Origin of the sequence: Corynebacterium sp. HMSC072D12 (genome assembly GCF_001813925.1) — a bacterium.
GTDB lineage: Bacteria > Actinomycetota > Actinomycetes > Mycobacteriales > Mycobacteriaceae > Corynebacterium > Corynebacterium aurimucosum.
In genome coordinates, this window is the sequence record NZ_KV814384.1 from 115344 (window position 1) to 172022 (window position 56679).

At 59.9% G+C, this 56679-nt stretch carries 56 protein-coding genes and 1 tRNA gene (2 of these 57 running past the window's edge); 38 read left to right on the plus strand and 19 right to left on the minus strand.

Annotation, left to right across the window (positions count from 1 at the left end):
* From sufB to HMPREF2943_RS01500, 8 genes are all read left to right on the plus strand, one after another.
* Positions 1-406, plus strand: the 3' portion of a protein-coding gene (gene sufB, locus HMPREF2943_RS01465; protein ID WP_201829579.1) for a Fe-S cluster assembly protein SufB. Its footprint begins 1001 nt before the window's first position; the window shows 406 of its 1407 coding nt (coding positions 1002-1407); the start codon falls outside the window, past its left edge; the stop codon is at positions 404-406.
* Positions 407-1597: a Fe-S cluster assembly protein SufD gene (gene sufD, locus HMPREF2943_RS01470; RefSeq protein WP_070444846.1), complete on the plus strand. Its 1191-nt coding sequence runs from the start codon at positions 407-409 to the stop codon at positions 1595-1597. It begins immediately after the preceding gene.
* 27 nt (positions 1598-1624) lie between these two features.
* Complete coding sequence (gene sufC, locus HMPREF2943_RS01475; protein WP_070444843.1) at positions 1625-2383, plus strand: Fe-S cluster assembly ATPase SufC; 759 nt, start codon at positions 1625-1627, stop codon at positions 2381-2383.
* A gap of 64 nt (positions 2384-2447) precedes the next feature.
* Positions 2448-3695 carry a cysteine desulfurase gene (locus HMPREF2943_RS01480; protein WP_070643502.1) on the plus strand — a complete coding sequence of 416 codons (1248 nt, stop codon included), beginning with the start codon at positions 2448-2450 and terminating at the stop codon, positions 3693-3695.
* Complete coding sequence (gene sufU / locus HMPREF2943_RS01485) at positions 3692-4141, plus strand: Fe-S cluster assembly sulfur transfer protein SufU (protein ID WP_070444838.1); 450 nt, start codon at positions 3692-3694, stop codon at positions 4139-4141. The genes HMPREF2943_RS01480 and sufU overlap by 4 nt, the downstream gene beginning before the upstream one ends.
* Positions 4142-4570: a metal-sulfur cluster assembly factor gene (locus HMPREF2943_RS01490; protein ID WP_070444828.1), complete on the plus strand. Its 429-nt coding sequence runs from the start codon at positions 4142-4144 to the stop codon at positions 4568-4570.
* Positions 4571-4898: 328 nt separating this feature from the next.
* Positions 4899-6530 (plus strand): ABC-F family ATP-binding cassette domain-containing protein, encoded by a 1632-nt coding sequence (locus HMPREF2943_RS01495; RefSeq protein WP_070444825.1) that lies wholly within the window; start codon positions 4899-4901, stop codon positions 6528-6530.
* A 164-nt stretch (positions 6531-6694) separates the two neighbouring features.
* Entirely contained in the window at positions 6695-7432 is a 738-nt protein-coding gene (locus tag HMPREF2943_RS01500; RefSeq protein WP_070643508.1) for a hypothetical protein, read from the plus strand.
* Here HMPREF2943_RS01500 and HMPREF2943_RS01505 read toward each other — a convergent pair.
* The 4 genes from HMPREF2943_RS01505 to HMPREF2943_RS01520 all read right to left on the minus strand — a co-directional run bounded on the left by HMPREF2943_RS01505 (position 7429) and on the right by HMPREF2943_RS01520 (position 10417).
* On the minus strand, positions 7429-8013 hold the full coding sequence (locus HMPREF2943_RS01505; RefSeq protein WP_070710639.1) for a hypothetical protein: 585 nt from the start codon (positions 8011-8013) through the stop codon (positions 7429-7431). The two genes, HMPREF2943_RS01500 and HMPREF2943_RS01505, sit on opposite strands and share 4 nt — an antisense overlap.
* A complete protein-coding gene (locus HMPREF2943_RS01510; protein WP_070710611.1) occupies positions 8006-8695 on the minus strand; it encodes a MerR family transcriptional regulator in 690 nt (229 codons plus the stop codon). The genes HMPREF2943_RS01505 and HMPREF2943_RS01510 overlap by 8 nt, the downstream gene beginning before the upstream one ends.
* 72 nt (positions 8696-8767) lie before the next feature.
* Complete coding sequence (locus HMPREF2943_RS01515) at positions 8768-10132, minus strand: PFL family protein (protein ID WP_070444816.1); 1365 nt, start codon at positions 10130-10132, stop codon at positions 8768-8770.
* A gap of 15 nt (positions 10133-10147) precedes the next feature.
* On the minus strand, positions 10148-10417 hold the full coding sequence (locus HMPREF2943_RS01520) for an ACT domain-containing protein (protein ID WP_010186707.1): 270 nt from the start codon (positions 10415-10417) through the stop codon (positions 10148-10150).
* Positions 10418-10496: 79 nt separating this feature from the next.
* Between HMPREF2943_RS01520 and HMPREF2943_RS01525 the strand changes: the two genes are divergently transcribed.
* Complete coding sequence (locus tag HMPREF2943_RS01525) at positions 10497-11186, plus strand: SDR family oxidoreductase (RefSeq protein WP_070643516.1); 690 nt, start codon at positions 10497-10499, stop codon at positions 11184-11186.
* Here the strand turns inward: HMPREF2943_RS01525 and HMPREF2943_RS01530 are convergent.
* From HMPREF2943_RS01530 to can, 5 genes are all read right to left on the minus strand, one after another.
* Positions 11183-11929 (minus strand): hypothetical protein, encoded by a 747-nt coding sequence (locus tag HMPREF2943_RS01530; protein ID WP_070643519.1) that lies wholly within the window; start codon positions 11927-11929, stop codon positions 11183-11185. The two genes, HMPREF2943_RS01525 and HMPREF2943_RS01530, sit on opposite strands and share 4 nt — an antisense overlap.
* 62 nt (positions 11930-11991) lie before the next feature.
* The gene (locus tag HMPREF2943_RS01535) at positions 11992-12762 is read right to left on the minus strand and encodes a hypothetical protein (protein WP_070710612.1); all 771 of its coding nucleotides are present in this window, start codon (positions 12760-12762) and stop codon (positions 11992-11994) included.
* A gap of 106 nt (positions 12763-12868) precedes the next feature.
* Positions 12869-13474 carry a hypothetical protein gene (locus HMPREF2943_RS01540; RefSeq protein WP_246817245.1) on the minus strand — a complete coding sequence of 202 codons (606 nt, stop codon included), beginning with the start codon at positions 13472-13474 and terminating at the stop codon, positions 12869-12871.
* 234 nt (positions 13475-13708) lie between these two features.
* The gene (locus tag HMPREF2943_RS01545) at positions 13709-14281 is read right to left on the minus strand and encodes a TetR/AcrR family transcriptional regulator (protein WP_070444799.1); all 573 of its coding nucleotides are present in this window, start codon (positions 14279-14281) and stop codon (positions 13709-13711) included.
* Positions 14282-14451: 170 nt separating this feature from the next.
* Complete coding sequence (gene can, locus HMPREF2943_RS01550) at positions 14452-17268, minus strand: aconitate hydratase (protein WP_210388748.1); 2817 nt, start codon at positions 17266-17268, stop codon at positions 14452-14454.
* A 370-nt stretch (positions 17269-17638) separates the two neighbouring features.
* Here can and HMPREF2943_RS01555 point away from each other — a divergent pair, with 370 nt between their 5' ends.
* The 3 genes from HMPREF2943_RS01555 (at position 17639) to HMPREF2943_RS01565 (ending at position 22559) form a co-directional block, all read left to right on the plus strand.
* Positions 17639-18115 (plus strand): Rv1476 family membrane protein, encoded by a 477-nt coding sequence (locus HMPREF2943_RS01555; RefSeq protein ID WP_070444793.1) that lies wholly within the window; start codon positions 17639-17641, stop codon positions 18113-18115.
* 1463 nt (positions 18116-19578) lie between these two features.
* On the plus strand, positions 19579-21414 hold the full coding sequence (locus HMPREF2943_RS01560; RefSeq protein WP_070444791.1) for a DIP1281 family NlpC/P60 protein: 1836 nt from the start codon (positions 19579-19581) through the stop codon (positions 21412-21414).
* A gap of 26 nt (positions 21415-21440) precedes the next feature.
* On the plus strand, positions 21441-22559 hold the full coding sequence (locus tag HMPREF2943_RS01565) for a ferrochelatase (RefSeq protein WP_070710615.1): 1119 nt from the start codon (positions 21441-21443) through the stop codon (positions 22557-22559).
* Here the strand turns inward: HMPREF2943_RS01565 and HMPREF2943_RS01570 are convergent.
* Positions 22556-23323 (minus strand): hypothetical protein, encoded by a 768-nt coding sequence (locus tag HMPREF2943_RS01570; RefSeq protein ID WP_070444787.1) that lies wholly within the window; start codon positions 23321-23323, stop codon positions 22556-22558. The genes HMPREF2943_RS01565 and HMPREF2943_RS01570 overlap by 4 nt on opposite strands.
* A 33-nt stretch (positions 23324-23356) precedes the next feature.
* Between HMPREF2943_RS01570 and HMPREF2943_RS01575 the strand changes: the two genes are divergently transcribed.
* Positions 23357-24205 carry a DUF3097 domain-containing protein gene (locus tag HMPREF2943_RS01575; RefSeq protein ID WP_070444785.1) on the plus strand — a complete coding sequence of 283 codons (849 nt, stop codon included), beginning with the start codon at positions 23357-23359 and terminating at the stop codon, positions 24203-24205.
* Here the strand turns inward: HMPREF2943_RS01575 and HMPREF2943_RS01580 are convergent.
* Both HMPREF2943_RS01580 and HMPREF2943_RS01585 read right to left on the minus strand, forming a co-directional pair.
* Complete coding sequence (locus tag HMPREF2943_RS01580; protein ID WP_070444784.1) at positions 24202-24774, minus strand: MarR family transcriptional regulator; 573 nt, start codon at positions 24772-24774, stop codon at positions 24202-24204. The two genes, HMPREF2943_RS01575 and HMPREF2943_RS01580, sit on opposite strands and share 4 nt — an antisense overlap.
* Before the next feature lie 37 nt (positions 24775-24811).
* The gene (locus HMPREF2943_RS01585) at positions 24812-25552 is read right to left on the minus strand and encodes a TVP38/TMEM64 family protein (RefSeq protein WP_070643528.1); all 741 of its coding nucleotides are present in this window, start codon (positions 25550-25552) and stop codon (positions 24812-24814) included.
* Between the two features lie 175 nt (positions 25553-25727).
* On the opposite strand from HMPREF2943_RS01585, the gene HMPREF2943_RS01590 reads away from it, so the two are divergent.
* A complete protein-coding gene (locus tag HMPREF2943_RS01590; RefSeq protein WP_070643530.1) occupies positions 25728-26144 on the plus strand; it encodes a DedA family protein in 417 nt (138 codons plus the stop codon).
* Here HMPREF2943_RS01590 and HMPREF2943_RS01595 read toward each other — a convergent pair.
* Positions 26141-26410, minus strand: coding sequence for a hypothetical protein (locus HMPREF2943_RS01595; protein ID WP_070643533.1), 270 nt, complete (start codon positions 26408-26410; stop codon positions 26141-26143). The two genes, HMPREF2943_RS01590 and HMPREF2943_RS01595, sit on opposite strands and share 4 nt — an antisense overlap.
* 79 nt (positions 26411-26489) lie before the next feature.
* Positions 26490-26575, minus strand: a tRNA-Leu gene (locus HMPREF2943_RS01600).
* A 219-nt stretch (positions 26576-26794) separates the two neighbouring features.
* On the opposite strand from HMPREF2943_RS01600, the gene HMPREF2943_RS01605 reads away from it, so the two are divergent.
* Positions 26795-27358: a YbhB/YbcL family Raf kinase inhibitor-like protein gene (locus HMPREF2943_RS01605; RefSeq protein ID WP_070446603.1), complete on the plus strand. Its 564-nt coding sequence runs from the start codon at positions 26795-26797 to the stop codon at positions 27356-27358.
* A 23-nt stretch (positions 27359-27381) separates the two neighbouring features.
* Complete coding sequence (locus tag HMPREF2943_RS01610; RefSeq protein ID WP_070446604.1) at positions 27382-27777, plus strand: hypothetical protein; 396 nt, start codon at positions 27382-27384, stop codon at positions 27775-27777.
* 84 nt (positions 27778-27861) lie between these two features.
* On the opposite strand, the gene HMPREF2943_RS01615 is transcribed toward HMPREF2943_RS01610, so the two are convergent.
* A complete protein-coding gene (locus tag HMPREF2943_RS01615; protein WP_070643536.1) occupies positions 27862-28974 on the minus strand; it encodes a quinone-dependent dihydroorotate dehydrogenase in 1113 nt (370 codons plus the stop codon).
* Between the two features lie 47 nt (positions 28975-29021).
* Positions 29022-30053 carry an NHL repeat-containing protein gene (locus tag HMPREF2943_RS01620; protein ID WP_070643539.1) on the minus strand — a complete coding sequence of 344 codons (1032 nt, stop codon included), beginning with the start codon at positions 30051-30053 and terminating at the stop codon, positions 29022-29024.
* Positions 30054-30128: 75 nt separating this feature from the next.
* Here HMPREF2943_RS01620 and HMPREF2943_RS01625 point away from each other — a divergent pair, with 75 nt between their 5' ends.
* The 9 genes from HMPREF2943_RS01625 (at position 30129) to HMPREF2943_RS01665 (ending at position 39603) form a co-directional block, all read left to right on the plus strand.
* On the plus strand, positions 30129-30980 hold the full coding sequence (locus tag HMPREF2943_RS01625; protein ID WP_201828226.1) for an undecaprenyl-diphosphate phosphatase: 852 nt from the start codon (positions 30129-30131) through the stop codon (positions 30978-30980).
* A 50-nt stretch (positions 30981-31030) separates the two neighbouring features.
* Complete coding sequence (gene mshC / locus HMPREF2943_RS01630; RefSeq protein ID WP_070710616.1) at positions 31031-32275, plus strand: cysteine--1-D-myo-inosityl 2-amino-2-deoxy-alpha-D-glucopyranoside ligase; 1245 nt, start codon at positions 31031-31033, stop codon at positions 32273-32275.
* A 24-nt stretch (positions 32276-32299) separates the two neighbouring features.
* Positions 32300-32683, plus strand: coding sequence for a hypothetical protein (locus HMPREF2943_RS01635; RefSeq protein WP_070446609.1), 384 nt, complete (start codon positions 32300-32302; stop codon positions 32681-32683).
* On the plus strand, positions 32684-33409 hold the full coding sequence (locus HMPREF2943_RS01640; RefSeq protein ID WP_070446610.1) for an HAD family hydrolase: 726 nt from the start codon (positions 32684-32686) through the stop codon (positions 33407-33409).
* Positions 33410-33468: 59 nt separating this feature from the next.
* Positions 33469-33732, plus strand: coding sequence for a phosphoribosyl-ATP diphosphatase (locus HMPREF2943_RS01645; RefSeq protein ID WP_010186658.1), 264 nt, complete (start codon positions 33469-33471; stop codon positions 33730-33732).
* A 64-nt stretch (positions 33733-33796) separates the two neighbouring features.
* Complete coding sequence (hisG, locus tag HMPREF2943_RS01650; protein WP_070446611.1) at positions 33797-34642, plus strand: ATP phosphoribosyltransferase; 846 nt, start codon at positions 33797-33799, stop codon at positions 34640-34642.
* Between the two features lie 91 nt (positions 34643-34733).
* Positions 34734-36266 carry an aspartate ammonia-lyase gene (gene aspA, locus HMPREF2943_RS01655; protein WP_070710617.1) on the plus strand — a complete coding sequence of 511 codons (1533 nt, stop codon included), beginning with the start codon at positions 34734-34736 and terminating at the stop codon, positions 36264-36266.
* A 299-nt stretch (positions 36267-36565) separates the two neighbouring features.
* Positions 36566-37873 (plus strand): anaerobic C4-dicarboxylate transporter, encoded by a 1308-nt coding sequence (locus HMPREF2943_RS01660; protein WP_070446613.1) that lies wholly within the window; start codon positions 36566-36568, stop codon positions 37871-37873.
* Between the two features lie 62 nt (positions 37874-37935).
* A complete protein-coding gene (locus HMPREF2943_RS01665; protein ID WP_070446614.1) occupies positions 37936-39603 on the plus strand; it encodes a formate--tetrahydrofolate ligase in 1668 nt (555 codons plus the stop codon).
* Positions 39604-39634: 31 nt separating this feature from the next.
* On the opposite strand, the gene HMPREF2943_RS01670 is transcribed toward HMPREF2943_RS01665, so the two are convergent.
* The gene (locus HMPREF2943_RS01670; RefSeq protein WP_070446615.1) at positions 39635-40438 is read right to left on the minus strand and encodes a RecB family exonuclease; all 804 of its coding nucleotides are present in this window, start codon (positions 40436-40438) and stop codon (positions 39635-39637) included.
* 76 nt (positions 40439-40514) lie between these two features.
* On the opposite strand from HMPREF2943_RS01670, the gene HMPREF2943_RS01675 reads away from it, so the two are divergent.
* The 11 genes from HMPREF2943_RS01675 (at position 40515) to HMPREF2943_RS01725 (ending at position 53940) form a co-directional block, all read left to right on the plus strand.
* Positions 40515-41777 carry a M18 family aminopeptidase gene (locus HMPREF2943_RS01675; protein WP_070710618.1) on the plus strand — a complete coding sequence of 421 codons (1263 nt, stop codon included), beginning with the start codon at positions 40515-40517 and terminating at the stop codon, positions 41775-41777.
* Between the two features lie 38 nt (positions 41778-41815).
* A complete protein-coding gene (locus tag HMPREF2943_RS01680) occupies positions 41816-42652 on the plus strand; it encodes a tRNA (adenine-N1)-methyltransferase (RefSeq protein WP_070446617.1) in 837 nt (278 codons plus the stop codon).
* Positions 42653-42696: 44 nt separating this feature from the next.
* Positions 42697-44271, plus strand: coding sequence for a proteasome ATPase (gene arc / locus HMPREF2943_RS01685; protein WP_070710619.1), 1575 nt, complete (start codon positions 42697-42699; stop codon positions 44269-44271).
* Positions 44268-45812 carry a depupylase/deamidase Dop gene (dop, locus tag HMPREF2943_RS01690; protein ID WP_070446619.1) on the plus strand — a complete coding sequence of 515 codons (1545 nt, stop codon included), beginning with the start codon at positions 44268-44270 and terminating at the stop codon, positions 45810-45812. Before arc ends, dop begins: the two co-directional genes overlap by 4 nt.
* Before the next feature lie 35 nt (positions 45813-45847).
* Entirely contained in the window at positions 45848-46039 is a 192-nt protein-coding gene (locus HMPREF2943_RS01695; RefSeq protein ID WP_070446620.1) for a ubiquitin-like protein Pup, read from the plus strand.
* Positions 46040-46086: 47 nt separating this feature from the next.
* Positions 46087-47469, plus strand: coding sequence for a Pup--protein ligase (pafA, locus tag HMPREF2943_RS01700; RefSeq protein WP_070446621.1), 1383 nt, complete (start codon positions 46087-46089; stop codon positions 47467-47469).
* A gap of 31 nt (positions 47470-47500) precedes the next feature.
* Positions 47501-48544, plus strand: coding sequence for a helix-turn-helix transcriptional regulator (locus HMPREF2943_RS01705; protein ID WP_070446622.1), 1044 nt, complete (start codon positions 47501-47503; stop codon positions 48542-48544).
* Positions 48537-49502 (plus strand): helix-turn-helix transcriptional regulator, encoded by a 966-nt coding sequence (locus HMPREF2943_RS01710; protein WP_070710620.1) that lies wholly within the window; start codon positions 48537-48539, stop codon positions 49500-49502. The genes HMPREF2943_RS01705 and HMPREF2943_RS01710 overlap by 8 nt, the downstream gene beginning before the upstream one ends.
* Before the next feature lie 83 nt (positions 49503-49585).
* Positions 49586-49849: a Sec-independent protein translocase subunit TatA gene (gene tatA, locus HMPREF2943_RS01715; protein WP_070446624.1), complete on the plus strand. Its 264-nt coding sequence runs from the start codon at positions 49586-49588 to the stop codon at positions 49847-49849.
* A gap of 191 nt (positions 49850-50040) precedes the next feature.
* Entirely contained in the window at positions 50041-51030 is a 990-nt protein-coding gene (gene tatC, locus HMPREF2943_RS01720) for a twin-arginine translocase subunit TatC (RefSeq protein ID WP_070710621.1), read from the plus strand.
* A gap of 96 nt (positions 51031-51126) precedes the next feature.
* Positions 51127-53940, plus strand: coding sequence for a DEAD/DEAH box helicase (locus HMPREF2943_RS01725; RefSeq protein ID WP_070710622.1), 2814 nt, complete (start codon positions 51127-51129; stop codon positions 53938-53940).
* A gap of 9 nt (positions 53941-53949) precedes the next feature.
* Here the strand turns inward: HMPREF2943_RS01725 and HMPREF2943_RS01730 are convergent, their stop codons facing one another.
* On the minus strand, positions 53950-54579 hold the full coding sequence (locus HMPREF2943_RS01730) for a trypsin-like peptidase domain-containing protein (protein WP_236659272.1): 630 nt from the start codon (positions 54577-54579) through the stop codon (positions 53950-53952).
* A gap of 45 nt (positions 54580-54624) precedes the next feature.
* Here HMPREF2943_RS01730 and HMPREF2943_RS01735 point away from each other — a divergent pair, with 45 nt between their 5' ends.
* Both HMPREF2943_RS01735 and HMPREF2943_RS01740 read left to right on the plus strand, forming a co-directional pair.
* Positions 54625-55740, plus strand: a complete 1116-nt coding sequence (locus HMPREF2943_RS01735; protein ID WP_070710624.1) for a M24 family metallopeptidase — start codon at positions 54625-54627, stop codon at positions 55738-55740.
* Positions 55740-56513 (plus strand): SDR family oxidoreductase, encoded by a 774-nt coding sequence (locus tag HMPREF2943_RS01740; protein ID WP_070710625.1) that lies wholly within the window; start codon positions 55740-55742, stop codon positions 56511-56513. Before HMPREF2943_RS01735 ends, HMPREF2943_RS01740 begins: the two co-directional genes overlap by 1 nt.
* Here HMPREF2943_RS01740 and HMPREF2943_RS01745 read toward each other — a convergent pair.
* Positions 56510-56679, minus strand: the 3' end of a protein-coding gene (locus tag HMPREF2943_RS01745; protein WP_070710626.1) for a cobalamin biosynthesis protein. Its footprint extends 685 nt past the window's final position; only the last 170 of its 855 coding nucleotides appear in the window; its start codon lies beyond the right edge, outside the window; the stop codon is at positions 56510-56512. The two genes, HMPREF2943_RS01740 and HMPREF2943_RS01745, sit on opposite strands and share 4 nt — an antisense overlap.

The following is a 56679-nucleotide window of genomic DNA, read 5'->3' on the forward strand; positions in this document are numbered from 1 at the left end:
GATCCACATGGCGCCGAACACGTCCTCCAACATCGTCTCGAAGTCCGTGGCCCGCAACGGCGGCCGCGCGGCCTACCGCGGCTTGGTGCAGGTCAACGCTAACGCTACGAACTCCGCTGCCAACGTTGAGTGTGATGCCTTGCTTGTGGACAATGACTCGAGGTCGGATACGTATCCGTACAATGACATCCGTAATGATCACGTCACCCTTGGCCACGAGGCAACGGTCTCCCAGGTTTCTGAGGAGCAGCTGTTCTACCTCATGTCCCGCGGTATCGCTGAGGAAGAGGCCATGGCGATGATTGTGCGCGGCTTCGTCGAGCCGATTGCTAAGGAGCTCCCGATGGAATACGCGCTGGAGCTCAACCGTCTTATCGAGCTGCAGATGGAAGGATCGGTGGGCTAAGTGGTAGCTTCCAATGAATTTAATCCTGCTGACGTCACTAAGGGAGACCAATTCACGTCCTTCAACGTAGAGGACTTCCCAGTGCCGCACGGCCGCGATGAGGTCTGGCGTTTCATTTCCTTGCGTAACCTGCGTGGCCTGCATAATGGTGAGTTCGCACCGGCTACGGCGCAGCAGATCGACGTGGTGGCTCCGGAAGGCGTGACCTCTGAGACGGTTGCGCCTGACGACGACCGCCTGGGAACCGCTGGCGCACCTGCTGACCGCGTTGCAGCTCAGGCGTGGTGCTCCATGCCGGAGGCCCAGATTGTCAGTGTTGCCGCTGATGCACGTCCCGACAAGCCGGTGGAGATCACCATCACCGGCGCAGGTGAGGGCGTGACGTCCTTTGGCGCGACCTCCATTCACGTGGGCAATCACGCGGAGGTCACCATCGTTCTTAAGTACGTCGGTTCCGGCACTCACGCAGACAACGTGGAGTTCGTGCTGGGCGACGGCTCCCAGGTCACCGTCGTCGTCGACGCTGACTGGGAGGACGACGCAGTGCACCTGTCCCACCAGATTGCGAAGGTGGGCCGCGACGCCGTACTGCGCCACAACACCGCTATCTTTGGCGGCGAGATCGTGCGCCTCGTTCCACGCGTAATTTTCGATGGCCCCGGTGGCGATGCCGAGCTGCTCGGTGTCTACTTTGCTGATGCCGGCCAGTACTTTGAGAACCGCCTGCTGGTGGACCACGACGTGCCAAACTGCCGCTCCCGCGTCTTCTACAAGGGCGCTCTACAGGGAGCTACGGCTGCGCAGAAGGCCGAAGCCGGCTCTGCTTCCCGTACCCCGGAGGCCCGCACCTGCTGGGTCGGTGACGTGCTCATCCGCAAGAATGCGAACAACACGGACACCTATGAGACGAACAACAACCTGATCCTCACCGAGGGTGCGCGCGCTGATGCCATCCCGAACCTGGAGATCCAGACCGGTGAGATCGTCGGTGCTGGCCACGCCGCAACGGTGGGCCGCTTCGACGACCTCGAGCTGTTCTACCTCATGTCCCGCGGTATCCCTGCCGCCGAGGCACGTCGCCTCATCATCCGCGGCTTCTTCTCTGAAGTCATTTCCCGCATCCCGGTCGAGTCCCTGCGCGAGGATCTGGAATCCCGCGTCGTCGACGAGCTCGCCAAGATCAACGCTTAAATCTTTCCGAAAGCAGGTACCAACTCAATGTCTACCCTGGAAATCAAGAATCTCCACGCGCAGGTGCTCCCACATGAGGAGGACGGTGAGCCCACGCCGATCCTCAAGGGCGTAAACCTCACCATCAATTCCGGTGAGACCCACGCTGTCATGGGTCCGAACGGCTCCGGCAAGTCCACTCTGTCCTACGTTATCGCTGGTCACCCCAAGTACGAGGTGACCGAGGGTGAGGTGCTCCTCGACGGCGAGAATATCCTCGAGATGGAAGTCGATGAGCGCGCCCGCGCTGGTCTCTTCCTGGCTATGCAGTACCCGACTGAGGTGCCGGGCGTGAAGATGTCGCAGTTCATGCGTTCCGCCGTGACCGCTATCCGCGGTGAGGCTCCGAAGCTGCGTGAGTGGAACAAGGAGCTCACTGAGGCTCGTGAGAAGCTGGCCATCGATAAGTCCTTTGCACACCGCTCCGTGAACGAGGGCTTCTCCGGTGGTGAGAAGAAGCGCCACGAGGTTATGCAGCTGGATATCCTCAAGCCGAAGTTCGCCGTCATGGATGAGACCGACTCCGGCCTGGACGTCGACGCCCTGCGCGTCGTTTCCGATGGCATCAACAGCTACCAGGAGGAGACCAAGGGTGGCATCCTCCTCATCACGCACTACAAGCGCATCCTCAACTACGTTGTCCCGGACTTTGTCCACGTCTTCGCCGACGGACAGATCATCAAGACCGGCGGCGCTGAACTGGCTGACCAGCTTGAGGCAGACGGCTACGAGCAGTTCCTCAAGTAGGCAGTAGCGCCGATCACGACCACACCACGACACGCTAGAGAAGAAGAACCGAGCACAAGGACCTATGCCTGAACTAGACGTTACTGCGATTCGGGAACAATTCCCTATCCTCTCGCGCACCGTGCGCGACGGTAAACCACTGGTGTACCTGGATTCGGGAGCGACCTCGCAACGTCCCCTGCCGGTATGGAAGGCCGAGGAGGAGTTCGTGCTCGGCACCAACGCGCCGGTACACCGTGGCTCTTACCAGCTGGCGGAGGAGGCTGATGACGCCTATGAGTCCGCTCGCCAGGCCATTGCCGCCTTCGTTGGAGCTGATCGCGATGAGATTTCCTTCACCAAGAACGCCACGGAGGCGTTGAATGAAGTTGCCTATGTGCTCAGTGACGAGCGCGCGGGCGAGCTTTATGTTGGTGAGGGCGATACCGTCGTGGTCACCGAACTGGAGCACCACGCGAACTTGGTGCCGTGGCAAGAGCTGTGCCAGCGCACCGGCGCGACGCTGAAGTGGTACTCCATGACTGAGGACGGCCGCATTGATCTCGATTCGCTCGAGCTCGATGACTCTGTCAAGGTCGTGGCTTTTACCCACCAATCCAACGTGACCGGGGCCGTGGCGCCCGTCGCAGAGTTGGTGCGTCGTGCTCGTGCCGTGGGCGCCATGGTCGTCCTCGACGCCTGCCAGTCGGTGCCCCACATGCCCGTGGATTTCCACGAACTCGACGTCGATTTCGCCGCGTTCTCTGGGCACAAGATGTGTGGGCCGACCGGCGTGGGCGTTCTCTACGGCAAGCAACAGCTGTTGGCGCAGCTGCCGCCTTTCCTCACTGGCGGCTCCATGATCGAGGTAGTCAAGATGGAGGGTTCGACGTTCGCCGAGCCACCCACCCGCTTTGAGGCTGGTACCCAGATGACCAGCCAGGTTGTGGGCCTTGGTGCAGCAGTGAAGTTCTTGAGCGAGGTGGGCATGGACGCCATCCACGCTCATGAGCAAAAACTCACTGCATTGGCCTTGGAGAAGCTTGCTGAGATCCCCGGCGTGCGCATCATCGGGCCTGAGAACACCGAGGATCGTGGGGGAGCGGTCTCCTTCATTGTCGATGGGATCCACCCACATGATTTGGGCCAGGTTCTTGATTCCCATGGTGTGTCCATCCGCACCGGCCACCATTGTGCGTGGCCGCTGCACCGCGCGTGCCAGGCTAATTCGACCGCACGCGCTAGCTTTTACCTGTACAACACTGAGGACGAGGTCGACGCCCTCATAGAGGCAGTGCGGGCTGCCCGCACCTTCTTTGGAGTGAGCGCATGAACCTAGATTCCATGTACCAGGACGTCATCCTCGACCACTACAAGAACCCGAAATTCTCTGGCCTGCGCGAAGGCCAAGCAGAGGTTCACCACGTCAACCCTTCCTGCGGCGATGAGCTCACCCTGCGCGTGAAGTTGTCTCCTGATGGTTCCACCGTCGAGGACGTGTCCTACGACGCCGAGGGATGCTCCATCTCGCAGGCTTCGACTTCTGTCATGGCAGAGGAAATCGTCGGCATTCCCCTCGAGGAGGCGAACGCCAAGCTAGCCGAGTTCGAGAGGATGGTGACCTCCCGCGGGGAGGTTGAGGGTGATGACGAGATTATTGGGGATGGCATCGCCTTCGCCGGCGTGGCTAAGTTCCCAGCCCGTGTAAAGTGCGCTCTCCTCGGTTGGAAAGCTTTCCAAGCCGCCACCGTCGAAGCGCTGAATGAATTGGAGAAGTAGATGGCTGATAACACTGAAACCACTGGTGGCAGCACTGATCCTTACCAGGATCAGAATGCTTCCTTTGATGGCGCTGCTGTCAAGCCTGAACAAACCGAAGAGCAGATTTCCAAGGTCTTCGATATCACCGAGTATCTTCGCGATGTCATCGACCCGGAGCTTGGCATCAACATCGTTGATCTGGGTTTGGTTTATGACGTCTGGCTCGACGAGATCGACGGCAAGAACACCTGCGTCATTAACATGACTCTGACCTCCCCGGCTTGTCCGCTCACTGATGTCATCGGCGAGCAGATCGAGGATGTCATCGTGGGCAACAAGCTCGCCGAGGCAGTCCAGCTCAACTGGGTCTGGATGCCACCGTGGGGCCCGAACATGATTACTGAGGAGGGCCGCGAGATGCTCCAGGCCCTCGGCTTCGCCGTATAGAGTCTGCGAGACGTCGCGGCTAGTCCCACCGCCGGTTCGAGAGTGCACATTCTCCTTGTGTCCACACGAACCGGCGGTGTTCTGCGTATATGTGAGCATCCCTCGCCACTGTCAACGCGGTCTCCTCAACCAAAAGCAAAGCCCCAGACCTCGATCCCGAAAGACACAGGTGGGCGTCGCCAAGCACTGGCTCACTCAGTAGAGGCGAACAGGAGGTTGCGGGATCGAGGTCTGGGGATCTATTCGTCAGTGGTGGTTCGCAAGCGATGCTGTGCCTGGGCGCCGTGCAGTTCGGGTTTAACTGCCCTGGTTGCTAGACTGTTTCGACGTGATTGTGACCAATGATTTCGAGGTGCGCGTGGGCGCACGCACGCTTCTCGACGCCCCCGGCCAGCACCTTCGAGTGCAACCGGGGGATCGTATCGGCTTGGTCGGGCGCAATGGCGCGGGCAAGACGACGACGATGCGCATCCTGGCGGGGGAGACCGAGCCCTATGGCGGCTCGGTGACACGCTCTGGTCCTATTGGTTACCTGCCGCAGGATTCCCGTGAGGGCAATATCGAGCAGACCGCTCGTGAGCGCGTGCTCTCCGCTCGCGGCTTAGATGAGATCAAGCGCCGCATGGCCAAGCAGCAAGAGCTGATGGAAACCGCCACGGACGATAGGTTCCGCGACAAGGCCATTCGTAAGTTCTCCCGCCTCGAGGAGGAGTACCACACGTTAGGTGGCTACGAGGCAGACTCCGAGTGCGCCCAGATCTGCGACAACTTGGGCCTGCCGCAGCGCGTGCTCGACCAGCAGCTTAAGACGCTGTCCGGCGGTCAGCGCCGCCGAGTGGAGCTGGCGCAGATTCTCTTCGCAGCTTCGGCTGGGTCAGGCAAGTCCCAGACCACGCTGCTTCTCGACGAGCCCACGAACCACCTCGACGCGGATTCGATTACGTGGTTGCGCGGCTTCTTATCCAAGCACGAGGGTGGCCTCGTGATGATTTCCCACGACGTCGACCTGCTGGAAGCCGTCTGCAACAAGGTCTGGTTCCTTGATGCCGTGCGCGCCGAAGCAGACGTCTACAACATGGGCTTTAAGAAGTACCTTGATGCTCGCGCCACCGATGAGGCACGCCGCCGCCGCGAGCGCGCCAACGCGGAGAAGAAAGCCGCAGCACTACACAAGCAAGCCGCCAAGTTGGGAGCGAAGGCCACGAAGGCCGCCGCCGCCAAGCAGATGCTGCACCGTGCTGAGCGCATGATGAACGAGCTGGATGATGTTCGCGTGGCCGATAAGGTAGCCCACATTAAGTTCCCGGAACCAGCTCCCTGCGGCAAGACTCCGATGAACGCCAAGGGCCTGACCAAGATGTACGGTTCGCTGGAGGTTTTTGCCGGCGTCGATTTGGCCATCGACAAGGGCTCCCGCGTGGTTGTGCTGGGCTATAACGGTGCCGGCAAGACGACTCTGCTTAAGCTTCTGGCGGGCGTGGAGCGCACCGATGGCGAGGGCGGCATCGTCTCCGGCCACGGCCTGCGCATCGGCTACTTTGCGCAGGAGCATGACAACATCGACCCAGACAAGACCGTGTGGGAAAATACCATCGAGGCCTGTCCTGATGCTGGCCAACAGGATTTGCGTGGACTGCTGGGTGCCTTCATGTTCTCCGGTGACAAGTTGGAGCAACCCGCCGGAACGCTCTCCGGTGGTGAGAAAACCCGACTGTCGCTGGCAACGCTGGTGTCCTCGCGTGCCAACGTGCTGCTTCTCGACGAGCCTACAAACAACCTCGACCCACAGTCCCGCGAGCAGGTGCTCGATGCCCTAGGCACCTACACCGGCGCCGTGGTCTTGGTTACCCACGACCCGGGTGCGGTCAAGGCGCTCAACCCGGAACGCGTCATCATCATGCCGGACGGCGATGAGGATTTGTGGAACGACGAGTACATGGAAATCGTGGAGCTAGCCTAAAGACTATTTCCCAAATATAGCTCTGTCCTGATTCTGCTTCCTGCGCTAGACTCGGGCTCACAACCACACCGCTCAAGACTCTTCTCTTGGGTCCTTCCGCTTCCCACGCACAGGGTCTAGAAGTGGTAAGACCCCTTCGCGCCGCCGCTGGAGAGGAAGAGACCATGAGCACCGCCGCGACCCTAGATTCCGTCATCGAACCTTTGCTCACCGGATTGGTGAGCAAGCGCCCTGAAGTACGAGTGGACTGGGCCTATACCGAATTGAAAGAAGGCATTGAGTCAGGCCAGTGGGACAGCCATCTCGGCCAGATTCGGGAGCGCCTCACCGGTTACCTGCGTACAGGCAAGGTGTGGACCAAGGCTTTGTCCGCTCAGTTGCTGAATGTGCTCGCGGAAGCAGGCCACTTCCACTACGAGGACTACCTCACCTTCCGCGCGTGGTATGTCACAGAGGAGGACACACGCGGCATCGTCAAAGACATTGGTCCTATCATGGCCGTCGGCTACGGCGCTGACTACGTAGAAACCTGTGTTCGCATAGGAATGATCCCGGCTGTCGAAGGTGCGGCGATCATCTCGTGCCGCCTTCGCGCGCCCGGAGGAGTGTGGCATGACGATGAGAGCATCCGCTTAGCGCGTGCGGCCTGCACTACGATTGCCAAGAGTACCTCGCCGCATATCCTCGAAATTTGGACCGAACGGCTGAGCACTACCGTGCTCACCGAAGGCATTCGCAACAATAACCGTGCCGTAGTCGAAAATTTCGCCCACTTTCTTACGGCCACAGCTGACATGGTCCGCAGTGAACCGGAGAAGTGGGGAATTGACGCTGAACGTGCGGATCTCGTGTTGCCGATGATTGCGGAGATTGAAGAAGAACTTCGCAACGCCAGTAATTAGCAAGAAATAGCACCATAAAAGCGCACCTTCGTTACCTCCTTTGGGTGAGCGCGCTGCCATGGGTAGCGGTCCGGTGATGCCTGGACGGGTTCACTGAGGTCAAGCATGGTATCGGTTCCAGCTGGGCCACCGACCGTGAGTTCACCTTTGTTTATAACAACCGCTGATTCGAATGTACGGTCTGCCCGCCTGCTACGGACAAGAACCATCGGTACCTTAACGAAGACAGTTTTTCCGCGCCGCAAAACCGTGAGTTCGTTGGTGACATAGCTAGGTCGAATACGTTCAGCAGCGATCAAGCCCCACACAAAGATGATGGCCCACAGCGACAGCAGCAACGCCAGAATTCGTAGAACGCCCACAGGGAGTAGAAAGTGAACGGCCACCATTTCAACCACCAGCACCGCAGTGACGAAGCCGAGCATCTGTAGCCTGCCCGGAGGGTGGGGAAGTGCCACCGCTCCGGCGGGGACCAACGTCTGGCCCCGCATCCAGCGCCACAGATCGTGGTAGAGGCCCAATTCATATTTGGCTAGGCGAAATCCAGGATGTTTCTCCACAAATCGCCAGATACTAGCCACCTGAGCCACCTACCAGAGCTTTGAGCGCTACACCTTGCGCACCAGTAGTCGGAGCATCAGCCACGGTCAGCGGAGCGTTACCAGGTCGCAAGGTGGGATAGATTCCTCGCATTAACCCGTGTTCCCCCAGGTAGCGCATCTCCTCGATGATACGCGCGACCTCACAATCATGCGGAGACAGCGAGCCAAGCTCTCGCCACAACATTTCAGCCTCGCGGAGAGCTGCAAGGCAATGGTCGTCGGCGAGGTTCTGTCGTAGCTGTTTCCAGGTGGCTGATGTAGCGACTCCGGTAAGTGCAATGAGATCCCAGGAATCCAGTTCGAGTTGAAGCATTGCCGGATCCTCGATGACCTGGCTGAGGGAGTCACGGATATCCTCTGGTGTCCCTTTGGGGGCTTGAGAAAGGGCACGCAAACGTTCTCGCTGCTGTTGCAGCCGAGCAATGCGCTCATCCAGCATGTTAAACGAGCGCTCGACCGCATCAGGAGATGAGACATCAGCGACGGGAACGCCGGCGTCGATAAGCACACGCGCTCGCAGCACCGAAGCCAGGTCAGAGACAGAATAGTCGCGATAGTTTCCGCTGGTGCGTGCGGGTTCAGGAACCGCGCCCGTTTCGTGCAAATGGCGCACGGAGCGCACTGAGCAACCAGCGACCGCGGCGACGTCCGATATCTTCATAGGATAACGCTAAACCCTCACATTGTGTGAGGGTCAAGTGCTCGGTGCGCATTGCTCCGTGTGGTGTTCTCCTTAGTTGCGGAAACCGTGCACCGGCGCCGGGATGAAGCCACCGCGTTTGATGAAGGTGGAGTTGCCCACTTCATTAACCGGGATGACCGGGGCGTAGCCCAGAAGGCCGCCGAAGTTGACCTCGTCGCCAGCCTTGGTACCTGGAGCAGGGATGACGCGCACGGCGGTTGTCTTATGGTTCATCACGCCAATGGCGGCTTCGTCCGCGATCATACCGGCGATGGTCTCCGCAGAGGTATCGCCCGGAATGGCGATCATGTCCAAGCCCACAGAGCAGATCGAGGTCATGGCCTCCAGCTTGTCAATGGAGATAGCGCCAGAGCGCACCGCATCGATCATCCCCTTGTCCTCAGAAACCGGGATGAAGGAACCGGACAGACCACCCACGCGGGAGCAGGCCATCATGCCGCCCTTCTTGACGGCGTCGTTAAGCAACGCGAGCGCTGCCGTGGTGCCGTGCGTGCCCACCTGATCCAGCCCCATATGCTCCAGGATGTGTGCGACGGAGTCACCCAGTTCCGCGGTGGGAGCAAGCGAGAGGTCAATGATGCCAAAGGGGACACCGAGGCGCTGAGAAGCCATGGAACCCACGAGCTGGCCGGCGCGAGTTACCTTGAAGGCTGCCTTCTTGACTTCCTCGGCGACCTCATTGAGGGTGGCTCCCTCAAGGGAGCCGAGCGCGCGATCGACGACACCGGGTCCGGATACGCCAACAGAAACCACGCAGTCCGGCTCCTCAATACCGTGGAAAGCGCCGGCCATGAAGGGGTTATCGCCCACGGAGTTGGAGAAGATCACGAGCTTGGCGCAACCGATAGCGCTGCGGTCCTTGGTCAGCTCGGCTGCTTCCTTGATGATGCGTCCCATCTGGGCCGCGGCATTCATGTTGATGCCGGCGCGGGAGGAAGCGATGTTCACCGAGGAGCAGACGAGGTTCGTCTCTGCGAGGGCTTCCGGGATGGATCGGATCAGGGCCTTTTCAGCAGTGGTAGCGCCCTTTTCAACGAGCGCGGAGTAGCCGCCAACGAAGTCGACGCCGGTCGCGGCTGCCGCACGGTCGAGCGCGCGGGCGACGTCTACGGGGTTTCCTTCGACGCCGGCCACGATGAGCGCGATTGGGGTGACGGAGATGCGCTTGTTGACGATCGGGATGCCGAGCTCGGCCTCGATTCCCTCGCACACCTCAACCAGCTGTGCGGCGCGGGTGGTCACGAGGTCGTAGACAGCCTCAGCGGTGGCTTCCATGGTGGAGCGCGTGCAGCCGAGCAGCGAAATGCCCATGGTGACGGTGCGGATATCGAGACGGTATTTCTCGATCATCTCGATGGTGTCGAGAATGCTGGCGGTATTGAAGCGGTTAAGCATGACTGGTTATCGCCCCTAAATCTCGTTCATTGCGGTGAACAGCGCTTCCGACTGCACGCGGATGGATTGTTTGATGGACTCACCGACGGTGTTCATCCGTTCCTGGAGCTGCTGGATGCTGACCTCGTTCTCATCGAATTCGACGCGCAAGATCATGGTGAAGTACTCAGACATGAGGGTCTGGGAGACATCAACGATATTGACGTTAAGCTCTGCGAGGGCGGTGGACACGGCGGAGATAATGCCGGTGTTATCGACACCGGTAACAGTCATGATGGCGATCATGACTAGATTGTAGCCTGTAGGTTTTTCCAGCTGTCCTGGGGTCCTGCAGAGATATCAGACAGCGCGTACGGTGGCGCTCATGACTGATACGACAACAACTGCACGCAAGAAGGTTCTGTACATCGGCGGCCATGGCAAGGTTGGGCTTTTAGCGGCGCCCAAGCTTGTCGACGCCAATCTTACCGTCCATTCCCTTATCCGTAACCCCGACCAGGTCGCTGATGTTGAAGCCCTCGGCGCCACTGCAGTGGTGCGCGATCTCACCGAGCTTTCTGTTGAAGACTGGGTAGAGCTTTTGGCTGACTATGACGTCGTCGTGTGGGGTGCCGGAAACGGTGGCCGCGCTGGCGCTGACGTAACCTGGGCGGTGGACCGCGATGCCGCGCTCGCATCGATTGCGGGTCTGGAGAAGCTAGCTGTTGACGGTAAGAACGCTCCGGCCTACATCATGATTTCCTACATGGGTGCCACGACCAATACCACCGATCCCGCGGACGAGAAGTGGTATGCCTACGTGGAGTCCAAGAAGGCCGTAGATAATAAGCTGAATTCGACCGATCTCAATTACCTTATTCTGGGTCCCGCGGCACTCACGGAAGAGCCTTCTCAGGGCATCACCGTGCTCGATAGCGATGCTGAGCGCACGAGCGATATGACGACTTCCCGGGAGCTTGTGGCCGAGGTTGTCGCTGAGGTGGCTCGCCGCGATAGCTTCCCGGCCTCGCCTCTGGAATTCATCGATGGTGAAGGCAGCGTTAAGGACATCTAGGAAGCAGAGGATGCGGCGGCGTTAAGACCGGCTATTACTTGCTCGCGGCTGAGTCCATGACGCAGGCTTGCAAAGCGTAGTGGCTTTGTGGATAAGTGAGCGGCAATGTACCACCCCGTGGTGCGCTCAAAGATGGCCTTGCTTTGAAAACGCACCACGCCGATGCCCTGTTCGCGGAAGGCACGTGGAGAAGTGAGAGACGCAAACTCATCGCTGATGATGTCGTGAATAGTGCCATCGGGAAGGAAAAGGCGCACTTTCGCTTTGTAATAGTACTGGGTGGGTTCATATTCTGGGACGTATTCGCCGGTCTGCCAGATCTCGCTGAGCAATGCGGGATAATACTCTATCCATCCATTTTCTGCGGCGGTACGTATCCGGCGCGCACCCCATGTCGAGCTGCGTATTGACCAAAGATTTCTAGCTGCTGTAACCACGAACAAGACAGCGAAGAATGCCGCGGCCAATCCCTGCCATCCGGAGCTGAAGGACAGATCTTCAAAAATAAGGATTGGAACCGCCATGGCGCAGAGTATTACTGCCACCACAATGCGCGTGCGAAGTTCTTTAGTTTCAAGCGTTTTCCCGCCAAGAAGTGGACTTGCTGTTGCGATTGCACACGTGATGGCGCTAGTTGCTGGCGAGGGGTTGGGAGAAGAAACTGACCGATGACTTCGAGGAATCAGCCTTTCATTGTATTCATGGTCGGGAAAGTCAAAAGGGGCTATGTAGTGTTGAGGCATTCTTATCGGCTCCTAGAAGGCGGCCAGTCTAGACTGTAAATCCTTGAGCATTAACCTTTTATCTAGTTTTGCTCGGCAAAAGACAGCGCCGCCTCGATGTTCTTCTTGCGCAGACCATGCTGGAGTTCTAGTCGCGGATTATCCGAGTCGGCGCGGTATCCCACCACACTCCAGCCGTTATTGTGGTTGAAGTCGACGGTGGCGACGAGGGGACCGTCGGCGAGCAACCGGCCACGCAGCTTCAGCCAGTTCGGATTCGGAGCAATGAACTCCGCTGTCCGGCTCTTTGTCAATGAGCCGTCCGGCTGCAAAATCAGTATCGGGGCGGTGTAGTAGTAATCGGTGGTGTCGTTGTAATCGACGCGACGCTTATAAACCAGCTCACCGATCAATGCGGGGCGGTACTCAATCCATCCATTCGCCCACGCAGTGCGCAGCCGCGTCGTGGATCCCCAGCGCCCTCGCATGACCATAACTCCGATAAGGATGAATACCAGTGCGGTGAGCGCGATGATAATACTGGCTATCGGTATCCCGCCGATGGTTCCATCTGCGCCGGGAAAAAGGACGAAGAGGAAAAGCGCATGCGTCACTGAGAAGAACAGGGACATAACTCCCATGGAGATGACAATGACACCAGCGATGGTCATGCCGGGATTCGTTTGGCCGATCGGTCGCCCGACGCTATCGATAGCTTCGCGTATGCCGCTGCGATCTACGTTGGGGTTGGGCTGCTGATCGTGCTCCTTTAGCTCCTTAGGCGCGAGGGAGTCGGCGCTGGCTGCATCAAATTTCAGCGTTGACCGAGGCAATTGAATAGAAGATTGCGTCATGGATCACAGTGTAAAGGGCTTGGAGCTGCCTTGATCGTCGGTTCAACATCCAATGGGGAGCAGGACCCGTGTGGGGCGGCGGGCCGACCCCAATGAAAGAGCGGCCTTAGCGCACCCAGCGCTGTTCGGCGAAGGAGAGAACGGCTTCTACCTGGCGCCCGGTGAGGCCACACGAAAGTTCTGCTTCTGAACTCGTCCCGTCGGTGCGGTAAGCAGCGACGGTCCATCCATTGTTATTCGTGGAGTCCACGGTTGCTAAGCGGGATCCTTCGGCGATAGCAGTGCCCCGCGATCTCAGCCAGTTCGGATTTGCAGCGCGGAACTCACCGGACATGGCTCTAGCTAGTGTGCCGTCTGGCTGGAGGAGCAGAAGGGGCGCCGAGTAATAAAAATAGGTTCGTTCACGGTCGTCGGGGCCTACGGTTTTGCTGCGTAGGTACACCAACTCACCGATGAGAGCAGGACGGTATTCTACCCAGCCGTTGCGCCATGCAGTGCGCAGACGCCGAGAACGACTGACTTTCATGGCCACGCGTCGCAAGCCAATCCCTACGATGATCAGGATGATCAGTAAAGGGAAGACGGGAATGAAAGAGATGAGCCGAAACTGTGAAATGACATGTCGCGCTGAGCCGAGGAAATCGTAAATAAAAGTGAACGCCATGCCGCATACGAAGAGCACCACGATAGTGATAAAAATCCAGGTAGCCACGTCGCCAGACTTCAGGCGCCCAGGCAGCGGACCAGCCTCCTCGATGACCTCGCGGAGCCCTGAATTATCTATTCGCGCGCTCGGCTGAGCATCGTGGGCGCGCTGTTCTTTCGGAGCAAGCCGGGGTGTGGCGTTTAGACTAATTCCACACTGCGTCCGCGGAAGCTGTAGGGGAGTATGGTGCATACGCCATAGTGTAGCGTCAATCACACTCCGCCACTGAGCGTTAATCGCTTAGTGCTCGGCGCGGGAGCCACGAATCGATTGTTCTACCAAACTCAACACCTGGTCTAGGTTCTTGGTGTCTCCCAGCGCGAGGCGGTTGATGAAGCCGTCCATGAAAGTCTCTAGGTACGTCACGAGGGTATCGATGGAGACGTCATCGCGCAGGCGACCTTTTTCCGCGTTGGATTCCAAGCGAGCGCGTACCGCCTTATCCAGAACTTCTTGCTCTTCGTGCCACCGAGCGGCGAAAGACGGATCAGTGCGCAGCATCGAGGTAACGGCCAGGCGAGTGGCCAACCAGTCGTGGCGCTCAGGGTGGCGCAGCATCTCGCTCATAACCTCAACCAGACCGTTATTTGCCACAACCTCGGCCTCGCGGGCCGCGTCTTCCCGGGCCAGGGCCAAAAAGAGAGACTCTTTATCGCCGAAGTGGTGAAAGATAGCCCCACGCGATTTGCCCGTGGCTTCTTCAAGGCGGCGGACTGTAGCACCGTCATAGCCGTGCTCCGCAAAGCATTTTCGTGCCCCAACCAGGATGTCGTTGCGGCGGCGATGAAGTTCGGAGTCGCTCATAATCGGCATGGCTGGAATCTCGCTCCTTAAGGCACGGCGGGGGATAATCAGGTGATGAAAATACGTAAAGGTTAGGAAATAGAAAAGGCCAGCCAGCACTCGTTGTTGCTAGCTGGCCTTTTGCCTAGTTATGCGGGGCTATCCGTAGTCGGCGTCCCCGCATGCGGGACAAGGCTGGTTTAGGCCTTGACCATCTGGCGCAGAACGAACTGCAGGATGCCGCCGTGGCGGTAGTAGTCGGCCTCACCAGGCGTGTCGATGCGAACCTTGGCATCGAACTCAACGGTCTCGCCGGATTCCTTGGTGGCGGTCACGTGGACCGTCTTCGGAATGCCGCCCTCGTTAAGAGCCTCAATGCCCTCGATATCGAAGGTCTCGGTGCCGTCCAGGCCCAGAGACTCGTGGGACTCGCCCTCCGGGAACTGCAGCGGGATGACGCCCATACCGATGAGGTTCGAGCGGTGGATGCGCTCGAAGGACTCGGTGATGACGGCCTTCACACCAAGCAGGTTGGTGCCCTTAGCAGCCCAGTCACGGGAGGAACCGGTGCCGTACTCCTTGCCGGCAAGGACAACCAGCGGGATGTTGGCTGCCTTGTAGTTCTCGCAAGCATCGAAGATGAAGGCCTGCGGTGCGCCCTCCTGGGTGAAGTCGCGGGTGTAGCCACCGGCGACGTCGACCAGCTGGTTCTGGAGGCGGATGTTGGCGAAGGTACCGCGCATCATGACCTCGTGGTTACCACGACGGGAACCCAGGGAGTTGTAGTCCTGGCGCTCCACACCGTTGGCATCCAGGTACTGAGCGGCCGGGGTGCCCGGCTTAATGGAGGAAGCAGGGGAGATGTGGTCGGTGGTTACGGAGTCACCGAGCTTAGCCAGAACACGAGCGCCCTTGATGTCCTGAACCGGTTCCGGCTCAGTTGGCATGCCGTCGAAGTACGGTGCCTTGCGGATGTAGGTGGAGTCCTCGTTCCACTTGAAGGTCTCACCCTCCGGAACGTCCAGGCTGCGCCATGCGTCATCGCCCTTGAACACGTCGGCGTAGTCCGCCTCGTAGAGCTCGCGGGAGATGGCCTGCTGGATGGTGTCCTCAATCTCCTGCGGGGAAGGCCAGATGTCCTTGAGGAAGACATCGTTGCCATCCTGATCCTGGCCCAGCGGCTGGGTCTCGAAATCGAAGTCCATGGTGCCGGCAATAGCGTAGGCGATGACCATGATGGGGGAAGCCAAGTAGTTCATCTTGACGTCCGGGGAGATGCGGCCCTCGAAGTTACGGTTACCGGACAGCACCGCGGTAGCAGCCAGGTCATGCTCGTTGATGGCGTTGGAAATTTCCTCCGGCAGCGGGCCGGAGTTACCGATACAGGTGGTGCAGCCGAAACCGGAGAGGTAGAAGCCCAAGGCCTCCAGATCCTTCCAGAGGTCTGCGCGCTGGAAGTAGCCATCCACAACCTGGGAACCCGGAGCACAAATGGTCTTAACCCACGGCTTGGACTTCAGGCCCTTCTCGGCCGCCTTGCGGGCGATGAGGCCTGCGCCGACCATGACGGACGGGTTGGAGGTATTGGTGCAGGAGGTGATGGAAGCGATGGCTACCATGCCGTGGTCCAAGGTGTACTCGCCGCCGTTCGGGGAGGTGACAGTCACCGGGTTGGACTGGCGGCCGGAGCCACCCTTGGCTGCGGATTCGCCCTCACCAGCGCGAGACTTGTTCAGGCCACCGGTCACGTCGACGAGGGAGTTCTCGTCGGCGCCCTCAGCGGTCATGCGCTTCGCCTCGATGGTGGACTCGTCTGCAACAACCTCGCCGGAAGCGTAGGTCGGCAGATCCTTACGGAACTGTTCCTTGGCCTCGGAGAGGAGGATGCGGTCCTGCGGGCGCTTCGGGCCGGCGATAGAGGGCTTAACGGTGGACAGGTCCAGCTCGAGGTACTCGGAGTACTCTGCCTCCGGAGCGTCCTGCTCCAGCCACATACCCTGCGCCTTGGCGTATGCCTCGACGCGGTCGATCTGCTCCTGCGGGCGGCCGGTGAGTTCGAGGTACTTGATGGTCTCCTCGTCGATCGGGAAGATCGCGGCGGTAGAACCGAACTCGGGGGACATGTTGCCGATGGTGGCACGGTTGGCCAGCGGCACCGACTTCACGCCATTGCCGTAGAACTCAACAAACTTCTGAACGACGCCGTGCTGACGCAGCATCTCGGTGATGGTCAGAACCACATCGGTTGCGGTCACACCGGTCGGAATCTCGCCGGTGAGCTTGAAGCCCACGACGCGGGGGATCAGCATGGACACCGGCTGGCCCAGCATTGCAGCCTCGGCCTCGATGCCGCCGACGCCCCAGCCCAGAATGCCCAGGCCGTTCTCCATGGTGGTGTGGGAGTCAGTGCCGATACAGGTATCCGGGTAAGCAACACCGTCGTTGTCGAAGACAACGCGGGAGAGGTACTCAATGTTGACCTGGTGGACGATACCGGTTCCCGGAGGAACAACGCGGAAGTTGGAGAAGTTCTCAGCACCCCAGCGCAGGAACTGGTAACGCTCCTGGTTGCGCTCGTACTCGATCTCAACGTTCTTCTCTAGAGCTTCGGTTGAGCCGAAGGCCTCGACGATGACGGAGTGGTCAATAACCATCTCAGCCGGGTTGAGCGGGTTCACCTGGTCCGGCTTGCCGCCGAGGGCGGTGATAGCTTCACGCATGGTTGCCAGGTCCACCACACAGGGGACACCGGTGAAGTCCTGCATAAGAACACGGGCCGGGGTGAACTGGATCTCGGTATCCGGCTCAGCGGAGGGATCCCAGTTCGCCAAAGCGTTAATGTGATCCTTGGTTACGTTCTTCCCGTCCTCGTAGCGCAGCTGGTTCTCAGCCAGCACCTTGAGGGAGTAAGGAAGCTTCTCCAGGCCCTCGACTGCGTTGATGTCGAAGTAGTCATAAGACTTACCGTTGACCTCAAGAGTCTTCTTGGCGCCGAAGGAGTTCAGGCTTTCAGTCATAAGGAGCTCCATTCCTTGCTTTTGCTTGTGGGTTATCGAACACTGGTCGAAGGTTCATCGAATTTGCCGTCATGCCCTAGCAGCCAACTGGAGCCAGGAATTTCGACAGTCTCAGAACGCTAATGTTCCGTATCTATTGTAGATGTAAGAACCCTCGGTTGACACCAGCATAACAGTACGAGCGTTCTGTTTCCTACATTTCGGGGGTAGCGGCGAGTCGCCCACGTCAACCGCACTGCACGGTTTAGGCTCAGTCGGGAGCAGCAGGGGGGACACGCCCCGCCAAAGAAATGAGCTTGACGAGCCGTGACGCCAAGCACAGCGATCAAGGTCCCAATGATCATTGAGGCTAGAGATTAAGGAGAGGCGAATGATTCCTGCGGGAGTAGACGTAGATGACATCGCCGATCAGCTCTCGGCCGATGGCGTGGCATTCTCCAATCCAGAACTAGCGCTTGACGACGACCTCCAGACCCACATCGCAGAATCCCTCCAACCCAACCACGGCATTGCTGTCGTTGATGTTTTTCCGGAGAAAATTCCAGATCTCCGCGATCTGGCCACAACCCTTCAAGAGCAAACGGGACTTGACACAGTAATTCTCCAGGCACCCATGCGGGTGTCCGCGGTCAGTAATTCTTATGACCGGGCAGCCCTAGAGGCGGCCGAAGATTCGCTTCCCACCGGACTCGATCAGGTAACCCTGCTTAATGATTTTTATGCCGTTGCAGATCAGTTCTCCGTGCCGTGGTTGTTGATTTTTGCGGTCGCGTTCACCGTTGCGGCGGTCGCTGGATGGGCGAGTTTCCGGGCAGCCGCCACGGAGGTTGAACCAGCCGATCACTAGGCGAGAAGACGCCGACCAACACGCGCCGGCCTTCAGTGCGGGGGAGTAGGGAAGTGGCGAAAATCAACCACTAAGACTTGATTTTTCGCCGGGGGAGTGGTTGCCGCTGGGCTTTCGAGCCTTCCAAAGCTAGGTGTGCCACGAGACTTGAGACAGGCGCAGGGCGGGCAATTTCTCGTCCCGCTGGAGGGTGAAATCTCCGGCCGGCGGGCGGGCGATCCCGAGGTCGAAGCTGACGCCGCGAGGCAGAGCTCGAAGGGCGAAAGGCTAATGGGGTCTCGCACGCAAGTGCCGCCTCCTCAAGCACCCTCCGAATGGTGTGCCGCTAGGAACTCGCCCCCCGAAGAGAGAAAGGCGCAAGGCAAGGCTTGGGACGCGACAAAGGGGCGGTGCCCGATGGGCAGGACAGGTGAGGGCCGAGGGTAGAGTGAGCAACATCACAGTCACACCTTCGTAACAATGTCATTGCAGGTTAGGTGCGCCTGTAACGCCGTGTGGTCATGCGTGGCTTATGTGAAAGATGGGGAAAGTGTGCGAGAAGGCGTGTCGGTGACGTATGGTTCACGTATCGACTCACGGGTTGACTATTGCTCCATACGTTCATGGACCAAGCCTTGACTCTCAACTGATTTGTCGCACGGGTATGTGGGGAAGCACGCCACGAGCGAAGAGAACTGTTGAGGTTCACCGCCTGGTGGATGACCGTCGCACCACTATGTTGATGCGCATAGCAGTACAGTTTGCTCGGCGCAGTCGGTACCAGTGTTCAAATTTTTTTAGATATCGAAACACCTACCTCCCGAGTGGAAGAGGCTTCATACACTTCATACGCATGCCTTTTTGAGGGCTGCGTCGGCCTGGGTTCCATCGGTTTCCGGTTGGGTGCCAGCCACGAGGGCTTGCGCGTGCGCCACTATTGGTGCGAGACGCGACCCTTCCATGAGCGCGGCGCCGAGCGAGGAGGAACCGACATAGGACTTATCGCCAGATTAGGGTGTGTGCCCCCTCATCGCCGGATCGCGCAGTCATATTTAAGCGCGCTCTATGCGGAGCAAACGAGCCCGCGAGTGCGCAGTCTGATTTGCTTTTATAAAGCGGTCCGGCTTGATGTTGGTGCACACACGAGACGCCGCGCAGTATCGTGTTGCCCCGTGTCAGTGATGGTGCAGCCCAACTTATTCGACCTATATTGTCGTGAAGTTGCTCGTAATCATCTAGGGCAACCCGCGTGGGCATACCCCGGCCAGCACCGGGTGCCAGCCTTTTCGGTTCCACTTATTCCTTTGGACGTAGCCGTCGTCGTAACATCCTGCGGGAAGACCGAGCTAGCTATGCGCACTTTGCGTGCCTTAACTACCGTTTGCCTGGCTGACTCGTTGCCTGTACCGCTCGATGTCCGGCACGCATGTCTGCACGACACGCATGACAGTTCCAATGAGGTAGGTGCCTAGGAGATAACTCTCGTGGCCACCACATCGTCATTTGGCTTCCGGCGTTTCAAGGCAGCTTTCGCTGCCATTGCGACTACCGCAGCCTTGTCTACCGCTTCTTCGCTCGCTCCTGCAGTGGCGGAGGAGCCTGAGCGGCTCAATATTGAGTCACTGCTGTCCTCTGATAGTCCTTCCATCGCTGACCTCGCCGGCGCCATCGCTCAGATTGAGGAACGCATCGCGCAAGCGGAGGCCGAAATCGGCATCCAACGTGAAACCGTCAACCGGGCGCTCGTTGATCTCAATGACGCTCGCACTAAGGCAGCCCAGGCTCGCCAGGGAACCGCGACGGCTCGCCAGGAGCTTGATGATGCCCAGGCAGACGTCGCCGATGCACAAGCCAAGCTGGACGAGGTCTCACGCTCTGCCTACCGCCGAGCAAATACCTCTGACGCCGTTTCCCACGCGGCCGGCAAGGATGCCCGATCGGATATGTTGGAGCGCCAGTCCTACCTCCGCTCGCAATCAGAAAAGCAACAGGCCATTGTGAGCGATCTGGAAAAGGAGCGCACGGAGAAGGCCAACAAGGAGTCGCAGCTACGCAAGACCCAGCAGTTGGCTGAGGAGCGCGCAGAGAAGGCGGCCGATGCTGAGTCCGCTGCACGCGAACAGCTCTCCGCTTCCGAAGCTTCAATTGAAGAATCTGCGGCCGAGCGCGAGGACCTTCTCTCTCAACTCTCATCTCTCCACAAGGCCCTTAATCAAGCTAAGGGTGTTGACGTGGTCGATTCGTCAAGTCCAGAGACCGGAAAGAACGTCAACGATGAGGCCTTGTCGCCAGCGGGGGAGGCCGGTACTCAGGACACAACTACGGCCCCAGCCGATGACTCCACAGAGTCGACCCCAGAGACCGATTCCGTCGCGGCCGCCGGCCCTTCAGCCTCCGAGGCGAAGGACCCTACTTTGCAATCACAACGCTCTGCGCCCTCCGTTTCTGCTGAAGACATGGATGCGCTCTCGAGTGCCGCAAGCACTGTGGCCAACGATCCGAACGTGCAGGAATTGTCGTCGACAAGCACTGCAAGCTCCGCTGAAGAGGAGGCGACTTCAGGCGGCAGCGGCAGCTCCTTCGACCCGAGCGGGATCGATGCTGAGACGGTTGCATTGGGCATTGGCGCGGTAGGAACCGTAGCTTCCTTGGTCGCCGCTTCTCAGCCAGGCCACAGCAACAGCTTGAGCCAGGACGAGATCGACGCTTTGGTTGAAGGCTCCTCAAAGCTTTTCGCCCTGCAGGGCGAAGGCGCGAGCATCGCGGAGGCTAGCGATTCTGCTTCCGCGACTTCGGATGAAGACACTGTGGAGTCCGAGGTTTCCGGTGTGCTGGATCCACTTGACACGACCGATAGCGTCACGGATAAGGCTTCCGAATCTCTGGGTGATGCCTCCCGTGAGGCAAAGATCGAGACTGTCATTTCGCGCGCGACGTCCCAGGTAGGTGTTCCGTATGCGTGGGGCGGTGGCGATGCAAACGGTCCCACCCAGGGCATTCGTGACGGCGGCGTGGCGGATTCCCACGGTGACTACAACAAGGTCGGCTTCGACTGCTCGGGCCTTGTTCTCTATGCCTTTGCAGGAGTAGGCATTTCCCTGCCGCACTACACCGGCTACCAGTACCAGAAGGGGACCAAGATCGCACCGAGTGAGATGGAGCGTGGTGACCTAATCTTCTACGGCCCAAGCGGCAACCAACACGTGGCGATCTACCTCGGCGATGGCACGATGGTTGAAGCCCCGCAGTCTGGTCAAAACGTCAGCATTACCCCTGTGCGTCAAGGCGGCATGGCACCCTATGCCGTGCGCCTGATCTAGAACAGCCCGTTGCTAGACTGGGCTGCATGACTGACACACTGCGTACTGCCCAGGGCAACGCCCACAGCACCGATTCGGTGCCCTCTTCATTCGACGCCCTCCTCGTTCTTTCTTTCGGTGGCCCGGAAGCAAACGAGGAGGTCGTCCCGTTTTTGGAGAACGTTACCCGTGGCCGCGGCATTCCGCGCGAGCGCCTTATCGAAGTTGGGGAGCACTACTTTCACTTCGGTGGTAAAAGCCCCTTGAACGAATTGAACCGAGAGATTATTGACAACGTGGCCGCGGAGCTCAAGGCTCGCGGACATAATCTACCGGTTTACTTTGGTAACCGTAACTGGCATCCCTTCGGAGCAGAAGCTGTCGAGAAAATGGCTGCCGACGGAGTGCGCAACGTGGCTGTCTTTGCTACCTCGGCGTGGGGTGGCTACAGTGCTTGCCGACAATACAACGAAGACATCGTCGCTTTGCGCAAGTACGTCGAAGACAAGAACTTGCCCGCCATGACCTTCACCAAGCTTCGTCAGTTCTTCGATCACCCGAAGTTCATCGAAGAGATGGCTGCCGCGGTCCGAGATGCCTACGCACAGGTCCCGGAAGACAAGCTGGCTAGCACCCGCATGCTGTTTACTGCCCACTCAGTTCCAACGGCGCACGATGCAGTGGGGGGTGCTGAAGGGGATAAGCACATTTACTCCCGCCAGGTGGCGGAAGCTTCCCGTCTCGTCGCCGAGGCAGCAGGGGTGGAGGACTATGACCTTGTATGGCAGTCGCGGTCAGGCAACCCGGCTACTCCATGGCTAGAGCCGGACATCGTCGATCACACGACGCTCATCCACCAGGAGGACGGTGTCGATGGCGTCGTCGTGTGTCCCATCGGATTCATCTCCGATCATATGGAGGTCATCTGGGACCTCGATTCAGAACTAAAGCAAGCCGCCGAGGAGATGGGGGTTAGCGTCTATCGCACCCACACCGCTGGTCCAACCACTCGTTTCGCCTCGCTCATCGTGGACCTCATCGATGAGCTGGAGCAGGGAACCGAGCCCGTTTCTCTCGGAGACGTCACTGTCCAAGGTTGCACCGTCGATGGTGCCCCCTGCGCTGAAGGGTGCTGCGATATCTGGTCGCTGCACAAGCCGCATTAACGCGCGAAATCCGTGAGCGCGTAGGCCACGCCAGCCATTCGTGCTTGACGGATGTGGCGCCATAGGCGCAGCAGCTGTGGATCGAGGCTGTGGTCCTGGATGCGGTCGGTCACTGTCTCGATGATGGCCGCGACGCGATCAGCGCGCGCAAAAAGTTTTGCTGCGCGCCCCGGTACCGCAGCGGGTAAACCCGGAGTGTCATAGAAGTCACTAAGAGTTCCCACCGTAAGCCGCGGATTGGGGAGAGCATCGCTGCGGTAGCCCAGAGCTTCGATGAGTGCTGCGGATTCATTCGTTGCGGCGCTCAATAGCGCATCAGCCTCGCCCGGGCTTAGCCACGCAGGCGAGGGGAGCGCAGCAGTTTCCTCAATTACCATCCACTGGGTGGCGCCGTCGGCATAAGAGGGCACCAATACTAAATGACGGTCTCTATCGTTGGTCCGCACCACGATAGCGCCGGCCGGATTATTAGCCGCTGCACGCGCCGAATCCGAACCCGCCGGTAGTGCTGGCGCCTCACCCGGGCCAGAAAGGATGAGTCGCAGGAGGGGCTCGCGTTCACCGCGCTCGATAATGGAGATGGTTTCGCGTCGGAGACGTGACATAACATCAAGGAAGGGTTCTCCGTTCGCTCCCTGCTGTTCCCCGCCTAGCTCGCGGAGGGCATCAAGGAAATCATCGGCGGATTCGTGTCCCCACAGCCACGCGCCAAGCCAGACGGCGACGTTTTGTACGGGGGACCAGACTTCGGCGCGCATATCCATGGCTGGACAGTGTAGACGATAGGGTAGACCGCTATGAGCTTGAATTCCCGGGATCCTTACGGCGGCGACATTTTCGCCGGACATGCACGCAACAAGAAAACCGAATACCCCGAGGTGCCCGCAGAACCGGGGCTGGTCGTCGAGGTTCGGGGAGACGATTTCGTGGGGGCGGTGATGGGCGTGGACAAGACCGCGTGGGGGCCAGTCGTGCGCCTCGAAGATCGTCACGGTACCGAGCGAGTATTCAAACTTGTCAAGGGCGGCTTCCTTGTAGAGGGGCAGCCGGTGACGCTGACGAGATACGTCGAGAAGCAAGCGCCCAGAAAGTCGAACTCTGGATCGCGCCGCGTTGAGAACGTTGAGGCGAAAGTAGCCGCGCCATCGCGCATTTGGGTCGAAGGCATCCATGATGCGGCGATCGTGGAGAAGGTCTGGGGGCACGACCTGCGAGTAGAGGGCGTGGTAGTCGAATACCTCGAGGGTCTAGACAACCTCGAGGAACGCCTCGCTGAATTCCAGCCAGGACCTGGGCGCCGCGTGGGAGTTCTCGCGGATCACCTCGTAGAAGGCTCAAAGGAAACGCGGTTGACGCAAACAGTGGGCGAGCATGTGCTCGTGACCGGACATCCCTTCATTGATATCTGGGCAGCCGTTAAACCCGAGCGCCTAGGGCTGCGCGCCTGGCCCGAAGTTCCCTATGGGGAGGACTGGAAGACTGGTATCTGCCGGCGAACGGGCTGGTCCGATCCCAAGGAAGGCTGGAGCCGTGTTTATAATGCCGTCAATTCCTTCCGGGATCTCGATTCCACGCTCATCGGCGCTGTAGAACGTCTCGTAGACTTCGTCACGACGCCCGAGCTGCGCAAAGAAGATCTTCTTTAGTTCGAGTTCGCTCGGTCGATGAGATTCACCGCGAGCTGACATCCGGCGGTTTCCGCTGCCCAGCCTGCCGCCTGGAGGCGCTGGGACATAGCCTGTTTGGAGATACCCAATTCCTCGGCGGCCTCATTCTGGTTTAGTCCTCCGCGCACCAAGGATGTAGCCTCGCGGCCCTCCATCGTGCGCTTAGTGAGTACGAAGCCGAGGAGAGCGAAGGCCGCTGCAATATCCTGCGCTTCCTGCGCCCGCCCGCGCCGATCAACCTTGGCGTAGACATGCCCCGCGCGTGCTGATCCCTTCACAGCAGCGGTAGCGACGGCGCGCGTCTCGGCATCTCCCGCGCCCTCGCCCGGGACAACACCGATACCGATGGCCCAGTCACCGTCCGCAAGAAGTGCCATGACGACATCGCACACCGCGGAAGAGGAGTAGGCAACGGCGCAAATATCCTCGACGCCAAGGACCTCGAATTCACCGACGCCCTCCAGCGTGGAAAGCGCAGCTGCGGAGCGTTGGACCAAATCGGCGCGGCGCACCGAGCGACCGCGGTAGCGGGCATGGACTGCTAGCACGTTGAGAGACTCCTTCCAGTGAGAAACAACGTTTAGTCTACCCCTTGCGCTTGACCGGTCGTTGCATACCGGGCTCGAGCGGCAAGCGCGTGTCTAAAATGAGTCCGGCGATACCGAGTGCAGCGGCGAGGACAAAGCCAACGATGGTGTAGGGGCTTGTCTTACCGGTAAGCGCGTCCCCGAAAAAGACACCGATAGCGGTCGTGGGAATCGAACCGATGAGAGTGGCGATGGAAAACTGCAGGACCGAAATTGGGGTGAGGGCCGCGACATAGTTTAATAAGGAAAACGGAACTCCCGCGACCATCCGCAATGAGGCCACGGCGAGCCAACCGCGGCGGTCCAGGCGCGCATTGATTGCATAGACCGCCGGGTGCGTGAGGTGCGGGCGAATCCATTCACCAAGCAACCTGCGGATTATCAGCAGGGAAACAGTGGCGGAGATGGTCAGTGCGACGAGGGAGATGACCAGCCCGAGCCACGGGCCGAAGAGGAGCCCCGCGGCTAAAGTCCATACTGTTCGGGGGATGGGGAACTGCGTGAAGAAGATATAGGAGCCGGCAAAGGCGACGAGGAACCATGGCCCGAGGTGCTGCGACCAAGAACGGAGCGCGGCGAGAGAGGGGACGTCGACAAGCACGGCAAGAATCACCAGCGCCATGCCGGTGAGGATTACCGCCGCCCAACGCTTCCACGTCCAGCGGCTGCAGCTCCGCCAAGCCGAGCGCGCCAAAGACGTACAAAAGTCACCGACGCTGTGCACCCAACCAGTTTTCATAGGGCTACAAGCTTAATCCGAGTGAGGCCGAAATCCTCATTGGATCCAAGCGCGTCCCGCGAGTCGCGGTGTCTGGGGAGGAACTGGGAGTAGCGCCCCAACTTGCTGGCAAGCCTCGGTTCGATGCACGGTTTCAGCACTCCGCGGTGGATACTTATCTGAGGCACGCATCCGCATGAACTTTCTTCATAACCTCACGTCTTATATGGACGCGGCTACCTTGCTTGAGGCTTTTGGGCCATGGGTCATAGGCGGTATTGGCCTCGTGGTGTTCATTGAGTCAGGAGTACTCTTTCCGTTCCTTCCGGGGGATTCACTCCTGGTGGCCGCTGGTACGGCTGAAATGCCCTATAAAAAGTTCATCGGATGGAACGTTAGCGGGGCAGTGGCATGGGTGCTCTCCATGAATTTGGTCGGCGTCTTCTTGGGAAATATTCCAGGCATTGCCGATTCGATTGAGAAGATCATGCTGCTTATCATCGCGCTGTCTGTAGTGCCCATCCTGATCAAGGCTGTGCACAGCTACGTCACGTCGAAGAAGAAGGCAACTGTAGTGGAAGAAGCGGAACCTATTAATAGCCGGGCAGCTTAGCAGTCCACGTAGCGAGCGTACTCACCCCGCAAGCGAGCATGGGTGACATAAACGGGTTCGTTGTCCCCAGCGTGCCGCAATTCCTCCGTGAGGCCGGCCATGACCGCGTCGCGGGCTTGCGCATGGGTGGAGTGGAAGCTCATCACCGTGCCATCAACAACGGCGTCACCGCGTCGTTTAACCACAACATACTGAGAGTCCTCGGGGGCCTCGACCACATGGCGCTGGGCGGTGAAGGGATCTAGATAGGTAAAAGTAGCGTGCATACGCACCCACTGTACCGATGCGAAAAGCCCCGTGAATCGCCTGCCTTTCTGGCAATGCGAAACACGGGGCTTCTATCTGTGCCCGAGGGGGGACTTGAACCCCCACGTCCGTTAATAGGACACTAGCACCTCAAGCTAGCGCGTCTGCCATTCCGCCACCCGGGCTAGGGTGTTTGTTCAGCCTCTCGGCTGGGCACTCGCATACTGTATCCCGAATGGGCATAACTTCACAAATCAGCAGCTCACGCGGTGTTTTAGGCTCGTGCAGTGTGCTGAAAACACAACGATGAAACTCGCTCGCCCCAACCGAGCGCTTACTGCCGCTGTCTAGGGCAGAAGACCATTCGTCGGCATGGGTTTTAGCTTTCCGGTACAAATGAATCTATGACTAAGAACACTTCAGATTCCGTTGAGAGCTACGCCACCGATTCCCGCTTTCCCGGCCCGGACCCTTATGCACCACTGGGGGATGTCCCCGCATTCACCGTAACGTCCACTGATATTGAAGAGGGGGCGGAAATCGCAGAGCGCTTCCGCGCTCCTGAGAACATCTCACCGCAACTCTCGTGGTCGGACGTACCCGAGGGAACCAAGTCCTTCGCTGTCACCTGCTTTGACCCGGACGCTCCGACGGGTTCCGGTTTCTGGCACTGGGCTGCGTTCAATATTCCGGCTGACGTACGTGAGCTTCCTACGGGAGCAGGCTCCGCGGAAGACCTTGGGCATGAAGGTGTCATCAGCTTGCGCGGAGACTCCGGCCAGCGCGTTTATTACGGGCCCCAGCCGCCAGCTGGTCATGCCCCGCACCGCTACCTCTTTGCGGTCCACGCCGTCGACGTTGAGCGCCTCGACATCGACCCGGAGGCAACGCCGACGGTCCTTGGGTTTAACCTTTTCTTCCACACCCTCGGCCGTGCGATTACGTGGGGCTGGTACGAGGCCCACTAATACGGCCCATTAGACTCGGCACAATGACTAGGAATTCGGATACTAACCCCACGACTGACGGAGTAGATATCCCCGCCGCCCTGCGCGTGGGCGGCGCTTTCATGTTGCTGGCCGCCGTGTTAGCACTATTTGGGCTCGTATCGATTTTCACCGACGGCTGGGGCGCCACCTTTGAATGGACATGGCGCCACCTCGCCATCGTTGGCGCGGCGCTGCTCGTCGGTGCATTCAGCACCCAACGCCGCGATCAGCGCGGCAGCCGCGAGCAAATCATTGCGCTAGTCCTAGCGCTGGTGCTCATCATCGCTAGCCGCGCACTGCCCAGTACGGTCCTCACCACGATGGGGCAGTACGTGGTTTTCCTCTACGCCGTGGCTGCAGGCCTGTGCGCGGTCATTATCCGCCGCACACTGCGTTAAGTGAAACGCATGAAGCGCGGAAGCCCCTCATCCGTGCTTCTCTTCATCGACAGGGCTAAGCCCCCTCGAAGACTCTTCGGGGGCTTAGTCGATCCATCCCAGACCGGAGCCAACTGCCTCCGAGATGTTACTGAGGCCGTGCGCGCGAATCTGCTGGGCAATGCCGCGGTGAATGTCGCGAATCCAATCCGGTCCACCATAAATCAGTCCGGTGTAGCCCTGCAGCAGCGAGGCACCGGCAGTAATACGTTCCCATGCCTGCTCCGGCGTGGAAATTCCGCCCGCCGAAACCAGCACCAGTTCATCGCCTACGCGGGCGTGAAGTCGCTTGAGCACTTCCATCGAACGCTCAGCCACCGGGGGACCCGACACGCCACCCGCGCCCATGGCAGCAACCTCGTCGGCCGGGGTATTCAACCCCTCACGGGAAATAGTGGTGTTGGTAGCCACGATCCCGGCCAAGCCAACTTCCACGGCCATATCCGCCACGGCATCAATATCTTCATCGCTGAGATCGGGAGCAATCTTGACCAAGACCGGCGAGGAAGTCGATTCCACCACGGCTTCCATGATGGGGCGGAGGGACTCCACTGCCTGCAGGTCACGCAATCCTGGGGTATTAGGGGAGGACACATTAACCACGACATAATCGGCCAGATCCCCCAGCACAGATGCGCACTGACGGTAATCATCCACAGCATGCTCGGCGTCGGTGACCTTGTTCTTGCCAATGTTGATGCCCACGACATCGTTGTAGCGGCGCTTGCGTAGATTGCGCGCGGCGGCCAGCGCACCCTCATTGTTAAAGCCCATGCGGTTTAGGATCGCCTTGTCCGCCTTGAGTCGGAACAGGCGGGGAGTAGGGTTTCCGGGCTGCGCCTTCGGGGTGATGGTGCCCAGCTCGGCATAGCCGAAGCCAACGGGGGTCCAGACATCAGCAGCCGCCGCGTTCTTGTCGAAGCCGGCCGCCAACCCTAGCGGACGTGGGAAGCGCACCCCAAAGACTTCCTGTTCCAATACCGGATCATTAACCGGTACCACCTTTCCCAGCGCGCGATTGAGCGGGCCACCGGCTTGGAAGATAGCGAGCCCGCCGTTGATGATTCCGTGGATTCGCTCTGGGTCGAGTTTAAACATTCCCTTCAATGCTGCCTGGTAGGCAGCATGGCGGGCGCGGTCAAGAGCGGAGTACTGCATGAAGTGTCCTTAGCTGAGGTTGCGAATGAGGTCTTTGAGACCGGATGCTAGCGCGGTGATGTGTCGAGTTGCGGATCGGTGATGAACTGGAGGCCTTCACCGGATGCGGAGGCGGTGACGAGGGTGCCGTCGCCCAGCACAGCAATAGTGCGTGCATCAGCCACAGTGTCCATGGTGCCAACGTTTTCTGGGACGCCCGCGGAAACGGTATAGGCGTGGAGATGGTTGTTATCGGTGGTGGTTACCCACGCCAGTGTGCGGCCGGCATCCCAAGCCACGCCCCACGGTGTGCCGTCGGTGTTGCCGTATTGGTGCAGGCGAATAACGTCGCTGGCAGTGTAGATAGCCACGCGTTTGCCTACGGTGTCCGATGCCACGACCACGGCCCCTTCGCCGCCGGAGATCTGGCCGACGCCCTGGCCTACACGCAGACGCCCGCCCGCACGGTCCTTTTCCCAATCGAGAGATTGAATCGTCGAGTCTTCCCTTAAGACGCGGACGATGCCGTCCGCACCCTCAGAAACGGGAACGGAAATGAGCTGATCCGAACCGGCCTCCACCGTGATGCCGGTGCTGCGTTCCCCGTCGCGGTACACGCCGACGGTGGTCGAGTCCTTTGAACCAACGAATACTTCACCGCTGGAAGCCTCCGCGGCTACCGTTACGGGCTGCTCCTCATCCACTGCCAATTCCTGTGGGGAATCCGGCTGAGACGGATCAACAAGCAAGACTTTTTTCCCACACGCGAGGAGGAAATGCTTGTCAGAAGCGGTCAGGTCGCCGCACTTCTGATCGACGGAAATCTGCGTGGCCTTTTCTTCCTCAAAGTCCGCAGCCGAACCTACAGCGAGGGAGTCCTCGGTGCGCACGGCGAGGGTATCACCCACCGCCGCGAGGTCAGTCACGGCAGCGTAGGGCACGACGGTGCCCACTGGCTTCGATGACTCTGGGGAAGAAGCGGGTTCGGCCTTGCCATAGACCGCCGAGTTGGGGTCCCCGCCAACCCCTTCCGTGGGATTGCAGGCGGCAAGGGCGCATGTGCTGGCAAGAAGGGCAGAAGAAAGCAGGACTCGACGCATTTTCACGATCCCTCATCCTAGCAGTCAGCGTGGTGGAAACCGGAAGCCATGGAGCGCGCTAGTAGGCTGTCGCGGGTGACTACAACAGCTACAACTGACGCCATGACATGGGTACAGGTCATCGTCTTGTCTCTTGTCCAAGGCCTCACCGAATTCCTGCCCGTGAGCTCTTCGGGGCACCTACGCATCGTCTCCACGCTCTTTTGGGGGCAGGACGCCGGCGCCTCCTTTACTGCCGTTATCCAGCTCGGCACTGAGTTAGCAGTGATTGTGTACTTCGCGGGAATGATCTGGCAGATCCTCAAAGGGTGGTTCATAGGTCTCGTGCACAAGGAGCAGCGTGGCCAGGACTACCGCATGGGGTGGATGGTCATCGTCGGCTCAATCCCGATTGGCATCCTAGGCGTCCTGGGCAAGGACCTGATCAGGGATAACTTGCGCAACCTGTGGATTACAGCATCCATGCTCGTGCTTTTCTCCGTTGTCTTCATCATCGCTGAGAGGGTGGGCAAAAAGGAGCGCAGCTTCGAGGACTTGACGATGCGCGATGCCATCGTCATGGGCCTATGCCAGTGCTTAGCTCTCATCCCAGGTGTCTCGCGCTCGGGAGGCACGATTTCGGGCGGCCTCTTTTTGGGCTTGGATCGCGAGGTGGCGACGCGCTTTAGCTTCCTCCTCGCCATTCCTGCGGTTATGGCTTCGGGCCTGTTTTCGCTTGGCGACGCCTTCGGCCCCACCGTGGGGCAATCTGCCACCGGCGCCCAACTGCTCGTCGGCACGCTCATCGCTTTCGTCGTCGGTTATGCGTCTATTGCGTGGCTGCTGAAGTTCGTGGGTAACCACTCCTTCGAGTGGTTTGCGGCCTACCGCATCCCTGTCGGGCTCCTCGTCATGCTCTTGCTGGGCCTCGGGGTGCTCGCCCCTTAATAACCGGGCATGCGCCAGTTGCGGAGTCAGTACACGTTAGGATGGTGCCCATGCACTCTTGGCCTGTCCCGCACATCGATTCCGTACCTGGCGCCCCGTCGCCGCTTCACCTCTATGATTCCGCTGATGAAGAGGTAAAAAAGCTCAACATCGAGGGGGAGACCGCCACCATGTATGTCTGTGGCATTACCCCGTATGATTCCACCCACCTGGGCCATGCGGCGACCTATCTCACCTTTGATCTGATCTACCGCCAGCTGCTGGATAACGGCTACAAGGTGAATTACGCCCAGAACATCACCGACGTGGATGATCCGCTCTTCGAACGCGCCGAGCGCGATGGCGTGGATTGGCGCGAGTTGGGTACCTCGCAGATCAATCTTTTCCGCTCCGACATGGAACTGCTCTCTGTGTTTCCTCCGCAGCACTTCGTTGGGGCGATGGAAGCCATCGATGAGATCACGGAGATGGTGCAGGCGCTTCTCGACGCAGGTGCAGCCTACGTCGTCGATGACCCCGACTATCCGGACGTCTACGCATCCATCGAGGCCACGAAGAACTTCGGCTACGAATCGAATTATTCCCGGGAGCAGATGGAGACCTTCTTTGCCGAGCGCGGCGGTGACCCGGACCGCCCCGGTAAGCGTGATCCGCTAGATGCCTTGATTTGGCGTGCCCACCGCGAGGGCGAACCCGCCTGGGAATCTCCTTTTGGTCCGGGGCGTCCGGGCTGGCACATTGAGTGTTCTGCCATCGCGACCAACCGGCTCGGCTCCAGCTTCGATATTCAGGGTGGAGGTTCGGATCTCAAGTTTCCGCACCACGAGTTTTCTGCGGCGCATGCTGAGGCCGCCCGTGGTGTCAAACGCATGGCCCAGTCCTATGTGCACACCGGCATGATTGGCTTGGAGGGCACCAAGATGTCCAAGTCTTTGGGTAACCTGGTCTTCGTCCACAAGCTAGTGGAGGCAGGCGTTGATCCCTCTGCGATTCGCCTTGGAGTATTCTCCAGCCACTACCGTGAGGACCGGGACTGGTCCGACGAGGTCCTGCACACCGCGCAGGAGCGTTTGGAGCGCTGGCGCGCGGCCTCCCGAAACCCAGGAACCGTGGAAGAGATCAAGGACGTTGTCCACAACGTGCGCCAAGCGTTGGCAGACGATGTGGATACCCCGCGCGCTATTGCGGTTCTTGATCAGTGGGCTGAGAAGGCCACAGGGGCAGTGGAAGCGTCCGAAGAAGCATCTAACGTTCTGCGCACTGCAGTTAATTCCTTGCTGGGCGTGCGCCTCTAGGAAACTTCAGGCATGATTTAGCTCATGACGATTCGTGCAGAATTCCAGCCCACCGTTGATGAGTTCATGTCCAACCTGCAGTCCTTCGCCACCGGGGATTACCTCAAGGAAGAGGAGAAGGAGTTCTGGGAGGCACCGTTTGATGCCTCGGTGCTCCCAGACCTCCGCTCTATCTTGGAGTCCTTCCTCGAGAACCTAGATAAACTTCCAGATGATCCAGATGGTGGTCTCCTGGGAGCCGCGGTACGTCCTTCCGTCGAGAAGCTCGCAGCTTTCAACCGCAAGAACGCCGACGCTGTACTTGAGCCAGAGGAGAAGGAGGAGCTCACCGAGCTTATTCACTCGGCCTCCGCAGCAACAGGTGCAGATGATGAAGCCCTCGCGCAGCTACCGGAGCTGGATTTCTAATTGACTGATACCGATCAGACCGCACATACCTGTCGTCCCGCCGCGATCTTCTGGGACATGGACGGCACACTCACCAACTCTGAACCACTATGGGAAGAGGCCACCTTTTACCTCTCTGAAACGTTGGGGCGCCGGCTAACGCCGACGGAGCGGTTGGCCACGGTAGGCGCGACCTTCGAGGACACGCTCGCCATCTGTGCCGACAAAGCCGGCGTCGAGCTCCAGCCTGGCGATAGCGAACGCTACCGCATGCTCATGTTCGACTACGTGAGGTCACTTTTTGCCGAACGCCTCGAGATCTTCCCGGGAATTTCGGAGCTGCTTGGTGAGCTCAAGGATGCGGGAATGCCGATGATGGTGACCACGAACACCGAGCGCTACGTGGCGGATTCCGCGATCGCGGCTTTGGGCCGAGATTATTTCGTCGACACAATCTGTGGCGACGAGATTCCCAACGGCAAGCCAGCTCCTGACATGTATGCCGAGGCCGCCCGCCGGGTGGGCGCTCGACCCCAGGATTGCCTCGTATTCGAAGATTCGGCGGCAGGTATGCGCGCGGCGGTCGCCGCTGGCTGCTCCGTCATTGGTTTGCCGGAAGGGGAGCACGTTACAGTCCCCGACGAGGTCACTGTCATCGCCGAATTACGAGGCAGTGGGCACCACCACCTAGACGGTGCCACGGCGCGCGACATTTATGAATGGTTCCAGCGCTTGCGCTCACTGTAAGCGGAGAATTTCGGCCGGGGTGCAGAATTTTATGCAGCGGTGTGGAAGAATATCCCTTTGTGAAGAATTTTGAAAGCCTGTTTGAGGAACTGTCCCAGAAGATCGCCGAACGCCCCGAAGGCTCCGGCACCGTGGAAGCCTTCGATAAAGGAATCCACCACTTGGGCAAGAAAATCATCGAAGAGGCTGGCGAAGTGTGGATTGCGGCCGAGTACCAGTCCGATGAGGAACTCGCTGAGGAGATGTCGCAACTGCTGTACTGGCTCCAGGTTATGGCGCATAAGCGCGGCCTGAAGCTCGAGGATATTTACTCCTACCTTTAGTCGGCCCCTTGCCGTCCTAGTACACAGCCAACATCGCAGTCAGCGTAGAAAGTACCGCACACCAATGATCAAAATTGCCGTCCCCAACAAGGGGTCCCTGTCCGAGGCCGCCCTCGAAATCCTGAAGGAAGCTGGATACAAAGGCCGTGGACACAACAAGTCACTCAACGTCGTGGATGAGGAGAACGGAGTCGAGTTCTTCTTCCTGCGCCCAAAGGATATTGCCATCTACGTGGCGCAGGGCGTCCTGGATCTGGGCATCACCGGCCGTGATTTGGCACTGGATTCCCGCGCAAAGTTCAACGAAGTTCTAGCCCTGAATTTTGGCGGCTCCACCTTCCGCTATGCCGCACCGGCGGGGGAGGAGTGGGACGTCGCCAAGCTGCAGGGCAAGCGTATTGCCACGTCTTATCCCAACGTGGTTCGTGATAACCTCGCAGCCAATGGCATCGACGCGCAAGTCATCCGCCTTGACGGTGCGGTCGAGATTTCGATTCACCTTGGTGTCGCAGATGTCATTGCCGATGTGGTTTCCACAGGCACCACACTGCGCCAGCAGGGCCTTGAGCCCTTCGGTGAGCCCATCGTGACTTCGGAGGCTGTGGTGATTAAGCGCGAAGGCGAAGACGTCACTGCAGATGAGAACGTTGTGCTCAGCCGCATCCGCGGAATCCTCAATGCACGCCACTTCGTCATGCTCGACTACAACGTGGCAGAGGAAAAGCTGCCTGAGGTCGAAGCAGTGACTCCTGGTCTGACGGGACCGACCATCTCTCCTTTGGCCCGGGAAGGCTGGGTCGCTGTGCGCGTCATGGTTCCCCGCAAGTTGGCGAATCAAGTTATGGACAGCCTCGAAGGGCTCGGAGCAGAAGCGATTCTCGCTTCAGATCTGCGCATTGCCCGCTTTTAGGGGGATATTCCAAACATTTTATTCGCGCACCTAGCTACTATGGTGGCTGACCATCATCGTTCTTCGATTTTTATGCAAGGAGTCAGCCCCGATGGCAAAGACAACAAAGAAGGATGCTCAGCCAGAGGCCAAGGAGACCAAGGACGTGAAGTCTCAGGTCGAGGAAAAGACCACTAACAAGTCTTCGAAGGCCCCGTCTAGCAAGAAGACGCGTACTGAGACTGATCTTCTCGGCTCCGTGGAGGTTCCGAGTGATGCGTACTACGGCGTTCACACGCTGCGCGCTATCGAGAACTTCCAGATTTCCTACGTGACCATCAACACCATCCCGGATTTCATCCGCGGTATGGTGCAGGTCAAGAAGGCCACCGCGATGGCTAACCGCCGTCTGCACGTCCTTCCTAAGAAGAAAGCAGAGGCAATCATCTGGGCTTGTGACCAGATCCTGGAAGAAGGCCGCTGCATGGACCAGTTCCCGCTGGATGTCTTCCAGGGCGGTGCTGGTACCTCCCTCAACATGAACACCAACGAGGTTGTAGCCAACCTGGCGCTCGAGTACCTCGGTGAGGAAAAGGGTTCCTACGACGTCATCAACCCAAACGATGATGTCAACATGTCCCAGTCCACCAATGACGCGTACCCAACCGGCTTCCGCTTGGGCATCTACTACGCCATGGAGGACCTCATCGAGCGCATCGATGCCCTGCAGGCAGCATTCCACGCCAAGGGCAATGAGTTCGTTGACATCCTGAAGATGGGCCGCACCCAGTTGCAGGATGCCGTTCCGATGACCCTTGGTGATGAATTCAAGGCCTTTGCGCACAACCTTGCGGAAGAGCAGGCCATCCTGCGCGACGCCCAGAAGCGTCTGCTGGAGATCAACCTCGGCGCAACCGCTATCGGCACTGGCGTGAACACCCCGGCCGGCTACCGCCACCAGGTCACCGCCGCACTGTCCGAGGTCACTGGTCTGGAGATTAAGACCGCCCGCGATCTCATTGAAGCAACCTCTGACTGTGGTGCTTATGTACTGCTGCACTCCACCATCAAGCGTGCGGCAATGAAGCTGGCCAAGATTTCTAACGACTTGCGCCTGCTGTCTTCTGGTCCGCGCGCGGGCCTGGCAGAGATCAACCTGCCGCCGCGTCAGGCTGGTTCCTCCATCATGCCGGGTAAGGTCAACCCGGTTATCCCGGAGGTTGTTAACCAGGTCTGCTTCAAGATCTTCGGTAATGACCACGTGGTCACCATGGCGGCTGAGGCTGGCCAGCTGCAGCTCAACGTCATGGAGCCGGTCATCGGTGAGGCACTGTTCCAGTCCATCCGCATTATGGGCAACGCCGTCGATACCCTGCGCGAGAAGTGCGTCACGGGCATCACCGCAAACGCTGATGTGTGCCGCGCTTACGTGGAGAACTCCATTGGTATCGTCACTTACCTGAACCCGTTCATCGGCCACCACAACGGTGACATGATTGCTAAGGAGTCCCTCAAGACCGGCAAGGGAGTCAAGGACCTAGTTCTGGAGAAGGGCCTGCTCGACGAAGAGACTCTCAACAAGGTTCTGTCTGTAGAGAACCTCATGCACCCAGAATTCCGCGGTCAGCTCTACATCGACGAATAAAGCTGTGCCACAGCACTAGCGTATAGAAACGCTGATGCTGCACGCCACGCGCCCGCGCTACCTTCAACGAGGCAGCGCGGGCGCGTCGTTTTCTTTCAGTGGCTGTCCATCTCTCAAGCCCCTCGGCCCTCCTTCGAGCGAAGGGGGTGTGTAAACGGACACAATCGGGCCTGGAATCTCGCTAATGCCACATAAGTAGGGCAGAATAGAGACTGTCAGTTCTCGCGCCCAGGTCGTGTGCGGACCGTCGCGCGATTCACCCCATACTGCAGATCACCTGCACATATTGGAGTTACATAATGGTTGTTGTGCACATCATTATCGTCCTCGCGGCGATTTATCTCGGTGCCCGAATTGGTTCGATCGGCATTGGCATGGCCGGCGGCTTGGGTGTCCTGCTTCTCGGCCTGAGCGGCGTTCCCGTTACACGCGAAGACATTCCTTTCGATGTCATCGGCATCATCATGACTGTTATCGCGGCCATTGCTGCTATGCAACGCGCCGGCGGCATGGACTATCTGGTCTACCTCGCCGAGAAATTCCTTCGCAAGAATCCTAAGAAGATCACGTTCTATGCCCCTGTCGTGACCTGGCTTATGACCGTTCTGGCGGGTACCGGCCACACGGCATTTTCTACGCTTCCCGTCATCGTTGAGGTGGCCAAGGAAGGCAAGGTTCGCCCATCCCGTCCGCTGTCCATCTCTGTGGTGGCCTCACAAATGGCCATCTGTGCCTCGCCCATTTCCGCCGCCGTGGTGTTGCTAGCCTCCCTCTTGGAGCCGATGAACGTGGGCTACTTGCAGATCCTCGCTGTGCTCATTCCGGCGACATTTCTTTCCATTTTCCCTGCCGCGTGGATTGCCAACCGTTCCGGGGCGGAGCTAGAAGATGATCCCGTATACCAGGAACGCAAGACCCAAGGCCTGGTAAAGATGCCGCAGGGCTCCCACAATTACAGCCCGGTACAGGGCGCTAAGACCTCCGTCATCATCTTCCTCGTTGCCATCGTCATCGTTATGCTGTGGGCCACCCTGACATCTTCTCAGGTGGGACTCATCGAAGAGCCGACTCTGCCCCGCAATGAGGCCATCATGACGGTGATGCTCACTGCCGCAACCCTTATCGTGATGATCACCAAGATCTCCGCTGGCGACGTACTTAATACGCCAGTGTTCAAGTCGGGCATGTCCGCCTGTATCTGTGTGCTTGGTGTGGCCTGGTTGGGCACCACGCTCATTAACCACTACATGGAGGACATTCAGGCCATCTCCGGCTCCGTCATCGAATCCGCCCCTTGGCTGCTGGCCGTCGTGCTCTTCTTTGCTGCGGCGCTGCTGTACTCGCAAGCCGCGACCACCAAGGCTCTCATGCCGGCTGCTCTGGCCCTCGGCGTCAACCCACTGACCGCTGTGGCTGCCTTCCCTGCGGTATCCGCTCTGTTCATCCTGCCGACCTACCCGACCCTGTTGGCAGCCGTTGAGATGGATGACACCGGCTCGACGCGCATCGGCAAAGCTGTCTTCAATCACCCGTTCATCATCCCCGGCACCGTCAGCATCGCCTTGTCTGTCCTCCTGTGCTACGCCTTCGGTGCGGTCCTGCTTTAGCATCATCGAGAAATTATCTAATGTTGCTCAAGAGGCTTCTTTAGAGCGCTAAGCTGGTGGGCATGACTACGCAACCTTCTGATGTTGACATTGCCCAAGCCCACCAGCTCGAACCCATCACAGATATTGCCGCCCGCGCTGGAATCCCAGCGCCCGCCCTCATCCCTTATGGGCAGAACAAAGCCAAGGTGGATATCACCCAGGTTGGGGATGCCCCCGCCGATGGCAAGCTGGTACTCGTCACTGGCGTCTCTCCGACACCAGCCGGCGAGGGAAAGTCCACCGTACTTATCGGTTTGACCGATGCCCTCACACAGCTTGGTAAGAAGGCAATCGTCGCGCTTCGCGAACCTTCTCAAGGCCCCGTCATGGGTATCAAGGGCGGCGCTGCGGGCGGCGGCTACTCGCAGGTTGTGCCGATGGAGGATATCAACCTTCATTTCACCGGTGACTTCCACGCTATCGCCGCGGCCACCAACACCTTGGCCGCCATCATCGATAACCACATCCACCAAGGCAACGCCCTCAACATCGATCCGCGCCGCATCACCTGGCAGCGCTGCGTTGACGTCAATGACCGCGCTCTGCGCAACGTCGTCACCGGTCTTGGCGGCCCAGCGCACGGAGTGCCGGGGGAGACCGGATTCACCATTACTGCGGCGTCGGAAATCATGGCCATCCTCGGTCTCGCTACCGATTTGGCAGACCTGAAGAAACGCCTCGGTGATATCACTGTGGGCTACACCTATGACCAGCAACCGGTAACCGCCCGCGACTTGGGCGCAGAGGGCGCACTCACCGCCCTGATGCGCGATGCGCTGAACCCCAACCTAGTCCAGACCCTGGGCGGTACGCCGGCTTTCGTCCACGGCGGTCCTTTCGCCAACATCGCTCATGGCTGCAACACACTGTTGGCCACCCAAACTGCTATGCGCTTCGGCGATATCGTCCTCACGGAAGCAGGTTTCGGGGCGGACCTCGGTGGCGAGAAATTCATGGACATCAAGTCCCGCTTTGGTGAGCTTGATGTCGCTGGCGCGGTCGTCGTGGCAACGATCCGCTCCCAGAAGTACAACGGCGGGCAGCCGCGCGAGGAGCTCACCACGGAGAACCTGGAAGCCCTGAAGAAGGGCGTGGTCAACCTCGAGCGCCACGTGGAGAACCTGCGAAAGTTCGGGCTTCAGCCAGTGGTCGCTCTCAACCTCTTTGGGAGCGATACCGAGGCCGAGCGCGAGTTCATGCGTCAGTGGGCGGCCGACTTCGACGTGGCTCTTGAAGAAGCAGAGGTGTGGGCGAAGGGTGGTGCAGGGGCGACTGCGCTGGCTGAGCGCCTTCTGGACAACCTCTCCCAAGGCTCCTCCCGCCAGCTCTACGACCCCGCTGAAGGAATTGAGAGCTCCATCGACACTATCGCCAAGGAAATCTACCGCGCCGAGCGGGTGGAGTATTCTTCCAAGGCTCTCAAGGACTTGAAGTACATCAAGGACAATGGTTGGGAGCAGTTCCCAGTCGTCATTTCCAAGACCCAGTACTCCTTCTCGGATGATCCGAGCCAGCTCGGCGCTCCGGAAGGCCACGTCCTCCACGTCCGCGAACTGCAGCCGCGCACCGGCGCTGGTTTCATCGTTGCCCTAACCGGTGACGTCATGACCATGCCGGGCCTGCCAAAGAAGCCCGCAGCGAACAACATCGACGTTGCCGCTGACGGTTCGATCTCCGGCTTGTTCTAAGCCGCGGCACGGTCTTACGCAGCGCGACGGTCTACGAGGCCTGGTCGGGCCACCCGGGATACTCGGGTGGCGTACCGCCAAAAGCCGGGCAGAGGTCTTGGAACGAGCACCAACCACACAGCTTTGACGTCTTCGGCCTGAAATCTCCGGCCTTGCCATCGCCTTCGATTTTGGCCCAGAGCTCGCCTAGGTCACGCTCGAAGTACTCGAGCTCTTCTGGCCCAGGCGTGAGGAACATTGAATCCAAGACCTTGAGGTACATCAGCCGCAGCTGCGTGGGGATGGTGCCGAGAAGCCGCCAGTACACCAGCGCGTAGAAATTCATTTGGAATTGCGCGTCCTGGGAATACCGGGGAAGCGGCTTCTTTCCCGTCTTATAGTCCACCACGCGCACCTCGCCAGTGGGGGCAACGTCTACGCGGTCGATGAACCCGCGGACAGGCACACCGTTTGGCAAGACGGTATCGACGTACATCTCGCACTCGTGGGCGTCGAAACCTTGGGGGTTTTCCATCTGGAAGTAGCCCTTGATGAGCTGGCGTGCTTCGACGAAGAAATCCAGCTCCTCGGGCTCGGGTACCAATTCACGCAGCTCCGGATCGGAGTCGAGCATCACCGCCCATTCCGGCTTGATCATCTTCACCGCGGCCGGGTACTCACGTTGCTCACGGGGTAGCTGGTGCATCTTCTCCAGCACAGCGTGGACCAGCGTTCCCTTGACCTGGGCTTTTGTCTTAGGTTCAGGCAGCTTGTCAATGGCCCGGAAGCGATAGAGCAGAGGGCATTGCTTGTAATCGGAGGCACGGGAAGGGGAGAGGGCTAGTCTTTTCGGCATAATGTTCCTCAGCCTAGCGCATAGGCAACCTCGTTCCCGCCCGCATCTCCCGACGGTCCGTGGCAAGCTAGTAGGCATGAGCACTACGCAAGATTTTCTCGATTTCATCGCCGCCAGTCCCTCCTCTTATCACGCGGCTGAGGAGGTAGCGCGCGCACTCGTTGATGCGGGTTTTAGCCGCCAAGACGAGTCTGCCGAATGGTCGGCTGCACCAGGCGGTCACGTCATGGTCCGGGGAGGTGCGGTCATGGCATGGTTCGTCCCCGAAGGTGCTAGCCCGGAGTCGGGTTTCCGGATTATCGGCTCCCATACTGATTCGCCCGGTCTTGCTCTCAAGCCCACTCCGGATTTCGATTCCGCCGGATGGCAGCAAGTAGCCGTGGAAGTTTATGGCGGAGTCCTTCTCCACAGCTGGTTTGATCGCGAGCTCAACGTCGGTGGTCAAGTCGTCCTGCGTGATGGCACCCGCCACTTGGTCAACACCGGCCCGCTGCTTCGTCTTCCCTCGCTGGCGATTCACCTCTACCGCAAGGATGAGTTCAAGCCGGATCGCCAGCGCCACATGCAGCCAGTGCTCTCCGTGGGCACTCCGGAAACGTCGGTGATGGGGGTCGTCGGCAAGCAGCTAGGCGTCGCCCCGGAAGATATCGCTTCCTTCAACCTCATTACCGCCGATGCCCAGCGCGGTGAGGTCTTTGGCGCCGGCGAAAAGCTCATCGCTGCTGGACGCATGGATAACCTCTCTTCCGTTCACGCCTCTCTGAGGGCTCTTCTCGCCGCCGCGCACAACGCCGATGCCATGAAGCACAAGGACATCCTCGTCATGGCGGCCTTTGATCATGAGGAGGTGGGCTCCTCCTCGCGTTATGGCGCGGGTGGCCCGATTCTGGGTGATATTTTGACCCGCACCGCACGGGCGCTCGGGGCGAACGAGGAGCAGCGCTTCCAGATGTTCACGCGCTCCAGTTGCGTGTCTGCCGATGCCGCCCACTCTGTACACCCCAACTACGCGGAGAAGCATGATCCCACGCACCACCCGATCATCGGCCAGGGACCTGTAACCAAGATTAACGGCAACCAGCGCTACGCCTCCGACGCTCACACCGTGGCCCTGTGGGAATCCGCCTGCCGCCGTGCGGACGTTCCGGTCCAGCGATTCGTGGGAAATAACGACGTGCCCTGTGGCTCCACCATCGGACCGATTTCCGCCACCCGTTTGGGCATCCCCACCGTCGACGTGGGAGTCCCAATGCTGTCCATGCACTCGGCCCGCGAGCTGGTGGGCGAGCGCGACCAACTATGGCTTGGTAACGCCCTTGAGGCATACTTGGTGGGTTAATCCTTGCCACCTTCAACTATGTGAAAGGTTCCCACGCCATGGCTTATTCCGGCCCCTTCCGCTACGGCGACCGCGTGCAGCTCACCGATGCCAAGCGGCGTCACTACACCATCGTCCTCGAGGAGGGAGGCCAGTTCCATTCGCACAAGGGCATCATCAACCACGATGATGTCGTCGGCATGGATGAAGGCTCCGTCATCGATTCGACTCTGGGTAGCTCCTTCCTCCTGTTCCGCCACCTCATGGTGGACCACGTCCTGTCGATGCCACGGGGTGCCGCGGTGATCTACCCCAAAGACTCCGCGCAGATTCTGGTCGAAGGCGATATCTTCATGGGCGCACGCGTGCTGGAGGCCGGCGCCGGTTCCGGCGCGCTCTCGATGACGCTGTTGCGCGCCGTGGGGCCGGAAGGCCACGTTTTCTCCTATGAGGTGCGCGATGACCACTTGGAATACGCCGTGGATAACGTCACCGAATACTTCGGTAAACAGCCCGAATGGTGGAGTCCCCGCCTTGGGGACTTGGCCGATGTCACCGTCGAGCAGCTGGGCGGCCCCGTGGACCGCGTCATCCTAGACATGCTCGAGCCCTGGGAGCACCTTGAGAAGGTACGCGACATCCTCATCCCGGGCGGCGTTTTCATGACCTACGTGGCCACCGTGCCGCAGCTGATGAAGGTCATGGAGGGCATCCGCGAGCTCAAGTGCTTTACGGAGCCGCGGGCCTGGGAGTCCCTCGTGCGTGAATGGAAGGTGGAAGGTTTGGCCACCCGCCCGGAGCATCGCATGAACGCGCACACCGCGTTTCTGATCTGGACGCGCCGGCTTGCCGACGGCGTCACTCCACCCCGCCCGCAGCGCCGCGCGCGAAAATAAGCCCCGAGGTTAAACGTGGCGCACTGCGCGCTAGGGTGGACTCTATGAACGATGCCACTCATTCCCAGGAACTTGGCCAGCAGCGTCGCCAGATAGAGCAGCTCGCTGAACGCAATGCCAAGCTTGCTGCCCTGTTGAAGGATGCGCGCACGAAGCTTCAGCAGATGCTCGCGGAGGTTGACGCCCTTGCGGAGCCTGCCTCCACATACGGTGTCTTTCTGGGCTATTCCGGTCGCGCGCATGATTCACGCCGTGACGCCGAAGTTTATACCAATGGCCGAGCCATGCGGGTCAAGATTTCGCCGAACCTGGAGCCCGGCTCCCTGAAAGTAGGGCAGCAGGTGCGCTTGGGCGAGGGCTTCGTCGTCGTGGAGGCCTGCGCCCCGGTAAATACGGGCGCGCTGGCGACGATCCAAGAACGTCTCGGCACCGACCGCGCCGTGGTCATCAATTCCTCTGGTGAAGAGCAGGTTGTTCTCCTCGCTGCAGCGTTGCGGGATACCGTGCGCGCCGGCGATACCCTCTTGGTTGAGCCCAAATCTGGTGTAGCCACCGAACGCGTGCACAAGACTGAGGTAGCACAGCTCACGCTGGAGGAAGTTCCTGACGTCTCCTACGAGGACATCGGCGGTTTGGATGAGCAGATCTCCCTCATCCGTGACTCCGTCGAGCTGCCTTTCCTGCACCCGGAGCTCTACCGCCAGTACGATCTCCAGCCGCCCAAGGGCGTACTGCTCTACGGCCCGCCGGGCTGCGGAAAGACGCTTATCGCCAAGGCGGTGGCGCATTCGCTGTCCGCGTCGCTGGGAGCTAGTGCCCCCAGCTACTTCCTCAATGTGAAGGGCCCAGAACTGCTCAACAAGTTCGTGGGCGAGACTGAGCGCCGCATCCGCCTCATCTTCGAGCGCGCCCGCGAGCTAGCCTCCGAGCCCACCGAGGATGGCAGCCAGCGCCCGGTCATCATCTTCTTCGATGAGATGGAGTCCATCTTCCGCACCCGTGGTTCCGGCGTGTCCTCCGATATGGAAACCACCGTCGTCCCGCAGCTGTTGACGGAGCTGGACGGTGTGGAAAAGCTCAGCAACGTCATCGTCATCGGTGCCACCAACCGTGAGGAACTCATCGATCCCGCCATCATGCGCCCGGGGCGCCTCGACATCAAGATCCGCGTCAACCGCCCGACAAAGCAGGGTGCTCGGGAAATCTTCGCCCGTCACTTCCCGGAATCCGTCCCCCACGAGGGTGATCTTTCACAGCTCATCGATACCGCGGTGGACGCTCTCTACGCCGAGCGGCCCTTTGTCACTCTGCACTTCGCTAACGCGGATCCGCGCGTGCTGCACTACCGGGACTTCGTGTCTGGCGCCATGATTGCCAACATCGTCTCCCGTGCCAAGAAGCTAGCGATTAAGGAAGCGTTGGACGCAACAAACTCTGCTGGGGGAGCGCAGCCCGCAGGCATCACCGCCGCGCACCTGCACCAGGCCATCGCGGCCGAGCAGGCAGAATCTGAATACGTACCGACTTCTGCCAACCCGGAGGAGTGGGCGAAGATCGTCGCCGGTACCTCCGCTGGCGCGCATGTCACCGGGGTCGAATTGATGGGAGTACAACCGTGAGCCGTGTTCTAGGAACCGAAACTGAATATGGGATCTCCACGCCGTCCAACCCGGCGTTATCACCGATTGTGACCTCCACCCATGCTGTTGTGGCTTATGCCGCCCTGCATACCGGTGCGCGCTCCCGCTGGGATTTTCGGGAGGAGCACCCACTGCGCGATAGCCGCGGCTTCGATCTCAAGCGCTACCACACGGTGCCCGTGGTGGACCCGAATGCCTTGGGTGTGGCCAACGTGGTGACCGCTAATGGCGCGCGTTTCTACGTCGATCACGCCCATCCGGAGTACTCCTCGCCGGAGTGCACGAATGCCTGGGATGCCCTGCTTTACGACGCCTCCGGCGACCTGATCCTTCGTCGCGCAGGGGAGGCCGTAGCATCGCTGACCGCTCAGGGCACGTCCGTGTTGGCCACGCATGATCCCTGCCCACCGCTGAAGTTCTACAAGAACAACGTGGACGGTAAGGGGGCTTCCTATGGCAGCCACGAAAACTACCAGTACTCCAGGGATACTGACTTCGATGACATTGCCCAGGGATTGATTCCTTTCTTCGTCGCTCGCCAGGTGGTCACCGGTGCCGGACGCGTGGGATTGGGTGCTGATGGTGAAGAACCTGGTTTCCAGATCTCACAACGCGCGGACTATATCGAGCAGGAGATCTCCCTGGAAACCACCCTCAACCGCGGCATCATCAACACCCGTGATGAACCACATGCGGTCGCCGAGGACTTCGGTCGCCTGCACGTCATCATCGGTGATGCCACGATGTCCCATACCTCGACGCTGCTCAAGCTGGGCATGACCTCGCTGGTACTCGATGCCATCGAGAGCGGCGTGGACTTTAGTGACCTGCGCCTAGCAGAGCCGGTGGAGGAGGTGCAGCGGGTGAGCCGCGACCTCACTGTGACTCATAAGCTGGCGCTTCGCGACGGCCGCCACCTCACCGCCCTCGACATCCTCGCCGTCTACCGGGAGAGGGTCACCGCCACCACTGAGGCGGATGAAAAGGTGCTCGCCGCCTGGGATGAGGTTGTCGCGCTTTTGGCTGATAATCCGCTCAAGGCCGCCCACCTGCTGGATTGGGTGGCCAAGTATCGCTTGATTAAAGGCTACCTTGACCGCGGCGTCGCGGCCGATGATCCGAAGCTGGCTCTGATCGATTTGCAGTACACAGACATCGACCCCGCAAAATCCCTTTACCATGCGCTCGTGCGCAAGGGACAGATGCGCACCCTGGTCAGTGAGGAAGAGATCGCAGCGGCAGCAGAGACGCCGCCCAGCGACACCCGCGCCTACCTGCGCGGCCACGCTACCCGAAAGTTCGGGGAGGATGTCCTGGCTGCGTCCTGGCAGTCACTGACCTTCCGCATCGGTGAGGCCGAGGGAGCCAACTCTGGAACCGCCTGCGTGGCGCTCGACGACACCACAAGACTCGGGCAAGACGAGGTGGGCGCTCTACTGGAATCTGCGGGCAGTGCCGCCGACTTCGTTGATAGTTTGCGCCAGCTCGGGGTGCGAATCGAGTACCCTACACTGTATTAGCGCAGCATTCTCCACTCGCGAAAGGAGCTCTCACCATGAGCGGACAGCAGTCCCAGATTAATGCCGGTGGCGGTAACGGGCAGGGAGGTGATTCCTCGGAATTCGATGCCGGACAAGTCAGCATCAACAGCGCGGGTACCGATGATCTTCTCGATGAGATTGACGGCCTCCTGGAATCCAACGCCGAGGAGTTTGTGCGCTCCTACGTCCAAAAGGGCGGCGAATAAAGGTGGAGCAGCCCTCCGGTAGCGCCCCCGTTTATGCACGGCGGATTATGGGCATCGAAACCGAGTACGGCATCACCGCGAGCGCAAGCGATGGACAGCGGGTGATGTCCCCGGATGAGATCGCCCGCGTGCTTTTCCGGCCCATCGTGTCGACGTACTCCTCCTCGAATATCTTTAGCCCCAACGCCTCCCGCCTCTACCTCGACGTCGGCTCCCACCCGGAGATCGCTACCGCCGAGTGCGATAGCCTGAGCCAGCTCATTGCCTATGAGCGCGCCGGCGATGCCATGGTCAACCGCATGGCCGTGCAGGCGGAGGAAGCCCTAGCGGACGAGGGGGAGAAGCGCGCCGTCTATCTGTTCAAGAACAACGTCGATTCTGCGGGCAATTCCTACGGCTGCCACGAGAACTACCTCATCGGCCGCCACGTGGTGCTCAAGGACCTCGGCAAAGCTCTCCTGCCATTCATGATCACCCGGCAGCTCATCTGTGGCGCGGGGATGATTAGACCTGCTAAGGGTGAGGAACCAGCGCGTTTCGTGCTCTCACAGCGTGCCGACCAAGTCTGGGAAGGTGTGTCCTCCGCGACGACTCGCTCGCGGCCCATCATCAATACCCGCGATGAACCACACGGGGATTCGAAGCGTTTCCGTCGCATGCACGTTATCGTCGGCGACTCCAATATGGCTGAGCCCACGATGGCCGTCAAAGTTGGCTCCACGCTGCTCATGCTGGAGATGCTGGAGGCCGGTTTTGAGGTGCCGAACCTCTCGGTTCTCGAACCTATTCAACACATCCGCGCCATCGCGCTCGACCCGACCGGTCGCACCCAGCTCCCGCTTGAGGGAGGCGGCAGCACCACCGCGCTCGCCGTGCAGCAAGAGCTCTGTACCGCCGCTGAGCGTTGGCTGGAACACCGCGAGGACACAGGCACGCCAACGGCTGAGCTGGCCCGTGTCGTGGACTTGTGGAAGCGCACCCTCCAGGCCATTGAGACTCAGGATTTCTCCGGTGTTGACCGCGAGATCGACTGGGTCATCAAGCGCAGCCTGCTAAACCGCTACCGCGAGCGCCTGGGCGGGGATTGGTCGCACCCCAAGCTGGCACAGATTGACCTGACCTACCACGACATCCGTCCCGGCCGTGGCCTCTACAGCGTATTGGAGCAGCGCGGCATGGTGAAGCGCTGGATCGACGATGCTGCAATCGATGCTGCCGTCGACACCGCCCCGCGAACCACCCGTGCCAAGCTGCGCGGGGAGTTTCTCGCTGTTGCCCGCGAGCTCGATGCCGCGGTAACGGTGGATTGGACGCGGATGAAGGTCAACCGGCCGGAGCCAATGACCGAGGAATTCTCCGACCCCTTTGTGTCCGAGGACCCGCGCCTAGATGGGTTGTTAGACTACATGCGTTCGCACCCAGGCTCGTAGAGCCGTAGAGCTGATCAAGGAACCTGCCACTATGCCTTCAGCAGATCGCACTGCAGCCCGGACGCCGGTCAGAGACCGCGCTATCGAAAGGCTCACCAACCTCACCTTTGCGCTGCATGGCGCCGCGCACCAAGGCGGGGTTCCTGACCGCAGCGCAGCCTGGATTCGCAGCCACGTCGAGGGCTACCAGTCTCGCAGCGACGAGGCTTTTCAGAAACAACTTTCCCGCGACATTGTGACCCTGCAGCGCGCTGGTGTTCCGGTAGTGCATAGCAGTGGGGCAGAAGGTTCGCTGTACCGGCTCGATCCCGAAAGCTACCAGCTACCTCCCGTCGATTTCACGCCACAGGAGGCCATGGTGTTGGGCGTAGCCGGCGGCATTGGCACACCGGGAGGCTTAAGCGATTTCAGCTTGTCCGCGTGGACCAAGCTGGCTGCCTCGGGCGCCTCCCGCGACTTGAGCGGAGCGCCCGTCTACACCGCTGTCAACGACATGACCAGGCTGAGCCCGGAGCTCGTCACCGCGGTGATTACCGCCGTGCGTGCAGGGCTGCGCATATCCTTTGATTATTACGCTACGCCCTCTGCCGAAGCAGTTCGCCGCCACATGGATCCCTGGGGGCTGGTCAACCACCGAGATCGCGTCTACCTTGTCGGCTGGGACGTGGACCGCCAGGCACCTCGGACTTTCCGGGCCACCCGCGTGGACAACGTCAAGCGTTCGCGTCATGCAGCCACACACCTCGAGCCCACCGCACCACTGCAAGATCTCGTTGTGGAGGCACTAAACCGTGGCGATACCGTGGACGCTCTCCTTGACGTACCAGAGGGGCAAGCTGTCGAACTTGTCGACGCCGGACGCAGGCGCGAGGACAACCTCGTAGAACTCACCGCCGTGCGGCGGGATTGGCTGGTGCGCACGGCGGCCGGTTATGCCCCGGACGTGGTCGTGGTTGAACCGCCAGAAGTTCGTGCCGACATCATCGCACTCTTGAATGTCGGCGGGAACGATACAGCGACAACGGCAACCACGGTTAAGACCATGGAGTTTAGGGAGGAGGCCCGCCATGGCTGATCAGCCCCGCAAACTGCAGTCCCTGGTTCGTTCCCTCAACCTCATCCCTTACCTGCGTAACCACCCGGGGTTGACCCCGATGGAGGCAGCGGAGGATTTGGGGATGACCCCGGTGGAGCTCAAGGACGCCATCGACCGGCTCTTCTGCTCCGGGGTGGGCCGCAATACCGAAGACCTCATCGATTTGAGCTTTAGTTACCGCGATGGCATCGAGATTTACAACGACCAGGGCCTCACCCAGGCACTACGTTTGACCCCCACCGAAGCTGGTGCACTATTGCTCACCCTGGAGTCTTTAGAAGCGATGCCGGGGCTTGTCGATGTCTCAGCGGTCCACTCCGCCGCCGCGAAGCTGCGCGAGATCATGGATGAAAAGACCGCCGCCATCTATGACTCCCTAGCCACGACCGATCCCGAGGAGTCTGAGGTGCAAGCGGCGTTGGCGGGGGCCGTCGACAAACGCCAGCAAGTGCGCTTTACCTACTGGAGTATGTCCTCCAACCGGACCAGCGAGCGTACCGTGCATCCGGCCCGCATCTTCATCGTGGATGGCGAGCCCTACCTCGTGGCATGGGATGACTCAGTGGGGGAGCACCGCACCTTCCGCCTCGACCGCATGAGTGATGTCGAGGTACTCGAAGCTTCCGCTACCCCGCACGTACGAGAGCTGGATTTCAACCCAGACTCACCCTTTGGTCTAGATCACACTCTTGTTGCGGAGCTGGAGATTAACCAAGAATTCACCTGGCTAGCAGAACACTACGACATCACTCTAGGCGAAACACTTGAAAATGGGTTCATAGCTGCGCAGATGCCCGTCGGATCCGAGACATGGTTTAGTCGTTTCGCCCTCGGGCAAGCTGACCGTTTGCGGGTCGTGGGACCCCAGAAGCTTGTCGAGGCCATTTCGGAGCATAGAAATCGGGCGCTGGAGCGTTATACTCAACTGCCAGACTAAGAGCTCTCCTGCGTGCGCCCCGTGCAGCACTTCGTTGTGTGGAACCGTACGCTTTATCGACCTAGAAAGAAGGGGCACCCTCAATGACCGTGGGACCTTTGGAAATCGGCCTTGTCGTTCTCGTTATCGTGCTGTTGTTCGGCGCAAAGAAGCTGCCAGAGCTAGCTCGCTCTATGGGCCGGTCCATGCGCATCTTCAAGTCTGAAGTAAAAGAAATGAAGGAGGAGAACAACACTCCTGAGCAGCAGGCCCAGATTGCTGCTTCCAAGAAGAATGACGAAGACTTCTGGAATAGCCCGGAAATGCAGCCGCGTGCTTCTAAGCCGGCTGACGGAAACCAGAACTAATAATCTTTTCTCGGCAAGCAGGCCGCGCTCTGAGTTTTTCGGAGCACTAGGGCCTTGCCTGCCGCCGTGGGCTTTTCTGTGGAGGTCTTGCTGTGAGTGCCGCGAGCACACCGTCTAATGCTGGTTCTAACGCGCGGAAACAAAAATGGGGCGCAAAGCTACGCCGCAAGCCCAAGAATCCGACGGGGGAGATGACCCTCGTCCAGCACCTCCAGGAGCTGCGCCGACGCATCGTCATTTCTCTCCTCGCTTTGGCGGTTGGAGCCATCATTGGTTTTATTTGGTACCAGAACGCCCCGTTTGGCACGTCACCGCTGGGCGAAATCCTGCGCGGTCCTTATTGTTCGCTTCCTGAGGAAAAGCGTGTTTCTTTCACCTCCGACGGTGAGTGCCGCCTGCTTGCCACCAGCCCGTTCGAAATGCTGTTATTGCGCCTCAAGGTCGGTGCGTTGGCTGGCGCGGTATTGTCCTCACCGGTCTGGCTCTACCAAATCTGGGCCTTCATCGTGCCTGGCCTCCATAAGAACGAACGCCGCTTTACCTTCTTGTTTGTCTCGACAGCGGTTCTGCTTTTCGTCCTCGGCGCGGTTCTTGCCTACGTCATCCTTTCCGTGGGCTTGGAGTTCCTCATGGGAATGGGCTCCGAATACCAGACTGCGGCACTGACGGGTGAGCGATACTTCTACTTCTTGCTAGCGTTGCTCCTGATTTTCGGTGTGAGCTTTGAGATCCCATTACTCGTGGTCTGCCTCAACCTCATTGGTGTATTGGAATATGACCACGTCAAGGACAAGCGTCGCATCATCATTGTCGCCATCATGATTTTCGCGGCGGTTGTCACACCAGGCCAAGAGCCCTTCTCAATGTTGGTCTTGGCCGGAGCCCTCGTAATCCTTGTCGAGATAGCCTTCCAATTCTGCCGCATCAACGATAAGCGCCAGAAGCGCGAGCGCCCTGACTGGCTTGACCTCGATGACGAAACTGCCTCGTCCTTGGGTGAAGGCCCGGGTGCCATAGGCGCACCAACTCCTGTATCTGCATCCACAAGCGTTTCCGCTTCTTCGCGGCCAGTATCTTCGAGGCCTGTATCCCCGGCTTCGACCGGTGAAGCTCGGGTGTCGAAGCCTCAACCAACGAACACGCAGCCCCCGCAGAGCGGTTTTTTCGACGACGTTCTGTAGGCTTGTCGGCCTTCTTAGGGAACTTGTTCACGTTCCCGCTTGACACCAGGGACCGGCGTATTAGCAGGCGGTGTCTGACAGGTACCCTGGGGACTTATGACACTGACGCATCTGGACGAGTTCACCCAAGCACTTCCGTACTCACTGGATGATTTCCAAATCCAAGGATGCCAAGCCGTCGAAGCCGGCCACGGCGTTCTGGTCTGCGCGCCCACCGGCGCCGGTAAAACCGTGGTGGGTGAGTTCGCCGTGTCCTTGGCACTGCGCCAAGGGACCCGCTGTTTCTACACCACACCCATCAAGGCGCTGAGTAACCAGAAATACCACGACCTGGTTGACGCACACGGTGAGGATGCGGTCGGCCTGCTGACCGGTGATGTCTCCATCAACTCCTCCGCGGACATCCTCGTGATGACCACTGAGGTCCTGCGCAACATGATTTATGCGGGTTCAGGCGCACTGGACCGCTTGACCCACGTGGTGATGGATGAGATCCACTTCTTGGCCGACGCCTCACGCGGCGCAGTATGGGAAGAAGTCATCCTCAACCTTGAGGAGCACGTCTCCATCATTGGTCTATCCGCAACGGTATCCAACTCCGAGGAATTCGGCCGGTGGCTGACCACCGTGCGTGGTGATACCAAGGTCATCGTCACCGAAAAGCGCCCCGTTCCGCTGGATCAGTGGATGATGGTCGGCCGCAAAATCTATCCGCTCTTTGAACCTGACTCAGGTGGCCAGGTCAACGCTGAACTGGCGCGGCGCATCCAACGCCTGGAGGCGGGCGATACCGATAATGGCCGCGCAGACTATGCCCAGAACCGTGCGAGCTTCCGTGCTCGCGCCCGTCACAAAGGCGGCGGGCGCCACGACCGGCACAGTGATCGGCGCAGCGGCGCACCCCGCATGCAAGACCGCTACCGTCCGCTTGGCCGTCCAGAGGTGCTCAAAGAGCTGCAGGCCATGGAGATGCTGCCGGCGATTACCTTCATTTTTTCCCGCGCAGGCTGCGATGGTGCGCTGTATCAGTGTTTGCGCTCCCGCATGGTGTTGACCTCCCCGGAGGAGGCCACCGAGATTAGGGCCATCGTCGATAAAGGCGTGGAAGGCATCCCGGAAGAGGACCTCAAGGTCCTTGATTTCAAGCGTTGGCGCGAGGCACTCTCGCGCGGCTTTGCTGCTCACCACGCAGGCATGCTTCCGGCCTTTCGGCACATCGTGGAGGAACTCTTCGTCAAGGGCCTCGTCCGGGCAGTCTTCGCCACCGAAACGCTTGCCCTGGGCATCAACATGCCGGCGCGCACCGTGGTGCTGGAGAAGCTGGTGAAGTTCAACGGCGAGGCACACGTGGACCTGACACCGGGCCAATACACTCAGCTCACCGGCCGCGCCGGTAGGCGAGGCATCGATACTTTGGGCAATGCCGTCGTGCAGTGGGCACCCGCCATGGATCCCACGGCGGTGGCGGGGCTTGCATCAACTCGTACCTATCCGCTTATTTCTACCTTCGAGCCCGGCTACAACATGGCCATCAACCTGCTAGGCATGCTCGGCTTTGAGGACTCGCTGCGCCTGTTAGAAAAGTCTTTTGCGCAGTTCCAGGCGGATGGTTCCGTTGTGGAGGAAACCCGTGAGATTGAGCGCGCCGAGCACCGCGTTCGGGAGCTGCGCGCACAGTTGGATCAGGCCGTGGAAAACCTGGCCCCGCCAGCCACCGATGGCGAAGACCCAGCTGAGATTCTCATGGATTATATGCGGCTGCGCCGCGCACTAACTGAGGAGGAAAAGTCAACACGGGCTTCCAAGAAGGAGGAGCGCAACAAGGAGGTCGCGGCGGTCCTTGCCCGACTCCAAGTGGGAGAAGTCATCGCTATCGCCACGAAGAAGCGCCCAACGCTGGCCGTCGTCATTACCCCGGCAAACCAGACTGCTGATCCGCGCCCCTGGGTTACCACAGAGACGGGGTGGTCTGGTCGCATCGATTCGGCCGGTATTGATAATCCGCCAATCGTCGTCGGCCACATGAAGCTACCGCGCGCAGCACAAAAGAATCCGCGCCGTCATACCCGGTATGTGCAGGATGCCTTTAAGCGTGACTACTACAAGCGGCCGAAGAAGATGCGCACCGAGCCGCGCAATCGCCCCAACAAGAAGATCGCGCAGTTGCGCGATGCCCTCCGCGAACATCCGGTGCACCATTGGCCGGCGACCGACCGCGAGCAATTGGCCGGTGTGGCACAAAAGCTGGCGCGCCGCGAGAGAGAACTGGCGCGACTAGAGGCCAAGGTAGAGCGCGCCACAGATACGCTTGGCCGCACGTTTGAGCGCATCGTGGACCTGTTGGCAGAGATGGACTACGTGGAGTTCGAAGGCTATGGCGAGAACCGCGAACCGGTCATCACGGACGAAGGCGAGCGCTTGGCCAAGATCCATTCCGAATCCGACCTCCTAGTTGCACAATGCCTCAAGCGCGGTATCTGGAACGAGCTTGACCCGGCGGAGCTCGCTGGTGTGGCTTCGCTCTGTGTCTTCGAAAACCGCAAGGCCACCCGCGGCGAACCTGGCGCAGCAACCGACGAGATGGCGGACGCCATGAACGCAACCTGGCGCATCTACGGAGAGCTTGTTGCTGATGAGAAGCGCCATAACCTGCCGCAGACCCGTGAACCGGAACCTGCCTTTGCGCTCGCCATCCACCAGTGGACCGCGGGCGCCCCCTTGGCTTATTGCATGGCCGCGGCAAACGAATCCGGCGCGGAACTCACCCCCGGTGACTTTGTCCGCTGGTGTCGACAGGTCATCGACCTGCTCCAGCAGGTGGCCAAGACCGGCTACGAGGACGAGATTCGCCGAAATGCCCGGCGCGCCATTGACGCGATCCAGCGCGGCGTCGTCGCCATCGGCGCCTAGGCCTAGCGCCTAGTTTTCGGAGCCACCGCGAAGCAGTGCCGTGGCTGCCGCCGCGAGTGCTTGGCGGTGGGGCGCAACGAGTGCCACAGTGGCGAGCTTGAGGTTGCGCCCCAGCGGGTTAAGTATGAGGGCTTGCGTACCGATGACGGCGTCATCGACTACAGCTGGACCGCCCGAGTCACCTTTGACTGCCGGAATCGTGTTGAAAACAAATCCGGCGGGGGAGACAGTGGTGCGGAAGTCAATGGACCAGGTGCGGAAGAAGGGAAGGAGAAAAAGCCCACTGCGTTGCTGGGCACGGCGAGCTTTTCCGCCGTATCCCCAGGTGGTGACTGGGGCGCGGAATGGTGGGGTGCTTTTTGCAAGCCCAGGAAGGTCCCGGGGAGGGGCCGGCCGGTCTAGCAAGCACAGCGCCATGTCGGTCCCGTCAATCGTGCGCACGGCGGCCACGCGCCGCTTGAACCCGCCACTCACCTTGTAGTGTTCCCCTCTGTCAAGGCCGCTGCGGAAAAAGTGCGCGCAGGTCAGAACCAACCGGGTTGCCTGCTGGGTGCGGGGGCCTAAGGACGCATCGATGAGCACTCCCGAGCAATAGCTTGAGCGATTACGGATCTTGACGGCAGCGCGATGGGAATTCACGCCTCCCAGCTTAACCGGACGAAGGCGGGCGGTAGGCTAACTGTCATGACTGATTATGCGTCCCGACTGAGCCGCTCCCGCACTATCGCCGCTGCTAAGGGCATCGACATCCTGTTAGTGGGGACAGGTGCCGAATTCGCGTACCTCACCGGTTCGTGGGTTTCCTCCCACGAGCGCCTGACCTGCTTGGTTATCCGCCCCGATGCCGAACCGGTAATCGTCGCCCCCAACACCGACATTGAGTCGCTTCAGGGCGTTGCAGCCCACCTAGTGGGATGGAGCGATGGGAAGGATCCCTATGCGCTGGCTTTGGAAGGCGTGCGCCCCAATACCGTTGCCTTGGGCTCCTCGCTGACCGCCGATCACGTATTGCGTTTCCAGTCCGCAATTCGAAGCCAGCTAGATCCGTCCTCGCCGGATGTAGCGCACGTGGAATACCTTCTAGCTACTGAGGCACTGGCTGAGCTCTTTAGTCGCAAAGACCCAGACGAGGTGGCGGAGCTACGCGCTGCCGCGGCGGCTATCGATGCCGTGCACGCCGAGGTCCCGCGTCTTTTAGAACCGGGACGCACTGAGGCCGAGGTAGCGTCTGATTTGCGGGAACTCATTTTGCGCGAGCACCGAGAGGTGGACTTCATCATTGTTGGTTCCGGCCCAAACGGGGCGAACCCGCACTACGACTATGGGGACAGAGAACTTGGCGCGGGCGATCCCGTGGTGGTGGATATCGGAGGGACGCTGCCGTCCGGTTATCACTCTGACTGCACCCGCACCTATGTGGTGGGGGCAGCCCCCTCTGCGGCACCCGCCGATTTCCAGGAGGCCTACGCGGTGTTGGAAAAGGCCCAGGCTGCCGGACGAGCTGCCGCACGCCCGGGGGCGAGCGCCCAGGATATTGACCGCGCCACGCGCAAGGTGATCGATGATGCTGGGTGGGGCGAGTATTTCACGCACCGCACTGGGCACGGCATTGGCTTGTCCACGCACGAGGAGCCCTTCATCATGGAGGGAAATGAGCTGGAGCTTTCCCAGTCCATGGCCTTTTCTATTGAGCCGGGTATCTACGTGCCGGGTAAGTGGGGCATGCGTCTGGAAGACATCGTGGTGACCACTGAATCCGGGTGTGAGTCCCTGAACCAGGCACCGCGGGGGTTACGCTAATGAGACGCACTGGTGCGCTGTTGATTCTTGGCGGGCGCAGCGATATCGGCGGCGAGCTTGCGCGTCGGCTGTGCGCAGGCCGCCCAGTGGTACTTGCCGCACGGGGTGAGCACGGTATGGAGGAACTCACCACAGAGCTTCTCCGCAGAGGGGCGGTTTCCGTGCACACGCTATCTTTCGACGCTGCGGATGTCTCCTCCCACCGCGCGGTCATCGAACAAGCCTCAGCACTCGCGGGTGAGGACATTACAACAGCAGTCGTCGCCTTCGGAATCCTGGGTGATCAGGAACGCGCCGAGCACGACGAGGCCCACGCCTTCGACATAGCACTGGTGGACTATGCAGCACAGGTATCCATGCTCACCGTGCTCGCTGATGTCATGACCACGGGCCACATCGTGGCCTTTTCGTCCATTGCCGGCTGGCGTGCGCGCAGAGCCAACTATGTCTATGGCTCGACCAAGGCAGGCCTGGATGCTTTCTGCCAGGGTTTGGCGGATCGGCTGCAGGGCAGCGACCTAGCCCTGATCACCGCGCGCCCCGGGTTCGTCATCGGATCCATGACTGAGGGGATGAAACCCGCGCCCTTGTCGGTGACCCCAGACGTCGTGGCACAAGCTGTGGTGAAGGCCATCGAGTCCTCGTCGGGTACCGGGTCCCCGTCGGATTCACGGCCGGTCTCCCGCACGCTATGGATCCCTCGGAGGCTTCAGGTGTTGGCTTGGATCATGAAGCTGGTCCCACGGCCAATCTGGCGGCACATGCCGCGCTAGTGATGCCCGAGGGCGGGAGAGTTGAGGGCGGGAGAGTTAGCGTCAAAGATGAAGCCGCGCGGGGCAAGGACTCGCAAGACGACGTCAGCATCGCCTTCGGGCAAATCGTGGATGACCAAACCCCGCCACGGCGTTACTGAAATCGACGCGTCCAGCTGGGCGATGA

Bases quoted from the DNA above. Each gene is read 5' to 3' on its own strand.
- HMPREF2943_RS01665 (WP_070446614.1), top strand. From the start codon at position 37,936: ATGACTACGCAACCTTCTGATGTTGACATTGCCCAAGCCCACCAGCTC.
- HMPREF2943_RS01500 (WP_070643508.1), top strand. From the start codon at position 6,695: ATGAGCACCGCCGCGACCCTAGATTCCGTCATCGAACCTTTGCTCACC.
- can (WP_210388748.1), bottom strand. From the start codon at position 17,268: ATGACTGAAAGCCTGAACTCCTTCGGCGCCAAGAAGACTCTTGAGGTC.
- tatA (WP_070446624.1), top strand. From the start codon at position 49,586: ATGACCGTGGGACCTTTGGAAATCGGCCTTGTCGTTCTCGTTATCGTG.
- HMPREF2943_RS01565 (WP_070710615.1), top strand. From the start codon at position 21,441: ATGACTGACACACTGCGTACTGCCCAGGGCAACGCCCACAGCACCGAT.
- HMPREF2943_RS01555 (WP_070444793.1), top strand. From the start codon at position 17,639: ATGATTCCTGCGGGAGTAGACGTAGATGACATCGCCGATCAGCTCTCG.
- HMPREF2943_RS01510 (WP_070710611.1), bottom strand. From the start codon at position 8,695: ATGAAGATATCGGACGTCGCCGCGGTCGCTGGTTGCTCAGTGCGCTCC.
- HMPREF2943_RS01605 (WP_070446603.1), top strand. From the start codon at position 26,795: ATGACTAAGAACACTTCAGATTCCGTTGAGAGCTACGCCACCGATTCC.
- arc (WP_070710619.1), top strand. From the start codon at position 42,697: ATGAACGATGCCACTCATTCCCAGGAACTTGGCCAGCAGCGTCGCCAG.
- aspA (WP_070710617.1), top strand. From the start codon at position 34,734: ATGGCAAAGACAACAAAGAAGGATGCTCAGCCAGAGGCCAAGGAGACC.
- HMPREF2943_RS01670 (WP_070446615.1), bottom strand. From the start codon at position 40,438: ATGCCGAAAAGACTAGCCCTCTCCCCTTCCCGTGCCTCCGATTACAAG.
- HMPREF2943_RS01575 (WP_070444785.1), top strand. From the start codon at position 23,357: ATGAGCTTGAATTCCCGGGATCCTTACGGCGGCGACATTTTCGCCGGA.
- HMPREF2943_RS01480 (WP_070643502.1), top strand. From the start codon at position 2,448: ATGCCTGAACTAGACGTTACTGCGATTCGGGAACAATTCCCTATCCTC.
- mshC (WP_070710616.1), top strand. From the start codon at position 31,031: ATGCACTCTTGGCCTGTCCCGCACATCGATTCCGTACCTGGCGCCCCG.
- HMPREF2943_RS01530 (WP_070643519.1), bottom strand. From the start codon at position 11,929: ATGCCTCAACACTACATAGCCCCTTTTGACTTTCCCGACCATGAATAC.
- tatC (WP_070710621.1), top strand. From the start codon at position 50,041: ATGACCCTCGTCCAGCACCTCCAGGAGCTGCGCCGACGCATCGTCATT.
- sufC (WP_070444843.1), top strand. From the start codon at position 1,625: ATGTCTACCCTGGAAATCAAGAATCTCCACGCGCAGGTGCTCCCACAT.
- hisG (WP_070446611.1), top strand. From the start codon at position 33,797: ATGATCAAAATTGCCGTCCCCAACAAGGGGTCCCTGTCCGAGGCCGCC.
- HMPREF2943_RS01585 (WP_070643528.1), bottom strand. From the start codon at position 25,552: ATGAAAACTGGTTGGGTGCACAGCGTCGGTGACTTTTGTACGTCTTTG.
- HMPREF2943_RS01735 (WP_070710624.1), top strand. From the start codon at position 54,625: ATGACTGATTATGCGTCCCGACTGAGCCGCTCCCGCACTATCGCCGCT.
- HMPREF2943_RS01520 (WP_010186707.1), bottom strand. From the start codon at position 10,417: ATGATCGCCATCATGACTGTTACCGGTGTCGATAACACCGGCATTATC.
- HMPREF2943_RS01490 (WP_070444828.1), top strand. From the start codon at position 4,142: ATGGCTGATAACACTGAAACCACTGGTGGCAGCACTGATCCTTACCAG.
- HMPREF2943_RS01525 (WP_070643516.1), top strand. From the start codon at position 10,497: ATGACTGATACGACAACAACTGCACGCAAGAAGGTTCTGTACATCGGC.
- sufU (WP_070444838.1), top strand. From the start codon at position 3,692: ATGAACCTAGATTCCATGTACCAGGACGTCATCCTCGACCACTACAAG.
- HMPREF2943_RS01620 (WP_070643539.1), bottom strand. From the start codon at position 30,053: ATGCGTCGAGTCCTGCTTTCTTCTGCCCTTCTTGCCAGCACATGCGCC.
- HMPREF2943_RS01705 (WP_070446622.1), top strand. From the start codon at position 47,501: ATGCCTTCAGCAGATCGCACTGCAGCCCGGACGCCGGTCAGAGACCGC.
- HMPREF2943_RS01595 (WP_070643533.1), bottom strand. From the start codon at position 26,410: ATGCACGCTACTTTTACCTATCTAGATCCCTTCACCGCCCAGCGCCAT.
- HMPREF2943_RS01725 (WP_070710622.1), top strand. From the start codon at position 51,127: ATGACACTGACGCATCTGGACGAGTTCACCCAAGCACTTCCGTACTCA.
- HMPREF2943_RS01615 (WP_070643536.1), bottom strand. From the start codon at position 28,974: ATGCAGTACTCCGCTCTTGACCGCGCCCGCCATGCTGCCTACCAGGCA.
- HMPREF2943_RS01535 (WP_070710612.1), bottom strand. From the start codon at position 12,762: ATGACGCAATCTTCTATTCAATTGCCTCGGTCAACGCTGAAATTTGAT.
- HMPREF2943_RS01635 (WP_070446609.1), top strand. From the start codon at position 32,300: ATGACGATTCGTGCAGAATTCCAGCCCACCGTTGATGAGTTCATGTCC.
- HMPREF2943_RS01610 (WP_070446604.1), top strand. From the start codon at position 27,382: ATGACTAGGAATTCGGATACTAACCCCACGACTGACGGAGTAGATATC.
- HMPREF2943_RS01740 (WP_070710625.1), top strand. From the start codon at position 55,740: ATGAGACGCACTGGTGCGCTGTTGATTCTTGGCGGGCGCAGCGATATC.
- HMPREF2943_RS01710 (WP_070710620.1), top strand. From the start codon at position 48,537: ATGGCTGATCAGCCCCGCAAACTGCAGTCCCTGGTTCGTTCCCTCAAC.
- HMPREF2943_RS01515 (WP_070444816.1), bottom strand. From the start codon at position 10,132: ATGCTTAACCGCTTCAATACCGCCAGCATTCTCGACACCATCGAGATG.
- HMPREF2943_RS01545 (WP_070444799.1), bottom strand. From the start codon at position 14,281: ATGCCGATTATGAGCGACTCCGAACTTCATCGCCGCCGCAACGACATC.
- HMPREF2943_RS01680 (WP_070446617.1), top strand. From the start codon at position 41,816: ATGGCTTATTCCGGCCCCTTCCGCTACGGCGACCGCGTGCAGCTCACC.
- HMPREF2943_RS01675 (WP_070710618.1), top strand. From the start codon at position 40,515: ATGAGCACTACGCAAGATTTTCTCGATTTCATCGCCGCCAGTCCCTCC.
- pafA (WP_070446621.1), top strand. From the start codon at position 46,087: ATGGGCATCGAAACCGAGTACGGCATCACCGCGAGCGCAAGCGATGGA.
- HMPREF2943_RS01570 (WP_070444787.1), bottom strand. From the start codon at position 23,323: ATGGATATGCGCGCCGAAGTCTGGTCCCCCGTACAAAACGTCGCCGTC.
- HMPREF2943_RS01695 (WP_070446620.1), top strand. From the start codon at position 45,848: ATGAGCGGACAGCAGTCCCAGATTAATGCCGGTGGCGGTAACGGGCAG.
- HMPREF2943_RS01660 (WP_070446613.1), top strand. From the start codon at position 36,566: ATGGTTGTTGTGCACATCATTATCGTCCTCGCGGCGATTTATCTCGGT.
- HMPREF2943_RS01590 (WP_070643530.1), top strand. From the start codon at position 25,728: ATGAACTTTCTTCATAACCTCACGTCTTATATGGACGCGGCTACCTTG.